At 40.0% G+C, this 55608-nt stretch carries 63 protein-coding genes and 1 pseudogene (1 of these 64 only partly in view); 38 read left to right on the top strand and 26 right to left on the bottom strand.

Annotated elements, in window-relative coordinates:
* Both AHMF7616_RS26050 and AHMF7616_RS26045 read left to right on the top strand, forming a co-directional pair.
* Positions 1–369 carry the 3' portion of a hypothetical protein gene (locus AHMF7616_RS26050; RefSeq protein WP_115375919.1) on the top strand. 27 nt of this gene lie to the left of the window's left edge, so 369 of the gene's 396 nt are visible here — the last part of the coding sequence; its start codon lies off the left edge, out of view; it ends in the stop codon at positions 367–369.
* Positions 370–554: 185 nt separating this feature from the next.
* On the top strand, positions 555–1112 hold the full coding sequence (locus tag AHMF7616_RS26045) for a hypothetical protein (protein ID WP_115375918.1): 558 nt from the start codon (positions 555–557) through the stop codon (positions 1110–1112).
* 82 nt (positions 1113–1194) lie between these two features.
* Here AHMF7616_RS26045 and AHMF7616_RS26040 read toward each other — a convergent pair whose 3' ends face one another.
* Positions 1195–1884: a hypothetical protein gene (locus AHMF7616_RS26040; protein ID WP_115375888.1), complete on the bottom strand. Its 690-nt coding sequence runs from the start codon at positions 1882–1884 to the stop codon at positions 1195–1197.
* A gap of 322 nt (positions 1885–2206) precedes the next feature.
* Here AHMF7616_RS26040 and AHMF7616_RS26035 point away from each other — a divergent pair, with 322 nt between their 5' ends.
* Positions 2207–2449 (top strand): hypothetical protein, encoded by a 243-nt coding sequence (locus AHMF7616_RS26035; protein ID WP_115375887.1) that lies wholly within the window; start codon positions 2207–2209, stop codon positions 2447–2449.
* A gap of 197 nt (positions 2450–2646) precedes the next feature.
* On the opposite strand, the gene AHMF7616_RS26030 is transcribed toward AHMF7616_RS26035, so the two are convergent.
* Complete coding sequence (locus AHMF7616_RS26030) at positions 2647–3984, bottom strand: PhoPQ-activated protein PqaA family protein (RefSeq protein WP_158546268.1); 1338 nt, start codon at positions 3982–3984, stop codon at positions 2647–2649.
* Between the two features lie 615 nt (positions 3985–4599).
* Here AHMF7616_RS26030 and AHMF7616_RS26025 point away from each other — a divergent pair.
* From AHMF7616_RS26025 to AHMF7616_RS26015, 3 genes are all read left to right on the top strand, one after another.
* Positions 4600–4821, top strand: coding sequence for a hypothetical protein (locus AHMF7616_RS26025; protein ID WP_115375917.1), 222 nt, complete (start codon positions 4600–4602; stop codon positions 4819–4821).
* 44 nt (positions 4822–4865) lie between these two features.
* Complete coding sequence (locus AHMF7616_RS26020; protein WP_115375916.1) at positions 4866–5354, top strand: hypothetical protein; 489 nt, start codon at positions 4866–4868, stop codon at positions 5352–5354.
* 275 nt (positions 5355–5629) lie between these two features.
* Complete coding sequence (locus AHMF7616_RS26015; protein WP_115375884.1) at positions 5630–6517, top strand: nucleotidyl transferase AbiEii/AbiGii toxin family protein; 888 nt, start codon at positions 5630–5632, stop codon at positions 6515–6517.
* Here the strand turns inward: AHMF7616_RS26015 and AHMF7616_RS26010 are convergent.
* Complete coding sequence (locus AHMF7616_RS26010; RefSeq protein ID WP_115375915.1) at positions 6504–7370, bottom strand: type IV toxin-antitoxin system AbiEi family antitoxin domain-containing protein; 867 nt, start codon at positions 7368–7370, stop codon at positions 6504–6506. The genes AHMF7616_RS26015 and AHMF7616_RS26010 overlap by 14 nt on opposite strands.
* 340 nt (positions 7371–7710) lie before the next feature.
* On the opposite strand from AHMF7616_RS26010, the gene AHMF7616_RS26005 reads away from it, so the two are divergent.
* From AHMF7616_RS26005 to AHMF7616_RS25950, 10 genes are all read left to right on the top strand, one after another.
* Positions 7711–8148, top strand: a complete 438-nt coding sequence (locus tag AHMF7616_RS26005) for a hypothetical protein (RefSeq protein WP_115375881.1) — start codon at positions 7711–7713, stop codon at positions 8146–8148.
* Positions 8149–8466: 318 nt separating this feature from the next.
* Entirely contained in the window at positions 8467–9138 is a 672-nt protein-coding gene (locus tag AHMF7616_RS26000) for a recombinase family protein (RefSeq protein WP_115375914.1), read from the top strand.
* Between the two features lie 58 nt (positions 9139–9196).
* Positions 9197–9835 (top strand): M48 family metalloprotease, encoded by a 639-nt coding sequence (locus AHMF7616_RS25995; RefSeq protein WP_115375913.1) that lies wholly within the window; start codon positions 9197–9199, stop codon positions 9833–9835.
* Between the two features lie 96 nt (positions 9836–9931).
* On the top strand, positions 9932–10507 hold the full coding sequence (locus AHMF7616_RS25990; RefSeq protein ID WP_199474472.1) for a hypothetical protein: 576 nt from the start codon (positions 9932–9934) through the stop codon (positions 10505–10507).
* Between the two features lie 44 nt (positions 10508–10551).
* Positions 10552–10917 carry a GIY-YIG nuclease family protein gene (locus AHMF7616_RS28010; protein WP_115375878.1) on the top strand — a complete coding sequence of 122 codons (366 nt, stop codon included), beginning with the start codon at positions 10552–10554 and terminating at the stop codon, positions 10915–10917.
* 687 nt (positions 10918–11604) lie between these two features.
* Positions 11605–12111 carry a helix-turn-helix domain-containing protein gene (locus AHMF7616_RS27400; protein ID WP_233507814.1) on the top strand — a complete coding sequence of 169 codons (507 nt, stop codon included), beginning with the start codon at positions 11605–11607 and terminating at the stop codon, positions 12109–12111.
* 581 nt (positions 12112–12692) lie between these two features.
* Positions 12693–13559, top strand: coding sequence for a hypothetical protein (locus AHMF7616_RS25965; protein ID WP_115375911.1), 867 nt, complete (start codon positions 12693–12695; stop codon positions 13557–13559).
* 148 nt (positions 13560–13707) lie between these two features.
* A complete protein-coding gene (locus AHMF7616_RS25960; protein ID WP_115375875.1) occupies positions 13708–14079 on the top strand; it encodes a hypothetical protein in 372 nt (123 codons plus the stop codon).
* Positions 14080–14487: 408 nt separating this feature from the next.
* Positions 14488–16893, top strand: a complete 2406-nt coding sequence (locus AHMF7616_RS25955) for a PAS domain-containing protein (RefSeq protein WP_115375910.1) — start codon at positions 14488–14490, stop codon at positions 16891–16893.
* Positions 16894–16924: 31 nt separating this feature from the next.
* Positions 16925–17326 carry a response regulator gene (locus AHMF7616_RS25950; RefSeq protein ID WP_115375909.1) on the top strand — a complete coding sequence of 134 codons (402 nt, stop codon included), beginning with the start codon at positions 16925–16927 and terminating at the stop codon, positions 17324–17326.
* A 621-nt stretch (positions 17327–17947) separates the two neighbouring features.
* Here the strand turns inward: AHMF7616_RS25950 and AHMF7616_RS25940 are convergent.
* The 6 genes from AHMF7616_RS25940 to AHMF7616_RS25915 all read right to left on the bottom strand — a co-directional run bounded on the left by AHMF7616_RS25940 (position 17948) and on the right by AHMF7616_RS25915 (position 23145).
* Entirely contained in the window at positions 17948–19030 is a 1083-nt protein-coding gene (locus AHMF7616_RS25940) for a PAS domain-containing sensor histidine kinase (RefSeq protein WP_115375908.1), read from the bottom strand.
* Between the two features lie 318 nt (positions 19031–19348).
* A complete protein-coding gene (locus AHMF7616_RS25935; RefSeq protein WP_115375907.1) occupies positions 19349–20416 on the bottom strand; it encodes an SDR family oxidoreductase in 1068 nt (355 codons plus the stop codon).
* A 379-nt stretch (positions 20417–20795) separates the two neighbouring features.
* Entirely contained in the window at positions 20796–21059 is a 264-nt protein-coding gene (locus AHMF7616_RS25930; RefSeq protein WP_115375906.1) for a hypothetical protein, read from the bottom strand.
* A 60-nt stretch (positions 21060–21119) separates the two neighbouring features.
* Complete coding sequence (locus AHMF7616_RS25925; RefSeq protein ID WP_115375905.1) at positions 21120–21878, bottom strand: ParA family protein; 759 nt, start codon at positions 21876–21878, stop codon at positions 21120–21122.
* A 179-nt stretch (positions 21879–22057) separates the two neighbouring features.
* Positions 22058–22327 carry a hypothetical protein gene (locus tag AHMF7616_RS25920; RefSeq protein WP_115375904.1) on the bottom strand — a complete coding sequence of 90 codons (270 nt, stop codon included), beginning with the start codon at positions 22325–22327 and terminating at the stop codon, positions 22058–22060.
* 56 nt (positions 22328–22383) lie between these two features.
* Positions 22384–23145, bottom strand: a complete 762-nt coding sequence (locus AHMF7616_RS25915) for a replication initiation protein (RefSeq protein ID WP_115375903.1) — start codon at positions 23143–23145, stop codon at positions 22384–22386.
* A 686-nt stretch (positions 23146–23831) separates the two neighbouring features.
* On the opposite strand from AHMF7616_RS25915, the gene AHMF7616_RS25910 reads away from it, so the two are divergent.
* Positions 23832–24143, top strand: coding sequence for a GIY-YIG nuclease family protein (locus AHMF7616_RS25910; RefSeq protein ID WP_147275806.1), 312 nt, complete (start codon positions 23832–23834; stop codon positions 24141–24143).
* Positions 24144–25278: 1135 nt separating this feature from the next.
* On the opposite strand, the gene AHMF7616_RS25900 is transcribed toward AHMF7616_RS25910, so the two are convergent.
* On the bottom strand, positions 25279–25905 hold the full coding sequence (locus AHMF7616_RS25900; protein ID WP_115375900.1) for a hypothetical protein: 627 nt from the start codon (positions 25903–25905) through the stop codon (positions 25279–25281).
* Between the two features lie 159 nt (positions 25906–26064).
* Here AHMF7616_RS25900 and AHMF7616_RS25895 point away from each other — a divergent pair, with 159 nt between their 5' ends.
* On the top strand, positions 26065–26292 hold the full coding sequence (locus AHMF7616_RS25895) for a helix-turn-helix domain-containing protein (RefSeq protein ID WP_115375899.1): 228 nt from the start codon (positions 26065–26067) through the stop codon (positions 26290–26292).
* Positions 26293–26347: 55 nt separating this feature from the next.
* On the opposite strand, the gene AHMF7616_RS25890 is transcribed toward AHMF7616_RS25895, so the two are convergent.
* A complete protein-coding gene (locus AHMF7616_RS25890) occupies positions 26348–26590 on the bottom strand; it encodes a helix-turn-helix domain-containing protein (RefSeq protein WP_115375898.1) in 243 nt (80 codons plus the stop codon).
* 111 nt (positions 26591–26701) lie between these two features.
* Between AHMF7616_RS25890 and AHMF7616_RS25885 the strand changes: the two genes are divergently transcribed.
* Positions 26702–27001: a hypothetical protein gene (locus AHMF7616_RS25885; protein ID WP_147275805.1), complete on the top strand. Its 300-nt coding sequence runs from the start codon at positions 26702–26704 to the stop codon at positions 26999–27001.
* Between the two features lie 90 nt (positions 27002–27091).
* Here AHMF7616_RS25885 and AHMF7616_RS25880 read toward each other — a convergent pair whose 3' ends face one another.
* Both AHMF7616_RS25880 and AHMF7616_RS25875 read right to left on the bottom strand, forming a co-directional pair.
* Positions 27092–28516, bottom strand: a complete 1425-nt coding sequence (locus AHMF7616_RS25880) for a serine hydrolase domain-containing protein (protein ID WP_115375896.1) — start codon at positions 28514–28516, stop codon at positions 27092–27094.
* Positions 28517–28560: 44 nt separating this feature from the next.
* Entirely contained in the window at positions 28561–29364 is an 804-nt protein-coding gene (locus AHMF7616_RS25875) for a helix-turn-helix transcriptional regulator (RefSeq protein ID WP_115375895.1), read from the bottom strand.
* 525 nt (positions 29365–29889) lie between these two features.
* On the opposite strand from AHMF7616_RS25875, the gene AHMF7616_RS25870 reads away from it, so the two are divergent.
* The 4 genes from AHMF7616_RS25870 (at position 29890) to AHMF7616_RS25855 (ending at position 32247) form a co-directional block, all read left to right on the top strand.
* A complete protein-coding gene (locus AHMF7616_RS25870) occupies positions 29890–30174 on the top strand; it encodes a hypothetical protein (protein WP_115375894.1) in 285 nt (94 codons plus the stop codon).
* Positions 30175–30408: 234 nt separating this feature from the next.
* Positions 30409–30657 carry a hypothetical protein gene (locus AHMF7616_RS25865; protein ID WP_115375893.1) on the top strand — a complete coding sequence of 83 codons (249 nt, stop codon included), beginning with the start codon at positions 30409–30411 and terminating at the stop codon, positions 30655–30657.
* 43 nt (positions 30658–30700) lie between these two features.
* The gene (locus AHMF7616_RS25860) at positions 30701–31057 is read left to right on the top strand and encodes a hypothetical protein (protein WP_115375892.1); all 357 of its coding nucleotides are present in this window, start codon (positions 30701–30703) and stop codon (positions 31055–31057) included.
* Between the two features lie 461 nt (positions 31058–31518).
* Entirely contained in the window at positions 31519–32247 is a 729-nt protein-coding gene (locus AHMF7616_RS25855; protein ID WP_147275804.1) for a hypothetical protein, read from the top strand.
* A gap of 260 nt (positions 32248–32507) precedes the next feature.
* Here the strand turns inward: AHMF7616_RS25855 and AHMF7616_RS25850 are convergent, their stop codons facing one another.
* The 3 genes from AHMF7616_RS25850 to AHMF7616_RS25840 all read right to left on the bottom strand — a co-directional run bounded on the left by AHMF7616_RS25850 (position 32508) and on the right by AHMF7616_RS25840 (position 35056).
* Positions 32508–32879 carry a nuclear transport factor 2 family protein gene (locus tag AHMF7616_RS25850; RefSeq protein WP_115375866.1) on the bottom strand — a complete coding sequence of 124 codons (372 nt, stop codon included), beginning with the start codon at positions 32877–32879 and terminating at the stop codon, positions 32508–32510.
* A 634-nt stretch (positions 32880–33513) separates the two neighbouring features.
* Positions 33514–34431 carry an alpha/beta fold hydrolase gene (locus AHMF7616_RS25845; protein WP_115375806.1) on the bottom strand — a complete coding sequence of 306 codons (918 nt, stop codon included), beginning with the start codon at positions 34429–34431 and terminating at the stop codon, positions 33514–33516.
* A gap of 424 nt (positions 34432–34855) precedes the next feature.
* Entirely contained in the window at positions 34856–35056 is a 201-nt protein-coding gene (locus tag AHMF7616_RS25840) for a hypothetical protein (protein WP_115375890.1), read from the bottom strand.
* 218 nt (positions 35057–35274) lie between these two features.
* On the opposite strand from AHMF7616_RS25840, the gene AHMF7616_RS25835 reads away from it, so the two are divergent.
* Entirely contained in the window at positions 35275–36414 is a 1140-nt protein-coding gene (locus tag AHMF7616_RS25835) for a hypothetical protein (protein WP_115375889.1), read from the top strand.
* 82 nt (positions 36415–36496) lie between these two features.
* Here the strand turns inward: AHMF7616_RS25835 and AHMF7616_RS25830 are convergent, their stop codons facing one another.
* Positions 36497–37186 (bottom strand): hypothetical protein, encoded by a 690-nt coding sequence (locus AHMF7616_RS25830; protein WP_115375888.1) that lies wholly within the window; start codon positions 37184–37186, stop codon positions 36497–36499.
* A gap of 323 nt (positions 37187–37509) precedes the next feature.
* Between AHMF7616_RS25830 and AHMF7616_RS25825 the strand changes: the two genes are divergently transcribed.
* Positions 37510–37752, top strand: a complete 243-nt coding sequence (locus AHMF7616_RS25825) for a hypothetical protein (protein WP_115375887.1) — start codon at positions 37510–37512, stop codon at positions 37750–37752.
* Positions 37753–37949: 197 nt separating this feature from the next.
* On the opposite strand, the gene AHMF7616_RS25820 is transcribed toward AHMF7616_RS25825, so the two are convergent.
* Entirely contained in the window at positions 37950–39287 is a 1338-nt protein-coding gene (locus AHMF7616_RS25820) for a PhoPQ-activated protein PqaA family protein (protein ID WP_158546268.1), read from the bottom strand.
* A gap of 615 nt (positions 39288–39902) precedes the next feature.
* Here AHMF7616_RS25820 and AHMF7616_RS25815 point away from each other — a divergent pair.
* Positions 39903–40799, top strand: a complete 897-nt coding sequence (locus AHMF7616_RS25815) for a hypothetical protein (RefSeq protein ID WP_115375885.1) — start codon at positions 39903–39905, stop codon at positions 40797–40799.
* A gap of 135 nt (positions 40800–40934) precedes the next feature.
* A complete protein-coding gene (locus tag AHMF7616_RS25810) occupies positions 40935–41822 on the top strand; it encodes a nucleotidyl transferase AbiEii/AbiGii toxin family protein (protein WP_115375884.1) in 888 nt (295 codons plus the stop codon).
* Here AHMF7616_RS25810 and AHMF7616_RS25805 read toward each other — a convergent pair.
* Both AHMF7616_RS25805 and AHMF7616_RS25800 read right to left on the bottom strand, forming a co-directional pair.
* Positions 41809–42396, bottom strand: coding sequence for a type IV toxin-antitoxin system AbiEi family antitoxin domain-containing protein (locus tag AHMF7616_RS25805; RefSeq protein ID WP_115375883.1), 588 nt, complete (start codon positions 42394–42396; stop codon positions 41809–41811). The genes AHMF7616_RS25810 and AHMF7616_RS25805 overlap by 14 nt on opposite strands.
* A gap of 89 nt (positions 42397–42485) precedes the next feature.
* On the bottom strand, positions 42486–42674 hold the full coding sequence (locus tag AHMF7616_RS25800) for a hypothetical protein (protein ID WP_115375882.1): 189 nt from the start codon (positions 42672–42674) through the stop codon (positions 42486–42488).
* Positions 42675–43014: 340 nt separating this feature from the next.
* On the opposite strand from AHMF7616_RS25800, the gene AHMF7616_RS25795 reads away from it, so the two are divergent.
* The 11 genes from AHMF7616_RS25795 (at position 43015) to AHMF7616_RS27385 (ending at position 52603) form a co-directional block, all read left to right on the top strand.
* On the top strand, positions 43015–43452 hold the full coding sequence (locus tag AHMF7616_RS25795) for a hypothetical protein (RefSeq protein WP_115375881.1): 438 nt from the start codon (positions 43015–43017) through the stop codon (positions 43450–43452).
* Positions 43453–43770: 318 nt separating this feature from the next.
* Positions 43771–44433 carry a recombinase family protein gene (locus AHMF7616_RS25790; protein WP_115375880.1) on the top strand — a complete coding sequence of 221 codons (663 nt, stop codon included), beginning with the start codon at positions 43771–43773 and terminating at the stop codon, positions 44431–44433.
* Between the two features lie 320 nt (positions 44434–44753).
* Positions 44754–45137, top strand: coding sequence for a M48 family metalloprotease (locus tag AHMF7616_RS25785; protein ID WP_147275801.1), 384 nt, complete (start codon positions 44754–44756; stop codon positions 45135–45137).
* Positions 45138–45233: 96 nt separating this feature from the next.
* Positions 45234–45809 (top strand): hypothetical protein, encoded by a 576-nt coding sequence (locus tag AHMF7616_RS25780; RefSeq protein ID WP_199474472.1) that lies wholly within the window; start codon positions 45234–45236, stop codon positions 45807–45809.
* 44 nt (positions 45810–45853) lie between these two features.
* On the top strand, positions 45854–46219 hold the full coding sequence (locus AHMF7616_RS28005) for a GIY-YIG nuclease family protein (RefSeq protein ID WP_115375878.1): 366 nt from the start codon (positions 45854–45856) through the stop codon (positions 46217–46219).
* Between the two features lie 685 nt (positions 46220–46904).
* On the top strand, positions 46905–47411 hold the full coding sequence (locus AHMF7616_RS27395; protein ID WP_233507814.1) for a helix-turn-helix domain-containing protein: 507 nt from the start codon (positions 46905–46907) through the stop codon (positions 47409–47411).
* Between the two features lie 581 nt (positions 47412–47992).
* A complete protein-coding gene (locus AHMF7616_RS25760) occupies positions 47993–48955 on the top strand; it encodes a hypothetical protein (protein ID WP_115375876.1) in 963 nt (320 codons plus the stop codon).
* Between the two features lie 52 nt (positions 48956–49007).
* Entirely contained in the window at positions 49008–49379 is a 372-nt protein-coding gene (locus tag AHMF7616_RS25755; protein WP_115375875.1) for a hypothetical protein, read from the top strand.
* A gap of 1239 nt (positions 49380–50618) precedes the next feature.
* On the top strand, positions 50619–52169 hold the full coding sequence (locus tag AHMF7616_RS25750; protein WP_115375874.1) for an ATP-binding protein: 1551 nt from the start codon (positions 50619–50621) through the stop codon (positions 52167–52169).
* A gap of 31 nt (positions 52170–52200) precedes the next feature.
* Positions 52201–52416 carry a response regulator gene (locus AHMF7616_RS27390; RefSeq protein WP_233507813.1) on the top strand — a complete coding sequence of 72 codons (216 nt, stop codon included), beginning with the start codon at positions 52201–52203 and terminating at the stop codon, positions 52414–52416.
* Positions 52403–52603 carry a response regulator gene (locus AHMF7616_RS27385; RefSeq protein WP_233507811.1) on the top strand — a complete coding sequence of 67 codons (201 nt, stop codon included), beginning with the start codon at positions 52403–52405 and terminating at the stop codon, positions 52601–52603. Before AHMF7616_RS27390 ends, AHMF7616_RS27385 begins: the two co-directional genes overlap by 14 nt.
* A 617-nt stretch (positions 52604–53220) precedes the next feature.
* Here the strand turns inward: AHMF7616_RS27385 and AHMF7616_RS25735 are convergent.
* From AHMF7616_RS25735 to AHMF7616_RS27375, 6 genes and pseudogenes are all read right to left on the bottom strand, one after another.
* Positions 53221–53442, bottom strand: a complete 222-nt coding sequence (locus AHMF7616_RS25735; protein ID WP_233507815.1) for a sensor histidine kinase — start codon at positions 53440–53442, stop codon at positions 53221–53223.
* 35 nt (positions 53443–53477) lie between these two features.
* Positions 53478–53777 (bottom strand): histidine kinase, encoded by a 300-nt coding sequence (locus AHMF7616_RS25730; protein ID WP_115375871.1) that lies wholly within the window; start codon positions 53775–53777, stop codon positions 53478–53480.
* A gap of 29 nt (positions 53778–53806) precedes the next feature.
* Positions 53807–54301 (bottom strand): PAS domain-containing protein, encoded by a 495-nt coding sequence (locus AHMF7616_RS25725; RefSeq protein ID WP_115375870.1) that lies wholly within the window; start codon positions 54299–54301, stop codon positions 53807–53809.
* A gap of 316 nt (positions 54302–54617) precedes the next feature.
* Positions 54618–55058, bottom strand: coding sequence for a Rossmann-fold NAD(P)-binding domain-containing protein (locus AHMF7616_RS25720; protein WP_233507810.1), 441 nt, complete (start codon positions 55056–55058; stop codon positions 54618–54620).
* The gene (locus AHMF7616_RS27380; protein WP_233507809.1) at positions 55019–55378 is read right to left on the bottom strand and encodes a Rossmann-fold NAD(P)-binding domain-containing protein; all 360 of its coding nucleotides are present in this window, start codon (positions 55376–55378) and stop codon (positions 55019–55021) included. The genes AHMF7616_RS25720 and AHMF7616_RS27380 overlap by 40 nt, the downstream gene beginning before the upstream one ends.
* A gap of 49 nt (positions 55379–55427) precedes the next feature.
* A pseudogene (locus AHMF7616_RS27375) lies at positions 55428–55608 on the bottom strand (hypothetical protein); the annotation flags it as partial.

Raw genomic sequence — 55608 nt, 5'->3', positions numbered from 1 at the left:
CTGGTATTCTTTTTTGAAAACACCACATTAGCCCAAAGTGCCCTCGTAGAAGTAGCGGATTTATCTGTTAAAGTCCCAGGAATGGGTTCTAAAGAATACTACTATGGTTTTGAAGCCGGAGATGAATTAGTTTTTGATTTTGTTGACTTAAGCAAGAAAGGACTTAAGCAAGTAGAGATTATAGAATATCCCAATCAAACAAATATGCGGGCTTACAGGTATCTACCTTTACTAAAAGCCTCAAAATCAATAAACGAGGAATTTATCTATTCCGGTTTACCAATAACGCTCTTGCGCAAAGAGCTTGTACTGTTAAAATTAATCGTAAACCCGCCAGCTCCAGCACAATTAACTTTAATACCCAAGTAACTTGGAAAGAAGTAACTGATACTACTTTTACTACCGTTACCAAGCAAGAACTTACGCGCTATGATACTACTTTTACTTATTACACGAAAAAAGAACTAGTCAAAGTAGATACCCTCGCGCAAGAGTTATTTAGTAGAGTCGAACAAGTTGCCGCCGAAACTACCATCGGAAAGCCGAGCGAATCGGTGATTCAAATTAATTTACCGCAAAATAAGACCGCTCCTTTAGAATCTACCGAGCTTATCTCCTGGGCCTATTGGCTAGGGGTAGGACAAGAGGGTCACTTAGCCTTCGAAGCAAACAAAAAGGCTTATGTACAAGCATTAGGTAGTTTAGCCAATGTCACGGGCCATCCTTTGATTGGATTGGCCTTGAACCAAGTAGCCTTTCTGCCCACCGGAAACGCGGGTAGCAACGTGGAATATTACTTTATGGCAGATCGGGCTAATGCTACCATATTTATGAATAGTTTTGATAAAGGTGGTTTTCGCTATTATGATCACGGTAATGGTATCTCGGGCTATGGCCGGAAAGAAGCGCCCACACAGGGGACCTTTTACCTGGGGTTGCATAATGATAACTTCCACAATGATATTAATGTTACGGTTAAAGTGGTAACTGTTGTTCTACGGAGAAAATACGAGCTAAAACAGTATAAACAGCCAACAGTTACACCCCGCTACGAAAGTAAAATAGTTAAGCAGCCTTTAGTAACGATTAAGAAAGTACCCGTTATTACCTAAAAAACAAATAAGTCAAGTTATACTTTCTAGGTAGCTACAAGATGTCACTGGTTAGTATCTAGGTGTGGTTAGCTGTCATTGCTTATAAGTCTTTAATTTCATTTAAGGTTGAATCGACCAAAAAAGGGATTCTACCTTCTGCAAGATCCGTGTAGCATATGGTTTGCGCATTAAAAGTATCTATGGCAATACAATTATCTTGAGAAATTTGGTAACTATCCGCGTAATCTCTCTTTAGTAATCTGTAAAGTATTTCGCAAAACATGCCTAATTCTTGTTTACTAAAACCATAAAGTCTGGGGATCAACCATAAGGCGCCTAATTCCTGTTTATCATCCTTCTCATAAGTAAACAAAAGACTTGGATTAACGAACAAAGGGAAATTCTCGATAGTTACTATTTGATGATCTTTGGGTACTTTCCTGTATTTTGGGGCACTGGAAGGTTTGAATTCTTGAAAATCAAATTCTTTAAAACTAAGAAGGATATCTATGTTCCGTTGATACATGGCCTTAATCCGTATATCTTTGGATCCTTCTAGTTTTGCTCTTAATTCGTTTATTTTAGCATCGTACAGTTCCGCATTATCAGATTTAAAAACATTATAAATACAACTGGTACTGGTAACCCAATAATCACCGCCACCTTCTTCGCCATTGGTTTCACTTTTAACTTTGGCTTCTCTGTTTTTCAATTTAAAAGCAAAGTTTTTTTTGCTCCTTTCTGATCTTCTTCTGAAATCTATTAATTCCTTAATTGTAATTTTTTGCATTCGTTCAGTTCTGAAATATGATTGAAAAATTGGTATAACTGTAAAAGAAATAGTGATGCTGTTACAAATAGCCTTTTATAGCTGTTTATAGTATTATTGATTTACCTTAAAAGGGGAAATTAAAGTTTGTTCCATTCAGAAAACGGTCGTTTTCTGCCTAATGAATTCATCCTGATTTATGTAAATACCAGCGTCCTCTCTATATTCTATTACCGATACGAATGTTACCTGGTACACTAGAATTGCTGTCTTGTTTTAAGAAGAATGTTGCTGTTTTCTAGACTCCTCTAGATATATTTGATGCAGAATAAAATTCAAATCAATGGCCAAAGAAGCAAACATCAGTGAAATAGTACAAACCTTGCAGGAAGCGCAACAAAACAAAGAACTCTTAGAAGCCTTAACCACTAGTCTGGAGCGTTACGTAGCTGGTCAGAAGGAAGGCTTAGGCGAGTTAGAGAGTCTGGTCAATCAAGCTCGCTCAGGTCAGCTGAAGATAAAGAAAAGAGGGGGCTATCGTGGCCGTAGGAAAAAGGAAGCTGAAGGGGAGCAGGAAAATGCCTAAGCCTTAGGCTAATCATAAGACCGAGTACAGCAAAAAGTGGTATTCGGTCTTATAACGAATTCTTAGTACTTCTTATCCGGATAATCTTCCGAATCAATACTAAAGGTAAAAGCTAACTACAATATTTGTCTCAATAACTACTATTATGTTCAACAGAATAAGTAAGTTTCAACTTTTTACTATTATAATGTAATCATTTATCTACCAGATGAACTGATGTGAGTTTGGGTAGAAAGTAAAAACGAATGTCCATCCTCTATAAATTCCACTTCCCCGAAAATGGCCGTATATCCACTATCTGGTCGGGGTACTTCGACGGTGTAAATAGATCCTTGATCTCCCTTCGCTCTACTTATTTGCGTGATAGGTTGAGAGCTCCACACCGCTTGCCGAAAATCCTTTGTTTTGGCCCTACTAATCCATAATTGGGCTTTCGTGGCTCGCTTATCGGTTCGGATCTCTAACCGAATACGATCATTGTCTGGCCGGTACTGCCAAATCAAGGGCGGTAAACTTCTATGTGCGGCCACAGCGCGGATAAAGGCAAAAGCGGTGGCGTTGATTCGCGAATCTGCATCGGCCTGGACATGGTTCGCATTCGAGAGATAAAGCACTGCTTTAGGTCCTTTTAAACCGGGCCAATATAAGTTTAAAGCATCCGTGGTGAAGAAGTTATCGTTGGTGGCTGAAACTATTAACTTAGGTATTAAGAGCTGCTCCCGGTAAGAATACGCGTCCACCATTTGAATCAAACGTTGTCCGCGGGGCTGTTGGAGTTCTTTAAGCAAATCCGTTGTGGTTTGCGAAGGTGTGCTGTAGGCACCAAAGGCTTCTAAATGGTGGGGTAATTGCGCCTTTGAGTTTAAGATATCAATGGCGATGGGAATAATTCCTTTTACGCGTTTATCAGCTGCCGCCGTTAACCAAGTAGTATGTCCCCGCTTCGAGTGACCGGCGATGATAAAATCAGTTACGGCCAGTTGTTTTTGCTGCTTGGCTAATAGTTGTACCACATCCATGGCGCGCACCACACTTTTCACCATAGGAAATAGTAAAGGCCAGCTTTCATCACCCGTTTTTAAGTACTGCGAAAAGGTATAAGCCTGCAGATCATCTTCTTCCTTGCCTTCGAATAAAGGTTGATTGGGAATATCGTAGAGCATCGCGGCCGGCGTACCGGTGGAGTCACTGATCACTTTCAAACTAGCCAGACCAGCTTCTTGGTCATATAGATGCTGCAACACCAGGAGCATAGTAGCCGGGTGTTTGGCTTGGGTAGGAAAGTAAACGATAAGTTTATGGTTCCAGGGAATGCTTTGCCAGGTTTGCGACTGGAAGTTTACTTCATAAAACACCCCGTTACTAGCTAGGCTTGGTTGATTGTTTTGCCAGTGAAAAGAAGTATCTGGTTTGTGAACATATTGGAGTAAGGCATTACTAGGCGGAATGCGTAAAGGCTGCTTTTGACCATAACCATAAAAGGTGCCTAGAACTAGTAATAGGAGGAGTAAACCTTTTAACCTATTGGCTTTCATAATGGTAACTGTGCAGGAGCTTAGCATAGACACATCAATATTGAGTCTACTTTTAATATAACAATAGCTTTTAAATCCAATCACTTTTTGGTAAAATATTTCGTTAATTACCTGAAATATAATGACTTGTAATTTGTTTATTAAACGAAATTTTTGTATTTTTAATAGTAAACAAAATATTATTACTATGTCTAGAAAATTAACTGCTGGTACTCCAGCGCCCAAAAGTGGGCAGTATCAAATCATTGGTCCCCGTGGAGGAAAAGGGCCTGAGAGAACCTCGACAAAAGGAAATCCATTGCCTCCTACCCCTAAAGCTGGGTCTTTCTATAAATTGGTTGACCCGACTAAAACTAAGTAACTTTATAAGTAGATGGATATAAAAATAGTATCCATCTACTTTAACTATTGATGACTCTTTCTCGCCGTTTTGTAAGCTAAGGCTACTACAGTATCTTTCAACCTCAATAATCTTTATTACATTAAGCTAAACGGTTTTAAAAGTAAATGCAATTTTATGGAAACGTCTGCTAATCAAAAATTTAATTGTTATATTTACAGTATAGTTGATTTGCTATTAATTGAAATATAAAGGACTAATTATTATTGTAAGGCTTGAAACAAATTGTTACATATAGAAAGAAAGACTTAACTCCTATTCAAGGTATTAAAGTTTATGAAGGTGCATTAGCAATTGCTAATAAAAGAAAATTCAAAACTACTTTCCTTTTCTTTCTTCTTGTTAAACAAATAAGTAAATCTGGAACCATCCACAATTATATAAAAGTAATAGAGCGACATACCGGACTAAAAAAAGCAAAATATATAATGAGGTAAAAACTTTACACAAATTAAAATTATTAAGTGTTGGTATTAACCGTTTGGGAGAGGCATTTATAATTTTAGCTAATATAAGCCAAGTATATCGCTATTTAGGATTTGAAATATCAAACAATTATGATGAGAATGAGCGTAAAGAGAATATTCATATTCCCATCTTCCGCTTACCCATTTGTAAAAACACAAAAGATTTAGAAACAGCTATCCAGTTTTTGGAGATGCGTCGAAATTGCAATAGGCAAGATATTACCATTAAAAACAAATTTGTGCATAGCCAGTTGAGCAAGAAACTGGGAACCGATTATAAAAACAAAGTAGCATCTAGTAAAATTCGTCGCGCAAAAAAAAGTGCCATTCGAAAGTTAGAAGCTATTAAACAAGCTCAACTTCATCAGCCAAACTCAACGGCTTTGCCCAATAATTTGAACTTAGATGTAACTATATCAACTGAAAAAACGGCCAAGCTATTTGGGTATAAATCCGCGCGCACTGGAACTAATATTCAGCGTCGTTTAAAAAACGAGGATTGATAGATATTAAGTTTCGAGATGAAATTGTTTATGAGAACATCGAGTATTCATTTTTCGCTAATTTAAACTTTCCCAGTAATTACTATTTTGTTGGTGGCGTAATTCGACGAAGGCTTCCTAATAAAATCATTGTTCTTTAGTTTACTTTATTTATTATGATCTAAATAAGCTAATTACTTCTTGCAGCGTTAAGTATACTTATATTCCTATTTGCCAACTGCAACTTGGAGGGTTACTAGGGTTTGTAGCCTAATAGTTTGAAATTAAGCTTTTTAATGAATTTAGATTTAGTTAATAAAATCAAGCGATTAGCAATTATTGCTTTAGCTTCGGATGATCAACTAATAGAAAGTATTGTTTTAAAAGGTGGCAATGCTATTGATCTTGCCTATCACGATAGCAGTTCCATTTCCAGAACTTCCTATGACTTAGACTTCTCGATAGAAGATGGCGATTTTGAAGAGGATGTGGCTGTTATTAGCGAGAGAATTCATAAAACTTTGGTACAGACTTTTGGAGAGCACGGGTTTGCTCTTATAGATTATAAATTTAATAATAGGCCTAAAACACCAACTATTGAGTTTTGGAGTGGCTACCAAGTTACTTTTAAAGTATTAGATCAAAAAATATTCAATGACAATAAAGATAATATAAGTAATCAAAGAAGACTGGCAATCCCGCTTAAGCCTGGACGTTCTTCAACTGGTCCCTCTCCTACTTTTGAATTAGAATTTAGTAAATTTGAGTACGTAGGGAGCAAGGCTGCAATAGATGTTGACGGGTTTACTGTATATGTGTATACCCCGGAAATGATTGTTTTTGAAAAATTAAGAGCTATCTGCCAACAGTTACCACAATATAAGGGTGTTATTAAATCTTTTTCTGCTCGTCCTCGAGCCCGAGATTTTTATGACATACACCTCATTATGGAAATGCATCAGCTTGATGCTAACTCAAATAAAAATAAAGAACTTATAGCGAAAATATTTGGTGCTAAGCAGGTTCCTTTAGGCTTTATTAAAGAAATCAGTACGAATAAAGAGTTTCATAAAGACAATTGGGATAGTGTAAAAGACACCGTTTCTAAATTTGAGAAATCCGAAAGTTTTGATTTTTACTTTGATTATGTAGTTAACACCTTCCAACCACTTACATTCCCTTAGGAAAATATAGCTGCCAATCTTCTGAGAAATCTTTTTCCTGTATTTCGTAGGTCAGATAAAATTTAAATTCTTTCTTTCGGCTTCGTAGGTTCTCTAATTTTTTACCGGAGTATCCCGCTCTCTCTAAATAAAATCCAACGGCTTGATGATAAGGATAAATAAAATTTAAGTTGTCTAAAGTAGCAACCAACTTATTTAGTGAGATTCGGGGCAAGGCATTTTGGTAGGCTTCCAACACTGAGTAAACTCCTCCAGCGTAGCTTGGCCGAACAGTTATATCAATTAAGGTACGTTCCAGATTCGTTACTGGAACATTCTCAATGGTATGAATACCAGTTCTTCCGGTATTCATACCATTGAGAATGAGAAAAGAGAAATCTCCATATTTCGCTTCAGTTAAGGCTCTTCGTTGCGGCTTCGAGAAAGCTGCATCTATTGCTTCTTGCTTTAGTTGCGAGTTACCAGCTGCTTTCTTGCTTTGCTCGAAAGTGACATAAATAGTTTTTGGTACCTGATTAGTTAAATCATTCAGAAATACAGCTGTATAATGGGATAAATAAGATTTGTTGACCAAAGATACAGCTACCTCGAATACATTAGCAGAATCAGTAATATAACGTTCCTTATTATTTAAGTAGCCGTCAAATAAAATTTCGGTTTTAGTTAAAATTCCTCTTTTTTGCAGCTGATCAATAAATCGAACGCTATTAGTAGCAATTGGCAAATTCCAAGCTGCTCTTCTTTCTTCAAATATTCCATTTAGTTGCTCACGCGAGAAAACATTCTGAAGGCTCTGCTTGAAAAAGGACTTAATACTACTTTCAGCAATAATAAATCGGGACTTTCCAGCCATAATTGTATTTATGGTGTTTACATGTAGAAAGTATATATACTTTCTACAAAGTTAGTAGGTTTATAGGATAAAAGCAATAAGTAATTAATAAATCGTTTACTATTACAATAGAAACAAAAAAGTATTAGAATACAGAAAGTATATATACTTTCTGTATAGCAAAGTTAATCGTTTAAAATGATAAGTGCAAGTAGAATTATCTATAATATTAAAGGGGAAGATGAATTAAGAATTACGTAACAATTAATTCCTATGAGCGTAAAGTATATATACTTTACGTTATAGACAAAGATCCAATTTAAAGAGTTAAGTAAATAAACTGCTATCTTTACTTACGCCAATGATTTACTATTACATGCCTGAACAAATTACGCCTTATATCGAGCAGTTTTATGATGATGCCGAGATCTGGCCTATTATCAATGAGGCTAGTTATCTCCAGCAGCAGTTCCAAGAACCCGATATTCTCCATAACACTGTTTGTGTTATCTTGCCCATTGTTCGCCGGCAGCCGGGGTACGTACTCTATCAATTCGATTTAGAGCTCTTTATTAAGCATCCAGAAAGCACGGACTTAGGCCAGCTCGAACTCTACCGTGTGCGGGACTTCATTCGTCAGAAAGTAGACTTAGGGCCACTCATGCAAGGAGTGCAGCAGATTACGGGAGTAGACATCCACCAGGTATTAGAAAAGATAAAACAGCAAATTAAATTTTTGCAGCAGATAGAAAACCAAGACTTACCTATTGCTCCAGCCCAAATGATTGCAGCTTCTTGAGTGTTCCTCTTTTTAAATAAAATAGGCTTTACCTCTTTTAAAGTTTAACTCTGCCTCTCCTAGTTTATCAAAAAGCTAGAAGGAACCATCCAAGCATTATGAGAAATAGGTGGACAAAAAACCCTTCTATTTTTCTCGTTAAAAAAGGCGGTTTATTAGGTATTAAGAGGATTATAAAAACTGGGCAAAAAAGAGTAGTTTTTTTCCTTAAAGAAGAGCACAGCAGAGAAGCAACTTTGTTTTACAAACCACAAACGACCGTTTAAGATTTGTAAAACTGGTAATCTTCCCTTATTTTTATTACAAGATAGGTCAAAGATGATACAAGTGGAGAAAAAGTATGTCGCTTATTACCGGGTATCAACAGCCAAGCAGGGAACCAGCGGTTTGGGATTAGAAGCACAGCAATACGCCGTGGCCAGTTTTCTGAATGGTCAGAAGATTACCAGTGAATACGTCGAAGTAGAAAGTGGAAAGAAAAACAACCGGCCGCAGCTGATTGCAGCCATCGAGCAGGCTCGTAAAATTAAAGGCACATTAGTTATTGCCAAGCTGGACCGGCTCAGCCGGAACGCTTCTTTTATTTTTACTCTGAAAGAAAGCGGAGTTGATTTTGTGTGTGCTGATATGCCCGATGCCAATACTTTAACCATCGGAATCTTTGCGGTGCTGGCCCAACACGAACGGGAGCTGATCAGCAGCCGGACTAAAGCCGCTCTGCAGGCGAAGATTGCTCAGGGTGCCAAATTAGGCAAACCAGAAAACCTGACTTATCAGGACCGGGTGGCCGGTGCCCAGGCATTAAAACAGAAAGCAGCCACTAATCAGAACAACAAGCGAGCCGCGGCTATGATTAAGCTTTACCGTTCGCAGGAATTAAGTTGGTTAGCCATTGCCAGTAAATTAAACGAAGCTGGCTTTCGGGCCAGCCGGGGCGGAGAATTTCAAGCTGTGCAGGTGCAGCGGATTTATCAAAGAATAAAATTATAGATTACTCTCATTTTAGGCCATACGATTTGGCGCTAAATTTACATCAACCCATTTATAAATGAATCTTGTAAACAAAAACTGGCAGTCTTCAAAATACTTGCATAATGCAATTGAAAGCATAAATACCTTACTTGAAAAAGACCCTGATTTATACTCATCATTACGAAATTTATTTTTTGTAATTACAAGTGCTGATATCCCTTCTTTAACAAATCAAACAATTTATAACAGTTCCTCAAACGGGTTTGCTGTTACAGAAAGTAATTATTACATGCCAGAGGTTAGTAAAAATTATTTTGTTCACCTAATAATTGTGAACCAACAAATTTGTGAACAAGCGAATTTGGACGATGAAGAGTTAACAGCTGTATTACTTCATGAACTTGGACATGTATTTAACATGTACAAACAAGAACCTATTCCAACCTTAATTTATTGCCTTAAAACTAATACAACATATAATGCTGACTTAGAAGCCAAAACAAAAGAAGAAAACAGCATTTATAATGAATATTATGCTGACTATTTTGTAGTTAAGAATGGATATAGCCAACAATTGATAAAAAGCCTTAAAAAGTATACAAACCTAGATTTTGCTATAAATCATGATCAAATTGCAAAACGAATTCAAATGATACAAAATGGGGATTGTGAATTTACAGGAATTCTGAAAGAATTAAAACCTATGGTAAAGTAGAAAAGAAGCTACTAACAACACCTAAAAAGTGTTTTAATGCTTTTTAGCCAAGACCGTTAGGGGCAATTGTAAAAAATACTTTAATTGTAGTTATGTATGAGTGATAGTTTCCAATATAGATTGTCGAAAAATCAAAAAGAAGAAATAGCTGAAAATCTAATTGCCATTTTGCAAAAAGACGCAAAAATTACGCAAGCAACTACAGATTTCATTTCCGATTGGATTTCTACTGGTCCCAGCGAAAAAAGGAAAGCTTTTTATGATGTATGGGAGATCGTTCTGAAGAACTATCTGCCAACAGAAAGGCCAATTTTATTTCGGTCTAGCAAAAGAATCATTAAAAAGAATAGAATAGCAAGTTTTACTGGACAGTTAGGATGCGCAAAAAATTTCGGTAAAGATTATTTAATAATCTATGATACATATGAGGTACTCAAATTTGAAGAAGAACTTTATAAACCTGGTGATTATAAAAACACATTCTATCCGCTGATCAATGTTCTAGAAAAAGCTCGAGACTCTGGCGGATGGGGATTCCCTGAAAGAATATGGAATTTTATCGGTGAGAACGAATATATTGTAAGAATTGAGGTTGAGTACCTTAACATATTGAAGTGGGTTAAAAATGATACTGATAAATATCTTGCCTTAAAATACCCTAATTCAAAATAACTACTCATAAAAGCGGATGAGCCGCGAAACGTTATGTAATAACTATGGCTACATTAGCTCAACTCCGCCTGCAGGATTGGTACTCCTTCCAAATGGAAATGAACCGTTACACCCGTAAGCACTTACTAAAGAGATGGCGGGGTGTTAAGCAGAAGCACTACGTTTATTTCATCTTTCATCAAGTGCCAAGTACCCCACTGGTCCGGCCGGTCTACATTGGTTGCACCAGCTCCTTGTACTGGCGACTGGTTAAACACTCCAGTAAGATCACAGAAAACGCTCAGGTCTACTTCAAGGAATATACAACCAGAGAAGAAGCGCTCCAGCACGAAAAACGCTGCATTAAACTTTGGAAGCCACGGATGAATATAAAGTATTCGAACTGGTGGCAAATGGAGCTATTAGATTAAGAACGGTAAGACAATCAACAAGCCATCCTCTATATTTCCTCACAACAATCTTAAAACTAATCTTTATTTCTGGCTTTTTTATAGTGTAAGAAAACTCAATTTTTGAGTGTTCTAAAATTATAGGTAATTCTAAGTTTAACTGCTTGCCTTGCAGTTGCATCTTTAATTAAGAGTCTGGTTCAATCTATAAATATTATTTAAGAAATAAATTAAAAAAATGTTCCATATAAGGAAACATTAAGCTTTATACCACGTTATTAATAAAGTTCCTTTTATGGAACACAAGCCCGTTTTGCTTGGATATGTGTCACGAAATTTATGATATATGGGTAAAAGTATTCCAATTGAAGTAACAGATAAGGTTCATGCATTTTTGCTGAACTTACCCCCCACTAATCGAAAGAAAGTTTTGATTATTTTAGACTTAATACAAGAAGGGTATACGGCAGATTGGATTACTTCGTTGGGCGATGGCCTTTTTCAATACACGATCGAAGCAGAAGGTATAACCTACTCGATGAATGTTTTTTGGGATGATTTTAAACGCTGCCTAATAATAAATTCAATCTACCGAACTAAATGAAAGATGCTAAAAACATCTTGCACACGAACTAAAAAATGAGGAAGGAATTAAACCTCCTTCCTCATTTAACAAACTTAAATTAGTAGAAACTTAAACTTAAAATAATGAAGGAAATGGATAAGAAAAGCTGGATCGCAACTCAATCCAACCCTAATAACAAGGGCAAAGATAGTCCGCTAACAGCGATTGTACCACCTCACATATCGGATGAACCATATACTGATCAAGATCCGGCATATGGCAATAAAAAGAAGACTCTACTGGAAGCTTTTACAACAACTGAAAAACAACTAATGCCTGATAAACCAAAAGAAAAAACCACTCCTTTAAATGCAATAATAGATAATCGATTTAAGAAGGGCACACCGGAACGAGAAGACTTTGAATATGAGAAGTCTCTGGTAGTCCTGGGCGCGAAAATTAAGGAATTAAGAAAAGAGAAGAATTTATCACAAGCAGAATTGGGCGAAAAGGTTCAAGTAACTAGATCTCAAATCGCCAAAATAGAAAATGCATACCACAATTTCACCTTTGCCACTATAACTAAGGTTTTTAATGCTTTAGATGCAAATATTACTTTCCAAATACAACCAAGAGAACCGGAAGAATAAAGTGCTCTCGTAAGAATTATTTGGATTTTAATTTAAAGGGCCTCTTCAAAATGAGGCCTTTTTACTCATCCATTTCAGTAAAAGCGCTTCTAGTTTATAGCAGATCTCTCCAGCATACCTGGCATAATCAGGATGTTCAAGAATTCCTAAATAAATTTTTAACGTTTTAACTTTTCAAAGAAATGGAACTGAACTTCATTACTGAGTTAATTACTCAACTGTCAACCAAAATAATAGACAACCTACCTCAATTATTATCGGTTTTACTCAATGGTTACCTTGCCTTCAGACCAAAGAAAGACAAACCCGGAGAGACCTCCAATCCTCCCGCTAACCCACCTGCTCCTAAACCACAGAATAGTAATAACAAAAACTATCCTCGTAAAAAGCGGAAACGTAGAAAAAGATAATATGTAAAATACCCTTTCTATAAAAGTCAGGTGTAAGCTTCCCCAAAATTAGAACTGTTCAGGAAGAGAAAAAACTTAACTTAGAACAGTACTTATGAAAAGAAAAACCTTCAGTCCCCAACAAGTTGCTAAAATTATCAAGGAATTTGAGGATGTTAAGTAAGAGAAAGTATGGATAAATATCAAGAGATTGATCCAAGATGGCCCCTTGTCGGCATCCAAGACCGGGAACATTATTTGCAGCGCTACCTGGTAGAAGGCCGCTTTCACGCAAACGTGCCAGCGGATATTGTTCATTCCTATCACACCGTTGAACATCTGATCGCCTCTGCTTACTATTATTGGCCACAGTATGATGTAGCCTTGCAAAAGTTACTCGGGATCTGGGAGATGGCGGTAAAGTTCAAATGCCAACAGTTAGGAATCGCCCTGGCTATAGCCGGTAAAAGCAATAAAAAACCAGTTTCGCTCGTATTGAACAAACTCCTGGAAAAAGTATGTGCGCTGGAAAAAGACAAAGAACTCCAAGAGCTGTTGCAGCAAGCGAGAGCACTCAGAAACTACTATGCCCATCCGGATCGACATAGCTTTATGGGAGGTATTGCCCGGCAGCATATCATCAGCTTGGTCAATACCATTAATTTGTTATTCTTAGATACCCAGGTAGTAGTAGCGGCGAAAAAGTATTTGGCGAAATTACAGCAAGAGTTCGGCCTTTTCCAACAAGGCCTGTTTATATTGGTGTGGGCAGATCAGCGCCTGCTGGTGACTAAGGCCCTACCGGTAGCTGTTTATCCAGTGAAAGAAGCTTGGCTCTCTTGTTGGTTTTTCTTACCCGTTTTAACGAATAGCTATGAATCGTTGTCTAATCACCGTTACTCCCCTCCTATTCTCCTAACTTTTTCCAGCTGGCAGCTCCAGGATGATGTTCTAATTGGCATTGACCAATCAACGCAAAAGGAAGTAAAAGTAGCTCTTACTACAAGCCCGCTGCACCAGGAAAAGTGGCTGCACCAGGAAAAGAACGGCAGCAGGTAACGGCCACCGACCGGGAAATTTATGACACATATTTAAAGAGCGAGATAGTTAAAGAGATAAAGCATTTTTTTTATTCTTGTGGTGGGCAAGCTTAATGCTTTGAAGCTCTTTTACTTTTTAATCTAATTCCTAATAGCTATTTTCCTTCATGATTAAAGTAAAGCATCCGGACGAAGATTGCAATCAGAGGCAAGAAGCGTTTCTAACTCAGTGCCCGGCCGATCAGCGGCGTTTTCACGAGTTGTTATTTACGAACGGCAATATTGCGTACCGCTATCACCAAAAAGCCAGAACCTTTTCGCCCACGGTTCAAGATTTTGAAGAATGGCTGGAGGGATTACCCCCTAATATGCAGCAGGACATGCAACAAAAAGGATTTGAAGCTTGTCAAGGCATTTTATCTTTTACCCGGTATGTGAATGAGAAAAATGACATTGGCCTGGAGGAGTATATTCGGCTGCACATGGATCCGGAAGATTTCACCGAATATCAAAGCTTTTTAGCTCAAGCCAAAGAATAATGACTGGATAGCCATTGCCGCAACAAACCCAGAAACAATGATCGTTTCTGTTCGCTCCTAGAACTCATCTCAACAATCAAAAATACTCTTTGATTTTTAAGATGCCCTTATGAGAAAAATAAAAAGCTAAAAATACCTGGAGCTACCAGGTATTTTCTTATATCAGTATTCCGTCGTTTTACGAGACGCTTGGTCAACTGACTCGTCCTGAAAAAAGTTGACCGTTGGTCTTGTCCCTGCTGGTTTAAAAGTGGTCCATTGGCAGCTTGACAGGTATATCTGGGAAGAATTAAAAACCTATTCCAGTTATTTCGGAAATATGCCCCTTAAATGATAGGTTCCTATTAAAAGTTGTTTTTTAGCTGTAGCTTACATTTTCCTAAAAAATCATGGTATAGATTAAGTAGAATGTCATTAAAATTAGACAAATCGAAACTACAGGTTTTCGAGACCGTTCCCGATCTATACTTAATTCTTTCCCCAGATCTGATAATCCTGAATGCCAGCAACGCTTATTTAGAAGCCACTTTTACTTTGCGGGAACAGCTTACCGGCAAACATATTTTTGAGGCCTTTCCGGATAATCCGGAGCATGTGGATGCGGATGGGGTTTCCAAAGTCAGATCATCCTTAGAGTACGTATTAAAACATAAAACACCCCACCAGATGGAGGTGCAGCGGTATGATGTTCCGCGGCCGGCCCATTTGGGGACCGGCTTTGAAGAGAAATTCTGGTATCCCATTCATACCCCTGTCTTAAATGCCACTCAGGAAGTGGAGTATATTATCCAGAAGGTAGTAGATATCACCAAAGAGGTTCAAAGAGAGGCAGAATATAAAAGTTTCGTTAAAAAATCTGCTCAGCAAATAGAACAAGCGGTTTCTTCTAAAAATCAGATACAAGTTGAAAGAGAAAAGCTTTATTCCTTGTTTATGCAGGCGCCGGCTATTATTGCCGTTTTGACCGGACCCGATCATGTTTTTGAACTTGCCAATCCTCGATTTAGGGAGTTGGTGGGGATTGATCGACCGCTAATCGGTAAACGCGTGCGGGAGGCCTTACCGGAAATAGAAGGGCAAGGATTTTTCGAACTTTTGGACCAAGTGTATGGTACCGGCATTCCTTTTCGAGGCACGGAAACACCCGTGCGGCTTGATGCCCTAAACACGGGGCAACTGGAACAACGGTACTTTGATTTTATCTACCAGCCCTTGCGGAATGACTCCGGCGAAATGCAAGGTATTCTGGCCTTTCTTGTGGACGTTACCGAGAAGGTAGCCGCCCGGCAGCGAGCCGCCGCCTTACAGGCCGAATTACTGGCCAATGCTCAAAAGTTAATTCAGGAACGTGAAACCTACTACCAGGTTTTTGAGCAAACGCCGGCCGCCATCTGCATCCAACGGGGACCAGAACACCGGTTTGAATACTTTAACGCCGCTTATCAGCTACTTTTCCCGGACCGGGAGCTGCAAGGTCAGCCCGTAGCGGAAGCTTTGCCCGAAACCGTGATCGGGGGGTTTGTCGCTTTGCTGGATCAGGTGTACCAAACCGGGGAAACGTACTTTGGTTACGAAAGGCCTTTGACCATTATCCAACCGGATGGTAGCAGAGGGGAAGAGATTTATTTTACTTTTACTTACCAGGCTTACCGGGAAAACGGGCAGATTGTGGGCATTTCTACTTTCGCCTACAACGTGACCCAGCAAGTACACGAACGGCAGCAAGCCGCCCAAATGGCCGCCGATCTCAAGCTGGTGGCTGCGAACGCACCCGTATTTATTTTCCGGACCGATGCCACGGGGCACATTACTTACGTCAATGATTCTTTGTTAGAGTGGAGCGGCTTGCGGATTAACCCGAACCAATTAGACCAAGTTTGGGATATGGTGCACCCCGATGATTTACCAGAGTTAAATCAATCTTTTACGCAGGCTCTCCGGGCGGGTCAACCTTGGGAAAGCCCCGTATACCGGATTCGGCGCCGGGATGGGGAATACCGGTGGTCCATCACCCGGACACAACCCTATTTCACCCCCGACCAAAAGCTAGTCGGTTATAGCGGCGTTAACGTGGAGATTCACGCGCAAATAGAACTGCAACAGCAGCTTACGCGCACCAACGTGGATTTAGATAATTTTATTTACACGGCCTCGCACGATTTAAAAGCGCCCATTCTCAACATCGAAGGCTTACTGGAGGCTTTACAATATCAATTACCAGCCGAGAGTCTACTGGCCGAAGATGTTCAGGTTACGCTGGATCTGATGCAGAATTCCGTACAGCGCTTTAAACGCACCATCGGCCATTTAACCGAGGTCACGAAGCTGCAAAAGGAAAATAACGCGGCAGCTATCCCCATTCATTTGCCCGCCCTCCTAACCGAAGTGCAGCTCGATTTAGCCCACCTGATTCAAGCTTCTCAGGCGCAGATTGAAGTAGCGGTAGACGACTGCCCTACGATTCAATTCTCGGCCAAGAATTTACGCAGTATTGTTTATAATTTACTTTCCAACGCCCTGAAGTACCGCTCACCGTTACGAGTGCCCTTCATCCGGGTACATTGCCGGGAGACGGCGGAATATCAGGTACTTTCCGTCACGGATAATGGTCTAGGGATGGATTTAACCGGCAATAACAAACTATTTTCCATGTTCCAGCGGTTACATACCCACGTGGAAGGATCCGGGATTGGCTTATACATGGTCAAGAAAATAATTGAAAATGCCGGCGGTAAAATCCAAGTGCAGAGTGCCGTCGACCAGGGCTCTACCTTCCAGGTCTATTTTCGGCGGAATAAGGAACAAGTTCAATAGAGCCTTCCGGTAAAGAATAAACAAGAATACCATGACTAGAATTGCTAGTGCCTTGCTGGTGGATGATGATGATACGGCTAATTATCTGCATAAACGGCTTTTTCAAAAATTAGAAGTGGCCGAAAAGCTGCTGGTAGCCCATAACGGGTTAGAGGCGCTACAACTCCTGCAGGCAAACTGTCCCGGTTTGGACTGCCCCCAATTAATTTTATTGGATATAAATATGCCGATTATGGATGGCTTTGAGTTCTTGAAAGCTTATGAGCAATTAGAGCTGGCGCAGCGGCAATCAGTCATCATCATTATGTTGACTACTTCTTTAAATCCGCAAGACATTGAAAAAGTAGAACAAGCTAATATTACGGGACTGTTGAATAAGCCTTTAACCGAGGCGGCTTTAAAAAGCATTCTAGCCGAGCACTTTGAGGCCTAGGAACCTTCCCATGAAATTATTGGGGGTCAACTAAGCTATTATATAAAAACGCTTTAATAAGGCCGAGATAGGCTTATTAGTAGGAATTAGCCACCAAAAGAATGGTGTTGTTGGCTAGGTTTCGGAGAAATGCGCCGCTTCCCTCCTACTCCGCTAGTAAGGAAAAGAAAACACCACGCTCTGATCATCAATCTGGCTAATAAAGCGACCTAAAGGCATCAGCCGCAAAGGTATTTTCAACCATAACTCTTCGGCTATATCCATTCTTTTCTCCGTCTTGCCCTAACCCAGGCGGAGGAGCTATTTCCTTATTTCACGCACCTTTTTTCCGTAATTAATCCGGGTACGCTGGCTATTCTTTCGCGTATACCACTTTTATTACTTTACTAAGGTTATGGCGGGACTATTAGATTACATCTTCTCCCATCTAGAGGATAATAATTTAAATCGTAGCCAGGTAGAAGCCTATCTTCGGTACTTAGATGAAATCATGCTCCAGGGTTTACCCCCGGATAAAGAAATCGCTTTTCAAAAAATTAGACTCCAACTGCTGCGAAGAATGCATCAGCTAAATTAGGAGCAAATCCAGTTTAACCGCATTAGCAAGAATGCGAAGAAAGATTAACTTTTCGGTATTTCCATGTAAAAAGTAGTGCCTTGATTTTCCTGGCTTTCGAACCAGATCTGGCCCCGATGCCATTCCACAATGGTCTTGATAATGGACATACCTAATCCCACCGAAGGTTCCCCTTTCATACCGGGACGGCGGGCCCGGGTGAACTTCTCGAACAAGGTACTATGGTATTGTGCCGGAATACCAATGCCCGTGTCCGTTACCTGGATGAGTACCGTCGCTTCTTTTTCCTCCAGGGTGATACTTATCTCGCCCCCATCGGGCGTAAACTTCAGGGCATTGGAAATCAAATTATTGAGCACCTGGATAAACTTATTATCATCCAGCTCCATATAAATCGTTTCCTTACCGGGTAAGTAATGAAAGGTCTTGCCGGTAATCTGCTGGGTTTGCTGGTATTCCTCCAGGAAGGTTCCTATTGTGGCGACCAGGTCTACCCGGCGCTTCATAACTTCGGTTCCCATGGCTTCCAAGAACTCCTGGCGGAGGAACTCCTGAATCAAAAGCGTTCCTTGTTGGCTGCTGCGCCGGATAATATCCAGCAAGTACTGGGCTTCCTGAACTTTCCCTTCTTCTAAATCATGGGCCAACAAGTAAGATAAACTCTCAATATTGGCCAAAGGACCCGCTAAATCATGCGAGAGAATGTTGAGCACGGCATTCTTCTTATCCGAGAACTTATTAAGGTAATCGGTATACTCTTTTTGCCCGGTAATATCCTGGCAGTAGCCCATAATGGCTTCGGGTTCTTCTTGGAGCAGGGCTTTGAGGCTTATCCAGCGGACGGGATGATGGCGTACCTGAATTCGGAATTCGATGGGTTCTACCAGCACTCCGTTGCGTAAATCCAGGTAAGCCCCTTGCACATGGAGTTTATCTTCCGAATGCACCGTTTTGAAGAGCTGAAGCGGGTTTTGCCGAATGCTTTGGCGAGACGTATGCCAGACCTTCTCGAAAGCGGGATTCAGATAGGTAAAATGCTTCGTAGCCAGATCATAAGAAAAAAACACGAGATCCGCCTTTTCCGCTAACGCTAAGGGAAAAGTGAAAGCAGTAGAATTCAAGGTCATTATACAGCGGAAACGCTGTTACCCCGTAGGTCGCCTCTTACTGGTAGAAAGCTTATTGATAATCAGAAGGTTCCTTGAAGAGAACTTATATTATGCTTCGTCCGTTTAAATAGTATAAAACCAAGAAAATAGCCTTTATTTAACATAATACCAGTTATCAGAGAAATGCCCTTCCCGGCTTCCTAGAAGGGCTTCTTTATATAAGCATTTTTGGTATTTTAAGAGGAATACCTAAATACACCCTTGATTATCCTTTTGGTTGGATGGAAGGACAAGTACCTGCCTTATCCTTTCATCCAGCTCTGATAAAATGGGCTATTAAGGAATTAGTTGCTCTTGCCGGAGTTGCGCAAATAAATCAAAAAAGGACGCGCGGGTATCCTGGTAAACCAGAAAGCCTAGTTGGCGGCTTTTTGACATATCCGTCATTACCTCTATCGGTCGACCTAGGTCTAAATCGGTGTGCCAGGCCGAAGCTAATCGGTTCAGGTCCGGTTCCTTCAGGTGATATTTGGCAGCCATCTCTTTCCAAAGCGGACCATCGTTAGCAAGTTCAACCTCCAGCGGGTGGATGGTCCCATCAAAGCCGGCCGCTTCTACCCCAAACCAAGCGGCTAGTTGGTACCATAGCCAGTTCCAACGAAATACCTCCCCATTGGTGATATTGAAGGCTTGGTTATGGGCAGCTTCCGTAGTAGCGGCCCAGATTAACTGTTCCGCTAGAATGCGGGCATCGGTTACATCCGACAGTCCATTCCATTGAGCGCCAGATCCAGGAAAACGGAACGGCCTGCTGGTTTCTTGACAAATACTGGCATAAACGGCCAGGGTAGTGCCCATATTCATCATATTACCAATTGCTTTGCCAATCACGGTATGCGGGCGATGAATGCTCCAGGTAAAACCATCGCGCTCGGCGGCGGCATACACTTCATCTTCCTGGGCGTAGTAAAAGTTTTCAATGTCCAACCGCGGATGTTCCTCCCGAACCGGCGTTACGGGTAAGGTTCCGGCTTTCGCGTAAGCTTCGAATGGTCCTAAATAATGTTTAAGCCCCGTTACCAAAGCTACGTGCTGCACCGATTTTTGGGGGGAGAGTACCTCCAGCAGGTTACGTACCATCAAACTATTCACCCGGATGTTTTCGGCTTCGGTCTCTTGGCGCATCCAGGTGGTAATAAAAACGTGCGTAGGCGAAATGTCTGTCATGGCGGACTCCAGACTATCTTGGCTTAACAAATCGGCCGCTACGGGTATTAAGTTGTTTATTTCGGTATTCGGGTTTCGGGCCAGGCCATAAGTGGTCCATCCTTGGGCTATCAGCTTCTCGGCTAGGTTACTGCCGGTAATGCCACTGGCACCCACTACTAATGCTATCTTTTCCATAAAGTAGTTGAGCGTTTTTCCGGTGATTTTGTTCTAATAAATTCCTAAAAGATGAAAAATTAACCGGTTTGAAGATAACAAAGCCTAATACGGGCGAATAAAGCAAGAACCCAATGCATCTATACTTCTACTCGGTTAAATAGTCTTATAAGTATATATTATGTTAAATAAAAATGGCTAATTTTCCAGTAAATGCTCGTTTCAAGAAATGTATTTTCATTATTTCTGAAATAAATATAAATAATGAAAATTACTTTTAGAAGTAATATCAATGGTATAAATATGGGTAAATAACTAAACATTAGTAGCTAATATGTCATTTAGAAGATTCATTTATAATTTATTAACTTTTAATAAATTATAAATTGTTAATAAATTATTAACTTTTAATATAGTCCTTATCTTTAAAATAATTCATTAATATTCGTTCTACAAAATCTGATTTGCTTCTGTACTTTTCTTCTAAGGTTCCAATATCAATCATATGTTCCAATCTTTCATCAACAAAAAAGGTAATTCGCTTTCTAACTTTTTCTGATTTCTTAATTATTACTGAATCTTCTTGTTTTGGTACTTGCATATCAAGTTTGTTACCATGCAGTTTGCCTAGTACATTGCCAAAGTCTTTTTTATCTTTTGCCATACTTAAAAATTTGTTAATAATTTATTTAATATTAATAAATTATTAACAATTAAAACTATATTAATTATTAATAATCTCTTTAGTAAGTCTCATATAATCTTTAGCTCCATTAGATTCAGGTGCGTAATCATATATATTTTTCTTGACTGCAATAGATTCATTTAAAGACACATTGGTGCGTATAGTTGTTTTTAAAACTTTATCACCCAGTTGTTTCTTAGCCTCCATAATAATTGTTTTACCTAATATAGTTTGAGCATTTTTTGAATTATTTGTGAAAAACAAGCCCCCTAATTCAATGCTTGGATTTATTTCTTCATCTTTTATTATAGATATTGTCTCTAATAATCTTGAAAGTCCATCCCAAGCATAGGGCTCTGCAACCATAGGAATATAAACAGAATTACACGCGACTAAAGCCGATACTGTATAAATTCCTAATGATGGGGGACAATCTATCAATACATAATCATATCCATCTTTAATCTTTTTCAATAAAGATTTTAGCTTTACAGCTCCTGTTACAGAATTTGATATTGTATGCTCTCTCTCTATTAGAGTACGACCAGAATTGACTAGGTCAACCCCACTAACATTATGTACTATATCTGTAATTTTACATCCATCTATTAAAGCATCAGAAATGTTCAACAGTTCATTTGTTTTAACACCTACTGTTGAAGTCAAATTTGCCTGAGCATCTAAATCAATGAGCAAAACTTTTTTTCCCAATTTATAAAGAGCATAACCAATATTTATGGTAGATGTAGTTTTAGCTACTCCTCCTTTCGCATTAACAATTGCATAAACTTTAGCCATATTTAATAACTAATAACCTAACATTAATACACAATATTATTAATGTTATTAAATATAAACAAACTACTAACTTTATTAATGTACAATAATTTATTTATATTATTAAACATTAATAAATTATTAACTTTATTAATACGCAAATTTGTATTTAAGTAGGTGACTAGAAGAAAGATAATTGTTTAGTTTATTTCATCAGATTGTTCCTTTTGCCATATGTTGAATTTTAATCCTAAAGCTTCTTTAATTAAGATTACAGAATGTTGTCCTTTATTTCTCTTCATTTTAATATGATCACCTGAGCTTATTTCAGAATTAATGCGATAGAGAACAGGATTCAAATATTCTTTAATATACTCAGGAGGAATTCTGTCCATAATATGCGCTATTTGCTTATTTGTTAAACCATATTCAAGCATTCTTTCCATTGGACGTTTCCATATTTCAGGCAAGGGAAGTTTTTCTTGCTCTTTATCTTCTTTACTCGGATTAATAGCTACTTTCTTTATTAACTCAAATGTAATTGTATCAACATTCCGTCCTTTTTTTTTATCTTATAATCAAAAGCCATCTCTGTATTATCCAATTCGGCTTTTGCAGTATCTAAAATTCTTCTTTTAAATTCAGCAAATAATGGGTATTTAAGGGTTTTTACTGTTATAATACTTTCTTGTTTAAAAAACAGGCCAGGTTGACCTTCTTCTATCTCAATATCTAATCCTAACATCAATCGTAGATGCTTATACTTAATTGGCTCTGGCTTCCTTTTATATAATTGCTGTTTTATAAACATATATATTCTATATGCTTGAATTGTTTTGAGGTTTAATAATCTTTCTAATTCGGCTTGAGTATAGTTTCCTTTTAAATCTAAAAGGTATGGAGCTAAATCGCCATTTATCTTTGTTATTAAACACCTATTATCTTCCGTATAATCAACTGTTGGAAATATAACCATGCTTCTATAAACTCTCTTCTCAATACCGTCCTTATTAATGAAAGTATTTTCAATCTTAAACTTTATATCTTGTAATTCAGTCACAAGTTTTTTGACTTGCCTGTAATTTCTTCCTCCTTTAGAAGCATGTAACACATCAACCGGAATTCTAACATGTGTTAATTCTTTATCATCCTTACTAATGTGGCTTAAAGCGTACAAGAAGGCCCTTAGTTGAACAGTTGGAATGTCAAAGCAACTGTTTATCAAACTATTACTTTGAGTTATAATTTTGTTGGGATGCTTTAGCGGAACTGTTATAATATTACTCATGTGTTAAATAATCTTAGCAGATATATGTACTAACAATAAATATAGTACATATATCTGAAGATATAAATAAAACTTATGATATCAGACTAAATGTGGGATTCTGTACATGGGTTGGGATTTTGTACATATTTTAGTGGGATTTTGTACATATCAGTAGGCATAAACTTGGGATTTTGTACATATGTAAGAGGGATTTTGTACATATATTGAGGGATTTTGTACATATATTTGCGATTTATATGCTGATTTATAATTAGTTATCTTGCATTAATAAAAATAATATTTATAAATATAATGATTGAATTAGAAGATTATCATTCATTATATTTATAAATATTAGATTATGTCTTTAAAAAGTTAAATACTTACAATAATTAGCAGCAGAACAGGAAAATACAAAGTTGATGAAGTGGGATTTTGTACATATATCTTTAAAATTTATATATACACACGAGTTCAGATCTATAAAGTAGTGTTTTGATAATGTGTAACTTACCAACAATTATGTAATGTATGTGTGATGGGATTTTGTACATATATCTATGATATAAAATTAATGAACTTTAGATATATAACTAAAAAGTAACTCTTTAATAGAATAATAGTATCCAAATATATAGTCTATATGTATTATGATCACGTTATCTAAATTGCGGCTAGAAGATTGGTACGCTTTCCATCTGGAAATGAGAAGATACACCCGGCAGAATTTACTTAAAAGGGGGAGACTGCTGGCCCATACTTACATCGTTTACTTTATCTTTGAAGGCGATCCGCAATCCCCTAACTTCAAGCCCCTTTATATTGGGTGTACCGGATCCTTTTACTGGCGCATGGTGAAGCACCGGCGCAAGATCACGCCTAAAGCCAAAATCTATATTAAAGAGTTTACCATTAAAGCCGAAGCGCTGCAATACGAGAAGCGTTGTATCAAAGCTTGGCAACCGGCCCTTAATATCAAGTATAACACCTGGTGGCAGTACGACTTAATTGGCTAAGTTGCTTCGGGAAGGAGTTGTTTCAATTTGTTAAAATTTACGGATTTGCCAGTTACTCTTAAGTACCTGCTGACAAGTAGCCTTGTTACCACCCGTCTCCCTAATCGAAGGAGAGAGCCTTAGGAGAGAGCCTTCTGTTTAGCGTTATCCCAAAGATCCAAAAAGCCTTGTGCGCGGAACCACGCGATCATTGCCGTTTTGTAAAAAAGAGGAAAGCATTCTTTTCGGACAAAACCGTACAGATAGGTATGCTTTGGAGTGGGTTGTTTCCAGAGGTAAACGTGTAAATACCTCGTTTCGCGCTAGTGAGCGGGCACAATTGCAGCCACCAAAAAGCGGATAACTGAGCCGTCATAGCCTTTCGCAGTAGGCCATAATAGGTAGTTAATGCTGGTTGAGGATATTGTTACAATTACTAAGATTTACGGATGCAAGTCCGCGGGCTAATGGCGGCAAAAGGAGGTAGTAAGAAGAGTCCTACTTCCCAGAAAAATAACCACTATAAATCCGAAAAAAGAGGCTATTTAGCGGAAAATAGACCCAATTGCAGGGTAAATAGAATGCAATTACCGCAAATATCAACATTTATGTTGACATTCGGAGGGTAGTATTTCCGGGGGTAAACAGATAACTGATTGACAGTCACATAAATAAATATGAAACATCAAAAATGGCGGGTTTTCTCCCGCTAAACACCACGTCCCGCGCTACAGTGAGGGCGCAATTGCATTCGGTAAAAAAGGGATATCTGAGAGGCCTAGCTGGAGAGAAAGCGGTAAAAACGGTTTAAATCTATCGCTCCTTAACTGGAATAGATTAGATTTTTATAGCGGCCATTGTTAAAAGCGCTCCTTTTTAAGCGAAAATAGCGGCTCCTAGCGCCAGCACCATCCGATAGGCGTCGTTGCCGCCGTCCTATTTCCGGGAGTAAACAGATAAGTCACTGATGTTGCCATCGTTGCAGATAGCAGGCTGCTAAAATCCGCCGCAATCCCCTGCTTTACCACGACTCGTGCGGCGTAGCGGGCACAAGGGCACGCTTAAAAAAAACGGCTATCTGAAAGAGAAGGAGTTCGCCTAAACAAACCGGATCCGACGAACTCCTCTCCCTGGTTATCCCGTGCTGAGAGGTAAACTAGCTGTCGCTTCGCGGGACGCCCGGGGGCCAGTTGTGGTCGGCCATAAATTCGTAAAAGCGTTCTTCGTCCACTAAATCCGTTAAGGAAAAAGTATCTTTGGTTTCAATGGTCAGATCATAATAGACCCGGTTCCAGGGCCCCACCTGGCTAGCTTCCAAAACCCGGGAGACATACTCGGTCCAGGATCCCTGCTCCAGGCCTAATTCCTGGACCGCCTGGTACTCGCGCCGGTCGAGGACAAAGATTTGTTCAAACTCCTGGAGCATGCTCACCGCATCTTCGGGCAGTAGTAAGCTCGGGGCGGTAGCAAAGCGGCGGCTTTGTTGATTGCCCGCTTGATCCAGCACCACGGGCACAAAGCCGTGCTGTTGACTCTCCCAGTAGAAGCCTACGGTTAAAGCGTAAGGTTTGCCCTCGTGGCGAAACTTGACCCCCATCAGATGCTGCAACGCTTTAAAGCGGTATTGGCCAAAGGGCGGGGACTCGGCGCCATCCGGGGCTTCATCCGTAGCGTGGACCGTGGCGAGTACCAGTAACAAGTGGGTGGCGGGCGTGGTGTATTCGACCGTGACTTCCAGGGCGATCTCCTGGCCTTTGTGGGTATCTAATAAGGTAAGGAACATAAGGGTTGTGTTAAAATGCGACAATAGTTTAGAGCTCCTCTAGCGGCGGCGCTCCTGGAGGATCGAGGAAGCCGCTGGGGCAGCAGCAAAGCTAACAAAATCCGGCTTGTAAACATATGTGTATACAGATAATTTTCCGGGAAGCCAGACCTTTAAGGAGTGAAGAATCCAGCAGAGATCAGCAGCTTTGGCCGACATCTAAGAAAGTTACGGCAAGAGCGGGGCTACAGTCAACAAGCTTTAGCGGACGAGGCGAATCTAGCCAAACAAACTATTTACCGGATTGAGAAGGCGCAGTTTACCGTTACCCTGGATGTGCTGGTGAGCTTAAGTGAGGCCTTGCAAATGCCTTTGAAAGAATTAGTAGACTTTCCCCGGGAAAGTTAATCACCCCACCACCAGTTATATATTCTTAATTGAAAACTTACCGGAGGATCATTGCTTAGGCGGTGGGATGCTCCGCTAAGCGTTGCTGGACTTCAGCAATTAAAGCCATGGGAGTCATCTCGAAGGCGGCCGCAAGTGCAAAAAGAGACCCTAAAGAAGGTTGATTCCTGCCTTTCTCTAACAAGTAAATGTATTTGCGGTCTAGGTTACAGCGTTCGGCTACCTGCTCCTGGGTTAAGCCTTGTTGCCGTCTTTTGTCGTACAGTACCCGGCCAAAGACGTGGGCGAGTTTCTCCATGGTGGAAAAGTAAAGCAAGTAGGAGAGATAAAACAGGAAGTATACTTCCCATTCAGCAGAAAATGGTTTATCTTGGGGACTATTCTATAAAGTAACGCGTGTATGTTCCCTATGACTTCCCTGATTCCAGCTCCCTTGATTGTCCTGCTCTTAAAAGAAGAGCTCAAAAGTCAAAAGCTCATGTCTGGTTTGAACCAACTAGGGATTGTGGCCGAACCCTATCAAAGTGATCTGGGCCGGGTGATTCTGATGTTGATGGGTTTTGCCAACAGTGAGCAGGACGAGGCGTTATATACTTTTTATAATGAACAGTTAGGGTTGTTTACCGCATTAGAGATCGGCGTATTCCAGCAGCAGCTAGATCATTTAGCTTTACGCCTGTATCAAGAGCTAGAAGCTATCCGAAGGTAATTCTATTTATCATAACACTGGTTATGAGACTTCATTCCAGGGCATTGAGTCTAACAAATGGTTGAGCTAAAGAAAGGGTAACAGTTCTATTTACTTGACTTTTTTTAATTTAATATAGGCTGAAATAGGATCCCAATGAATCTCTTTTACCTGCCCGTTTTCTATTTTAAAAGAATACCGATCATTCCCTAAAGCCCATTGCTGCTGGCCAACATAGGTTAGAGTGTCGCCATTAGTCTGCCAGCTTCTTTTTATAACTAACTTCGAATCAACCACCTGGACGTTCAAATCGAAAAGGCCCTTATAGGTTCCTTGATATAGGGAGAGATCACCCTGAAACTGGTCGGTTACCTTTTTTTTAGCCGGAAGCAACCGGTCAGCAATCGGTAAGGATATATCGGATTCACTGGCCCGGCGGTAGGTATTTTGTAGGACAATAATAGTTAGCTTTTGTTCCGGAAAATAGCGGGAATCACACAAGATGCCACTGCCTGAGCCGCCGTGGCCAATTACCGAGTAACCCTTGTACCGGAATACTTGTAATCCTTTGGCATAGCGCAATACGGTGCCATCCGTTAAGCGGCCCACCCGAATCAGTTCCTGATAAGTCTCCGGTTTTAAAATCTTAGCACTGCTGTGTAGGGCTTGATTCCATTGGAGCAGATCTTCCACCGTGGAAGATAAAGCGCCGGCTGAAAAAGTCCACCGAAAGTAAGGCTGCTCGGCCCGGGTTAGTTTCCCATCTTTACTCACATTGTTATACCCGTGCGTCCGTAATTTAATAACCTTTTCTTGATCCGATAAGTAGCTATTTTGCATGCCAGCTTTTAGAAAAAGGTTTTTAGTAAGATATTCTTCGTAGGTTTGTCCGGTCAGTTTTTCAATTATTAAGCCGAGTAAGAAATAGCCCTTATTATTGTACATCATCTCGGTACCGGGTTTAAAATCGAAGCGAGCTTTTTCAATTAAGCTCAGGACGGTGTCACGCGAGTAATGGCTATAAAGGATATCGCCTAAGCGCACCTCTTTTATACCGGAAGTATGATGCAGTAACTGCCGAACCGTAATTGCTTCTTTGGGAAAGCTAATCTGCAAGTATTTGCTAATATCATCATCCAGGCTCAAGAGACCTTTTTCTACCAGTTGCATAATGGCCACGGCGGTAAACTGCTTGGTTATGGACCCAATTTCGAAAGAAGCATTCACCGGCATAGGTACCGCAAATTCCAGGTCCGCGTAGCCGTACGATTTTAGCAGCAGAACCGAATCGTGGCGCATCACGCCAATGGCTATGCCGGCTATTTGGGAGTTGTCTACCAGGGCCTGCGCCAGGGAATCGACGTATCTTTCCAGTGGCTTATTCTTATCTACGGGTCTTTCTCTAGTAGTTAAATTAGCGGGACCTTGACACGAAAAGGTAAAAAGAAAAAGCGCCAAAAGGCAGGAGACTACCGGAAGGAGTAACGATTTCATGGGTTCATTAATGGCTGTTGGAAATGGGGGAAAGATGGCCATGAATAAGCACTAAAAATAGAATGAGATTAGCCTCGTGCTTAAAACTATAATTTTTTGAAATGCTTCGGCAGCCAACCCGTCATTTCTTTAAAAATGCGGATAAAATGACTTTGGTCGGCAAAGCCACATTCTAAAGCCACGTCCGTTAACGAAAGATGCGGATTTCGCAATAAAGCAAGGCTTTTGTTTACTTTTAATTTCCGCCTGTACTCTCCCAAGGTACAGGCAAAATACCTGGTAAAATGTTTCGAGATGGTAACGGGATGCACCTGGGTGAGGGAAGCAAGTTCCGGCAAGGTCACTGGTTCGTTCCATTTATCCTGTAGTATTTCCATAAGCAAGACGGTCCATTTAGGTGGAATACCCGTTGTTATCTTAACGGATTCTTGCATTAAACTAAGCAGCAGCATTTGGATGGAAGTTTCCGTATCGGAGTCTTTGGTCCGCACTTCCCGATATGCTTTTAAGATTAAGAACTTCGCGTTTACGTTTTTGGAAACGGCTTGATCAATGCTACTTTCGGAGATGTCGTAGTGCCGTAAAAAGGAATAATCTATTTCGAGATTGATGTTTTTAGAAGGAAATTCTTGGGTGATAAATTGATGCGGTTCTCCGCCGTGGCAAAACAGGATATCTCCTGGTAGTCGGGCAAATTCGGTTTTGGTTCTTTTTTCCAAATGTCCTCCTCCCAGCAGCAAACTCAGGTGAGGGTTTTGGTGGTAATGCAGGGAGCTGGTGCCGGTTTCGGGCGAGTAGATCGTCGTTCCTACCGTCAAGCCTTCTAGGTAATGAATATCATTTATTTTTCCGGAGTATTGTCCTTTCAGGAAAGGTACTAGCCTGCTCATACCTTTTCTGAATGGTTTTAGGAGGGTAGAAGGATGAATCTGTTTCTGGCTAGTAAAATAACTAATTTAGCGCAAACTTGCGGGTGTCTGGCCACATTTAGTTTGTTATCCAATTTAATATATAGGTACTTATAAGTCTTGGCTAGGTGGGAGAGGAGCACCGCTCTTCCCGAGGAACAAAGGAATCCGCATTTCTTTTGTTGCAACACCCGCTATATTTTGTTGCTGAATCCATGTTTTTTGTTGCTAATGCCATTGTTTTCTCCTCAGAATGATTGCTTAATACTCTTTCTTTTAAATTGCTAGCACTCCTTTCTTATTAATTCTTGGAAAACAAGCCCTACTTTACATAATGTGTACTTATCAGACATGCCTTAACTAAGCTGAAAATAGAGTGGGAGAGGAGTGGTAAGTGCTGCGGGTAGCAGCAGCCTGCAACGTAGCAAGAGTTATTTAGCTAGCTGTTAAATAATTCTTATTCTCCCCCTAGGCAATTTTCAGGTTTTTGCCGTATAAGGAGCAAGAATGGATATCGCAGAAGAATTATGGCTGAAAATACCCTTGCGGCTCATGCCCTTAGGCCGCTTTATTCGGCAGATTGATCAGCAGAGCGTGCTGTTTTCTTTTCCTTATCTGAAAAAGAAACAAGTAGAGCAGCTCAAGGATAATGTTTTCCCGGACGATTTGATCCGGCAGGAATTTACGACAATTAAAATCACTTTGCCGAATGTGGCGGAAGGTTCCGAGTTTATGACCCGTCTTAATTCGCGTATCCTGGTGGAATGTTATTTTATCCCGGATTCCGACTAGCTACCAAGTTGATGAGTGATTCGATAACTGGGTGGGAATGGTCGTTGCTGGTGGGTGGTATACTAGCTGTGGGGTATATTCTGAGAATCTGGATTCAGCAGCGGTGGCCTTCTTCTTATCAAAAGCATAAACGAAATAGACGTAAATGGTAAGATAGCAGTCGTTAGCAGTAGCAGGGGCCATCTTTTCTAATGGACAATCGTATTCTTTATTTCCGGGTTAACTGATTTTAGAATGACCTTGTATGACTTTAATCGCGGCTCTCAAGAAGAACGACTGGCTTGGACCTGGCAGCATGGCGCCTACTTATCGTATCGATTTCATTTAGGCCATCGAATAGCCCTGTATCACCTAAGCGAATTCTTTATTGAGGTATACTACCAGGTACAGGGCAATGAGGTGGATTACGTACGCGGCTTTCAGAGCCTGGAACTGCTGGCACCTTACCTGGCTAAAATAAAATTACCGGATGTAATTAGATAATAGTTTACATTAGTAGATTGATTCTGGGCTAACTACCTTAAACATGAAACCATATACCATACTCGCATTGCTTCTAATCTTAAACCTAGTAGGGGCAAAGGCTCAGGTTGTTGCCCCGAAAATAGAGCGGTTCCCATCCATCCAGCTGAAAACACCAGAACTCCACGATAACTACCTGGCCCAAGATCCGGCGGCGTTCTTAAAAGGTCTTCAACAGAAGGGGGTGACCAGCCAGCACCTATCAGGGGATCAGAAAGCAAAGGGAGAGGTACCGTTGCAAAAGAGTATAGCCACGAAAATGCCCATTATGCAACCGGACTCTACCATTAAATTTCAAATTCTGGCTGTTATACCGGATTCCACTACGCTTTATCACATGCCCGTCAAGAAGCTCGATTAATCAAAAGATAAAAAATTTTATATTGAACCGGCTATACTTTTAAGAGTAATTTAAATCTTTCTTTAAAAGTGCCAGAAAATGCGCCAATAATAAACCCACTCCGACGGCTGGAAAAGCATTTTTTCTGATAACGACTGTTATGTTAAATAGGGTTGGTTTTCTGGGTTTTGTTACATTAGTTATTTTTCAATTAAGCGATTAACCATAAAGCCTAATTTACAAGAGAGGAGAAAAGTTAATCACTGCTAGCCAGAGTAACAAACTGGCGCTAGGCAGCCTAAGTAGCACGCAAGCAGACAGTACAGGATGCTATCACAGCGTGTTGGCTGATTGAAGATACCGGTTCATCATTAATAGGTTTTTTATTTCTTCAATTCACAACATTGTACGCCTTCTTTAACAAACTATCGTTATTTTGGACTGATATAATTTCTACATCCAACAATACAAAACAAACTTTCATGAAAAAAAAGCTTTCATTAGTAGCCCTTTTATTTTTCTCATTTTATTTTTCTCAAGCCCAAACAGAGCAAAACCAGGATGACACGCTGAAACCTCTCAAAGGAGATATTACCACTGAACTTACTTTAAATTTGTTGAAAGAAGGTTTTACCTTCAATAACCCCGGAGTTAGTTTAGGACCTTATATAGGCTTAGTAAAAGCAAGATATTTTAAATCAGATAATACTGCTTTAAGATTTGGATTTAACCTTGTTCATGATTCAGAAAATAACGAACCATTATTAACTGACCTTACAAGTAGCCAAACAAGTATTTGGCTATTGAGTGCAACTACCGGAATCGAAAAACATTTTAGTGGAACAAAAAAGTTATCGCCCTATATAGGTGCAGAAATTGGCTTCACCTCCACATTTGTAAAATCTGAATATACAGGGCCTGATAGAGAAATTTCTGTTAAAAATGGCTATATAGATGATAATCAAAATCCTAATGGAAGACCTGGGTATTCGCAAATTGGCTTAAATGCAATTGTGGGCGCAGATTATTATTTTGTTAAAAGATTTTATGTAGGCATGGAATTAGGCTATGGAATTCAATATAAAATTTCTAAAAAAATTGAAATTAAGGAAAATGGCATTACTACTTATGCAGATAAAGTAAATGGTTTCCGACAATTTGCTTTAGGCGCCTATGCTAATCCTGGACTGAGAGTAGGTTTTGTATTTTAGGTATGATTAACCTGGCCAGTGCTTAGCAGATTGACCAGCAAGCGAGTAGTCGGAATAGCTTTTTCTGTGAGCAAGCACGACCCCTACGGATGTAAACTAACGGAACAATCTTTTTCTTAGGGTGCGGAGTAAGGGTCAACGTTTCTTAGGACAAGTCTCATAGCAAATCGTCTCGTAAAACGACCGTTTTCTTGAGATTGGATAAAGCCATTTTACATATTCTTACGTATAGGCCTACCTAGATATCATGTGCCGGCTTTTTATTCTTCAAAATTATCGTAATAGGTAAAGTCTTTAACGATTTTTCCATTTTCAATTGTAAAAATTGTGCATATTGGAAGTTCCAATTTAGAATCATCTGGCGCGGTTCCGCTCGATACAAATTCCACAATAATATGGTTTTCGCCTGATGGGTATACCTGGATAACATCATCTTTCAAATCAGGAAAAGCTTCATTTAATTCACTATACTTTTGAGCAATCTGTTCACGCGTCTGTTTTACAATTCCTTGTCCAAGGGAAGGGTCTTTAAACGCAGTTGTTTCTGAATACATTTCCGCCATCTTCTCCCAATCGTGGTTGTTAAAATGTTCAAAGTACTGCTTTACTACATCCATGTTTTTAGTGTCCATTGTTAGTTGGATTTGGTTGTTACAAGAATTCAACACTACTAAGATGACTAAGATTATCAGGCTTTTTTTCACTGGTCGGTCAGCTTAAACTATTTATTGAAAAGGCAGTTTCCGCATTTTGTTTTATTAGAATACCAATATGAATACTAGCAGATAGCTAAAGTAATTCCGGTTACTTGCATTATGGATGGAGAGTTGCCGAAGGCCTATTCTGCGAACCAATTTTTTACTGGAGTAGTGGCGGCTCTCTTGCTCCTTCTTTGGCCAATTTAGTGAATGCTTTTCTAATTCCAGCGGCCAGCGGGAGCTCCGGGCTATTCCGGGTGTTTTAACTACTGCTAGTGCCAGACCTTTACTTTGTTTTCCTTTCCCTTACATATAACGAAAGACAGAAAACGACCTTTATTGAATATAATAGTGGGTATACCTTTTTGTAAAGCAGTCCGCGAAACTTGATTATGTAAAATTAAGAAGTATAGTAATCTCCTTCTATTTTCAGCAGTTATAATCGGTATAAAATAAAAGTAGATAATCGGCGTCCTTACCTCGTATTCGGCTAAGTATATTCTTAAAGGAAGATATTTAAAGCCGGAAAAGCTACGGACTGCTCGTTTGTTCTTGTACAAAAAAATCCTTATGTTTTTCGCCGGAAAAGCCCGATAACGCTGGCGATTAACACCAGGCCAATTGCCAGCTTAAAGAATACTTTACGGGGAGAAGTTCGTTGAGTGCTTTGGGCCGGTAAACCACCCAATAGCAATTCACCATTAATTACTGCTAGCACTAGGCGCACTGTTTGGGTAGGGGCATCCCACTGGGGAAAGTGGCCGCAATCATTAAACCAATGCAGGTGAGCGTCGGGAAAAGCAGCTAAAGCCCGCGTTGCTTGCCGGGGAAGACAAACCCGGTCCTGCCGGCCCCAGCCAATGACCAATGGTTGCTTAATGGTTCCCGGAGGAACCCCTTGTTGCCGCTCTCCGTGAGCTAATTGGTCTAAGAGTTCATCAAAAGAAGGGGAGCTGGCAAAAGTGCGCATTTCGTCGCCTACTAAGGTAGCCGGTAATTGCCAGGGACGAGCAGAAAACTGAGCTAATAGGGCCGTACGGCCAATGGGGTTTCCCAAGAGGGTTGGCATTATCGGTTGCAATAACCGCACTAGGCGCACGGAAGTAGCCACTGAATAATAAAAAAAAGGTACTTCCCAGCCCCGCCAAAATCCGCCGGGGTCCAATGAAACAACGGCGCCTACTATTCCCCCGCGTCGAGCTAGCTCTAGTACCAAGCGGGCACCCATGGAACTACCTACCGCATCAATACCCATTAAATCCTGTTTTTGCAGAAAATCTGTAACGGCATCCGCCAGCGTACGGATAGATACTTCCCCTCGCAAGGCCGGGGTAGCCCCGTGGCCCGGTAAGTCAACGGCAATAACTTGCCGACCCGCTTCAACTAGGGCATCCAGGATCAGATGCCAAGAACGCGAGCTACCGCCAATTCCGTGAATAAGTAATAGCGGCTTACCGGTGCCGCGGCGAATGCAGTGCATATCCATAAGATATTGGAATCAGGAGCTATGGCGTAATAGCTTAGGACTATTTACGGAGTTAGGGACAGTCAAGTTGGTGTAGCCGTTGATTAGCGCAGGGAAGGACCATTACTAGGAAGGGTCTTTTTATTGCAGTCGATAAACGATGGTCCTATTAAGTCATTATTCTCCTTTAAAATTACAATGTTAGTTTATTAACTAGCTTGATGGTAAGTAGCCATGCTTTGTCTGTCTTGTCCAGATATAGGTTGACCAAAATCGTCTCGTGAAACGACGATATAATGAGAATGCAAAAGACCTGGTTATACCAGGTCTTTTTAGCTTTATAACTTTCTCATTAAACCATCTTAGAAATCAACAAGTGTTCTTGATTTTTGAGATGAGTTCTGATAGACGAAAAAGTAATAACATGATTTATGAAAGAATTTAGTTAAAAGAATAAAGCATTTAACTCGTTCATGGATATAACATCCTCTTTTTTGTTACCCTTAACAAGGATAATTATTTCTTCATCGAATTCTCCTTCCCGCAAGATCCCCACGGCAACCTCTCCTTTCTGATACAACCACAAGGATCCATTGTGCGTGTTTTTAAATCCAGCTCGCATTAAATTTACGTGTTCTATTTTCATACTATTTATTGTTTAACTATCAGCACCGTTACTGACAAAATAGTATAGGAAAAAGCTCTCGTAGCGATTAGCCATTAATTCGCGGAAGCACGAATCAGAATAGAACTTAAAGTCTATGAGCGAGTCCGGTAAGGAAAAATATTTAAAGGTGGAACTTAATTTAAAATATAGTGTTTTTTATATGTTTAAAATTAAGTTCTTCTTCAATTTCTTCCTTCATGAAACACCTGGTTACTCTTTTATTACTGGTATTCTTTTTTGAAAACACCACATTAGCCCAAAGTGCCCTCGTAGAAGTAGCGGATTTATCTGTTAAAGTCCCAGGAATGGGTTCTAAAGAATACTACTATGGTTTTGAAGCCGGAGATGAATTAGTTTTTGATTTTGTTGACTTAAGCAAGAAAGGACTTAAGCAAGTAGAGATTATAGAATATCCCAATCAAACAAAATATGCGGGCTTACAGGTATCTACCTTTACTAAAAGCCTCAAAATCAATAAACGAGGAATTTATCTATTCCGGTTTACCAATAACGCTCTTGCGCAAAGAGCTTGTACTGTTAAAATTAATCGTAAACCCGCCAGCTCCAGCACAATTAACTTTAATACCCAAGTAACTTGGAAAGAAGTAACTGATACTACTTTTACTACCGTTACCAAGCAAGAACTTACGCGCTATGATACTACTTTTACTTATTACACGAAAAAAGAACTAGTCAAAGTAGATACCCTCGCGCAAGAGTTATTTAGTAGAGTCGAACAAGTTGCCGCCGAAACTACCATCGGAAAGCCGAGCGAATCGGTGATTCAAATTAATTTACCGCAAAATAAGACCGCTCCTTTAGAATCTACCGAGCTTATCTCCTGGGCCTATTGGCTAGGGGTAGGACAAGAGGGTCACTTAGCCTTCGAAGCAAACAAAAAGGCTTATGTACAAGCATTAGGTAGTTTAGCCAATGTCACGGGCCATCCTTTGATTGGATTGGCCTTGAACCAAGTAGCCTTTCTGCCCACCGGAAACGCGGGTAGCAACGTGGAATATTACTTTATGGCAGATCGGGCTAATGCTACCATATTTATGAATAGTTTTGATAAAGGTGGTTTTCGCTATTATGATCACGGTAATGGTATCTCGGGCTATGGCCGGAAAGAAGCGCCCACACAGGGGACCTTTTACCTGGGGTTGCATAATGATAACTTCCACAATGATATTAATGTTACGGTTAAAGTGGTAACTGTTGTTCTACGGAGAAAATACGAGCTAAAACAGTATAAACAGCCAACAGTTACACCCCGCTACGAAAGTAAAATAGTTAAGCAGCCTTTAGTAACGATTAAGAAAGTACCCGTTATTACCTAAAAAACAAATAAGTCAAGTTATACTTTCTAGGTAGCTACAAGATGTCACTGGTTAGTATCTAGGTGTGGTTAGCTGTCATTGCTTATAAGTCTTTAATTTCATTTAAGGTTGAATCGACCAAAAAAGGGATTCTACCTTCTGCAAGATCCGTGTAGCATATGGTTTGCGCATTAAAAGTATCTATGGCAATACAATTATCTTGAGAAATTTGGTAACTATCCGCGTAATCTCTCTTTAGTAATCTGTAAAGTATTTCGCAAAACATGCCTAATTCTTGTTTACTAAAACCATAAAGTCTGGGGATCAACCATAAGGCGCCTAATTCCTGTTTATCATCCTTCTCATAAGTAAACAAAAGACTTGGATTAACGAACAAAGGGAAATTCTCGATAGTTACTATTTGATGATCTTTGGGTACTTTCCTGTATTTTGGGGCACTGGAAGGTTTGAATTCTTGAAAATCAAATTCTTTAAAACTAAGAAGGATATCTATGTTCCGTTGATACATGGCCTTAATCCGTATATCTTTGGATCCTTCTAGTTTTGCTCTTAATTCGTTTATTTTAGCATCGTACAGTTCCGCATTATCAGATTTAAAAACATTATAAATACAACTGGTACTGGTAACCCAATAATCACCGCCACCTTCTTCGCCATTGGTTTCACTTTTAACTTTGGCTTCTCTGTTTTTCAATTTAAAAGCAAAGTTTTTTTTGCTCCTTTCTGATCTTCTTCTGAAATCTATTAATTCCTTAATTGTAATTTTTTGCATTCGTTCAGTTCTGAAATATGATTGAAAAATTGGTATAACTGTAAAAGAAATAGTGATGCTGTTACAAATAGCCTTTTATAGCTGTTTATAGTATTATTGATTTACCTTAAAAGGGGAAATTAAAGTTTGTTCCATTCAGAAAACGGTCGTTTTCTGCCTAATGAATTCATCCTGATTTATGTAAAATACCAGCGTCCTCTCTATATTCTATTACCGATACGAATGTTACCTGGTACACTAGAATTGCTGTCTTGTTTTAAGAAGAATGTTGCTGTTTTCTAGACTCCTCTAGATATATTTGATGCAGAATAAAATTCAAATCAATGGCCAAAGAAGCAAACATCAGTGAAATAGTACAAACCTTGCAGGAAGCGCAACAAAACAAAGAACTCTTAGAAGCCTTAACCACTAGTCTGGAGCGTTACGTAGCTGGTCAGAAGGAAGGCTTAGGCGAGTTAGAGAGTCTGGTCAATCAAGCTCGCTCAGGTCAGCTGAAGATAAAGAAAAGAGGGGGCTATCGTGGCCGTAGGAAAAAGGAAGCTGAAGGGGAGCAGGAAAATGCCTAAGCCTTAGGCTAATCATAAGACCGAGTACAGCAAAAAGTGGTATTCGGTCTTATAACGAATTCTTAGTACTTCTTATCCGGATAATCTTCCGAATCAATACTAAAGGTAAAAGCTAACTACAATATTTGTCTCAATAACTACTATTATGTTCAACAGAATAAGTAAGTTTCAACTTTTTACTATTATAATGTAATCATTTATCTACCAGATGAACTGATGTGAGTTTGGGTAGAAAGTAAAAACGAATGTCCATCCTCTATAAATTCCACTTCCCCGAAAATGGCCGTATATCCACTATCTGGTCGGGGTACTTCGACGGTGTAAATAGATCCTTGATCTCCCTTCGCTCTACTTATTTGCGTGATAGGTTGAGAGCTCCACACCGCTTGCCGAAAATCCTTTGTTTTGGCCCTACTAATCCATAATTGGGCTTTCGTGGCTCGCTTATCGGTTCGGATCTCTAACCGAATACGATCATTGTCTGGCCGGTACTGCCAAATCAAGGGCGGTAAACTTCTATGTGCGGCCACAGCGCGGATAAAGGCAAAAGCGGTGGCGTTGATTCGCGAATCTGCATCGGCCTGGACATGGTTCGCATTCGAGAGATAAAGCACTGCTTTAGGTCCTTTTAAACCGGGCCAATATAAGTTTAAAGCATCCGTGGTGAAGAAGTTATCGTTGGTGGCTGAAACTATTAACTTAGGTATTAAGAGCTGCTCCCGGTAAGAATACGCGTCCACCATTTGAATCAAACGTTGTCCGCGGGGCTGTTGGAGTTCTTTAAGCAAATCCGTTGTGGTTTGCGAAGGTGTGCTGTAGGCACCAAAGGCTTCTAAATGGTGGGGTAATTGCGCCTTTGAGTTTAAGATATCAATGGCGATGGGAATAATTCCTTTTACGCGTTTATCAGCTGCCGCCGTTAACCAAGTAGTATGTCCCCGCTTCGAGTGACCGGCGATGATAAAATCAGTTACGGCCAGTTGTTTTTGCTGCTTGGCTAATAGTTGTACCACATCCATGGCGCGCACCACACTTTTCACCATAGGAAATAGTAAAGGCCAGCTTTCATCACCCGTTTTTAAGTACTGCGAAAAGGTATAAGCCTGCAGATCATCTTCTTCCTTGCCTTCGAATAAAGGTTGATTGGGAATATCGTAGAGCATCGCGGCCGGCGTACCGGTGGAGTCACTGATCACTTTCAAACTAGCCAGACCAGCTTCTTGGTCATATAGATGCTGCAACACCAGGAGCATAGTAGCCGGGTGTTTGGCTTGGGTAGGAAAGTAAACGATAAGTTTATGGTTCCAGGGAATGCTTTGCCAGGTTTGCGACTGGAAGTTTACTTCATAAAACACCCCGTTACTAGCTAGGCTTGGTTGATTGTTTTGCCAGTGAAAAGAAGTATCTGGTTTGTGAACATATTGGAGTAAGGCATTACTAGGCGGAATGCGTAAAGGCTGCTTTTGACCATAACCATAAAAGGTGCCTAGAACTAGTAATAGGAGGAGTAAACCTTTTAACCTATTGGCTTTCATAATGGTAACTGTGCAGGAGCTTAGCATAGACACATCAATATTGAGTCTACTTTTAATATAACAATAGCTTTTAAATCCAATCACTTTTTGGTAAAATATTTCGTTAATTACCTGAAATATAATGACTTGTAATTTGTTTATTAAACGAAATTTTTGTATTTTTAATAGTAAACAAAATATTATTACTATGTCTAGAAAATTAACTGCTGGTACTCCAGCGCCCAAAAGTGGGCAGTATCAAATCATTGGTCCCCGTGGAGGAAAAGGGCCTGAGAGAACCTCGACAAAAGGAAATCCATTGCCTCCTACCCCTAAAGCTGGGTCTTTCTATAAATTGGTTGACCCGACTAAAACTAAGTAACTTTATAAGTAGATGGATATAAAAATAGTATCCATCTACTTTAACTATTGATGACTCTTTCTCGCCGTTTTGTAAGCTAAGGCTACTACAGTATCTTTCAACCTCAATAATCTTTATTACATTAAGCTAAACGGTTTTAAAAGTAAATGCAATTTTATGGAAACGTCTGCTAATCAAAAATTTAATTGTTATATTTACAGTATAGTTGATTTGCTATTAATTGAAATATAAAGGACTAATTATTATTGTAAGGCTTGAAACAAATTGTTACATATAGAAAGAAAGACTTAACTCCTATTCAAGGTATTAAAGTTTATGAAGGTGCATTAGCAATTGCTAATAAAAGAAAATTCAAAACTACTTTCCTTTTCTTTCTTCTTGTTAAACAAATAAGTAAATCTGGAACCATCCACAATTATATAAAAGTAATAGAGCGACATACCGGACTAAAAAAAAGCAAAATATATAATGAGGTAAAAACTTTACACAAATTAAAATTATTAAGTGTTGGTATTAACCGTTTGGGAGAGGCATTTATAATTTTAGCTAATATAAGCCAAGTATATCGCTATTTAGGATTTGAAATATCAAACAATTATGATGAGAATGAGCGTAAAGAGAATATTCATATTCCCATCTTCCGCTTACCCATTTGTAAAAACACAAAAGATTTAGAAACAGCTATCCAGTTTTTGGAGATGCGTCGAAATTGCAATAGGCAAGATATTACCATTAAAAACAAATTTGTGCATAGCCAGTTGAGCAAGAAACTGGGAACCGATTATAAAAACAAAGTAGCATCTAGTAAAATTCGTCGCGCAAAAAAAAGTGCCATTCGAAAGTTAGAAGCTATTAAACAAGCTCAACTTCATCAGCCAAACTCAACGGCTTTGCCCAATAATTTGAACTTAGATGTAACTATATCAACTGAAAAAACGGCCAAGCTATTTGGGTATAAATCCGCGCGCACTGGAACTAATATTCAGCGTCGTTTAAAAAAACGAGGATTGATAGATATTAAGTTTCGAGATGAAATTGTTTATGAGAACATCGAGTATTCATTTTTCGCTAATTTAAACTTTCCCAGTAATTACTATTTTGTTGGTGGCGTAATTCGACGAAGGCTTCCTAATAAAATCATTGTTCTTTAGTTTACTTTATTTATTATGATCTAAATAAGCTAATTACTTCTTGCAGCGTTAAGTATACTTATATTCCTATTTGCCAACTGCAACTTGGAGGGTTACTAGGGTTTGTAGCCTAATAGTTTGAAATTAAGCTTTTTAATGAATTTAGATTTAGTTAATAAAATCAAGCGATTAGCAATTATTGCTTTAGCTTCGGATGATCAACTAATAGAAAGTATTGTTTTAAAAGGTGGCAATGCTATTGATCTTGCCTATCACGATAGCAGTTCCATTTCCAGAACTTCCTATGACTTAGACTTCTCGATAGAAGATGGCGATTTTGAAGAGGATGTGGCTGTTATTAGCGAGAGAATTCATAAAACTTTGGTACAGACTTTTGGAGAGCACGGGTTTGCTCTTATAGATTATAAATTTAATAATAGGCCTAAAACACCAACTATTGAGTTTTGGAGTGGCTACCAAGTTACTTTTAAAGTATTAGATCAAAAAATATTCAATGACAATAAAGATAATATAAGTAATCAAAGAAGACTGGCAATCCCGCTTAAGCCTGGACGTTCTTCAACTGGTCCCTCTCCTACTTTTGAATTAGAATTTAGTAAATTTGAGTACGTAGGGAGCAAGGCTGCAATAGATGTTGACGGGTTTACTGTATATGTGTATACCCCGGAAATGATTGTTTTTGAAAAATTAAGAGCTATCTGCCAACAGTTACCACAATATAAGGGTGTTATTAAATCTTTTTCTGCTCGTCCTCGAGCCCGAGATTTTTATGACATACACCTCATTATGGAAATGCATCAGCTTGATGCTAACTCAAATAAAAATAAAGAACTTATAGCGAAAATATTTGGTGCTAAGCAGGTTCCTTTAGGCTTTATTAAAGAAATCAGTACGAATAAAGAGTTTCATAAAGACAATTGGGATAGTGTAAAAGACACCGTTTCTAAATTTGAGAAATCCGAAAGTTTTGATTTTTACTTTGATTATGTAGTTAACACCTTCCAACCACTTACATTCCCTTAGGAAAATATAGCTGCCAATCTTCTGAGAAATCTTTTTCCTGTATTTCGTAGGTCAGATAAAATTTAAATTCTTTCTTTCGGCTTCGTAGGTTCTCTAATTTTTTACCGGAGTATCCCGCTCTCTCTAAATAAAATCCAACGGCTTGATGATAAGGATAAATAAAATTTAAGTTGTCTAAAGTAGCAACCAACTTATTTAGTGAGATTCGGGGCAAGGCATTTTGGTAGGCTTCCAACACTGAGTAAACTCCTCCAGCGTAGCTTGGCCGAACAGTTATATCAATTAAGGTACGTTCCAGATTCGTTACTGGAACATTCTCAATGGTATGAATACCAGTTCTTCCGGTATTCATACCATTGAGAATGAGAAAAGAGAAATCTCCATATTTCGCTTCAGTTAAGGCTCTTCGTTGCGGCTTCGAGAAAGCTGCATCTATTGCTTCTTGCTTTAGTTGCGAGTTACCAGCTGCTTTCTTGCTTTGCTCGAAAGTGACATAAATAGTTTTTGGTACCTGATTAGTTAAATCATTCAGAAATACAGCTGTATAATGGGATAAATAAGATTTGTTGACCAAAGATACAGCTACCTCGAATACATTAGCAGAATCAGTAATATAACGTTCCTTATTATTTAAGTAGCCGTCAAATAAAATTTCGGTTTTAGTTAAAATTCCTCTTTTTGCAGCTGATCAATAAATCGAACGCTATTAGTAGCAATTGGCAAATTCCAAGCTGCTCTTCTTTCTTCAAATATTCCATTTAGTTGCTCACGCGAGAAAACATTCTGAAGGCTCTGCTTGAAAAAGGACTTAATACTACTTTCAGCAATAATAAATCGGGACTTTCCAGCCATAATTGTATTTATGGTGTTTACATGTAGAAAGTATATATACTTTCTACAAAGTTAGTAGGTTTATAGGATAAAAGCAATAAGTAATTAATAAATCGTTTACTATTACAATAGAAACAAAAAAGTATTAGAATACAGAAAGTATATATACTTTCTGTATAGCAAAGTTAATCGTTTAAAATGATAAGTGCAAGTAGAATTATCTATAATATTAAAGGGGAAGATGAATTAAGAATTACGTAACAATTAATTCCTATGAGCGTAAAGTATATATACTTTACGTTATAGACAAAGATCCAATTTAAAGAGTTAAGTAAATAAACTGCTATCTTTACTTACGCCAATGATTTACTATTACATGCCTGAACAAATTACGCCTTATATCGAGCAGTTTTATGATGATGCCGAGATCTGGCCTATTATCAATGAGGCTAGTTATCTCCAGCAGCAGTTCCAAGAACCCGATATTCTCCATAACACTGTTTGTGTTATCTTGCCCATTGTTCGCCGGCAGCCGGGGTACGTACTCTATCAATTCGATTTAGAGCTCTTTATTAAGCATCCAGAAAGCACGGACTTAGGCCAGCTCGAACTCTACCGTGTGCGGGACTTCATTCGTCAGAAAGTAGACTTAGGGCCACTCATGCAAGGAGTGCAGCAGATTACGGGAGTAGACATCCACCAGGTATTAGAAAAGATAAAACAGCAAATTAAATTTTTGCAGCAGATAGAAAACCAAGACTTACCTATTGCTCCAGCCCAAATGATTGCAGCTTCTTGAGTGTTCCTCTTTTTAAATAAAATAGGCTTTACCTCTTTTAAAGTTTAACTCTGCCTCTCCTAGTTTATCAAAAAGCTAGAAGGAACCATCCAAGCATTATGAGAAATAGGTGGACAAAAAACCCTTCTATTTTTCTCGTTAAAAAAGGCGGTTTATTAGGTATTAAGAGGATTATAAAAACTGGGCAAAAAAGAGTAGTTTTTTTCCTTAAAGAAGAGCACAGCAGAGAAGCAACTTTGTTTTACAAACCACAAACGACCGTTTAAGATTTGTAAAACTGGTAATCTTCCCTTATTTTTATTACAAGATAGGTCAAAGATGATACAAGTGGAGAAAAAGTATGTCGCTTATTACCGGGTATCAACAGCCAAGCAGGGAACCAGCGGTTTGGGATTAGAAGCACAGCAATACGCCGTGGCCAGTTTTCTGAATGGTCAGAAGATTACCAGTGAATACGTCGAAGTAGAAAGTGGAAAGAAAAACAACCGGCCGCAGCTGATTGCAGCCATCGAGCAGGCTCGTAAAATTAAAGGCACATTAGTTATTGCCAAGCTGGACCGGCTCAGCCGGAACGCTTCTTTTATTTTTACTCTGAAAGAAAGCGGAGTTGATTTTGTGTGTGCTGATATGCCCGATGCCAATACTTTAACCATCGGAATCTTTGCGGTGCTGGCCCAACACGAACGGGAGCTGATCAGCAGCCGGACTAAAGCCGCTCTGCAGGCGAAGATTGCTCAGGGTGCCAAATTAGGCAAACCAGAAAACCTGACTTATCAGGACCGGGTGGCCGGTGCCCAGGCATTAAAACAGAAAGCAGCCACTAATCAGAACAACAAGCGAGCCGCGGCTATGATTAAGCTTTACCGTTCGCAGGAATTAAGTTGGTTAGCCATTGCCAGTAAATTAAACGAAGCTGGCTTTCGGGCCAGCCGGGCGGAGAATTTCAAGCTGTGCAGGTGCAGCGGATTTATCAAAGAATAAAATTATAGATTACTCTCATTTTAGGCCATACGATTTGGCGCTAAATTTACATCAACCCATTTATAAATGAATCTTGTAAACAAAAACTGGCAGTCTTCAAAATACTTGCATAATGCAATTGAAAGCATAAATACCTTACTTGAAAAAGACCCTGATTTATACTCATCATTACGAAATTTATTTTTGTAATTACAAGTGCTGATATCCCTTCTTTAACAAATCAAACAATTTATAACAGTTCCTCAAACGGGTTTGCTGTTACAGAAAGTAATTATTACATGCCAGAGGTTAGTAAAAATTATTTTGTTCACCTAATAATTGTGAACCAACAAATTTGTGAACAAGCGAATTTGGACGATGAAGAGTTAACAGCTGTATTACTTCATGAACTTGGACATGTATTTAACATGTACAAACAAGAACCTATTCCAACCTTAATTTATTGCCTTAAAACTAATACAACATATAATGCTGACTTAGAAGCCAAAACAAAAGAAGAAAACAGCATTTATAATGAATATTATGCTGACTATTTTGTAGTTAAGAATGGATATAGCCAACAATTGATAAAAAGCCTTAAAAAGTATACAAACCTAGATTTTGCTATAAATCATGATCAAATTGCAAAACGAATTCAAATGATACAAAATGGGGATTGTGAATTTACAGGAATTCTGAAAGAATTAAAACCTATGGTAAAGTAGAAAAGAAGCTACTAACAACACCTAAAAAGTGTTTTAATGCTTTTTAGCCAAGACCGTTAGGGGCAATTGTAAAAAATACTTTAATTGTAGTTATGTATGAGTGATAGTTTCCAATATAGATTGTCGAAAAATCAAAAAGAAGAAATAGCTGAAAATCTAATTGCCATTTTGCAAAAAGACGCAAAAATTACGCAAGCAACTACAGATTTCATTTCCGATTGGATTTCTACTGGTCCCAGCGAAAAAAGGAAAGCTTTTTATGATGTATGGGAGATCGTTCTGAAGAACTATCTGCCAACAGAAAGGCCAATTTTATTTCGGTCTAGCAAAAGAATCATTAAAAAGAATAGAATAGCAAGTTTTACTGGACAGTTAGGATGCGCAAAAAATTTCGGTAAAGATTATTTAATAATCTATGATACATATGAGGTACTCAAATTTGAAGAAGAACTTTATAAACCTGGTGATTATAAAAACACATTCTATCCGCTGATCAATGTTCTAGAAAAAGCTCGAGACTCTGGCGGATGGGGATTCCCTGAAAGAATATGGAATTTTATCGGTGAGAACGAATATATTGTAAGAATTGAGGTTGAGTACCTTAACATATTGAAGTGGGTTAAAAATGATACTGATAAATATCTTGCCTTAAAATACCCTAATTCAAAATAACTACTCATAAAAGCGGATGAGCCGCGAAACGTTATGTAATAACTATGGCTACATTAGCTCAACTCCGCCTGCAGGATTGGTACTCCTTCCAAATGGAAATGAACCGTTACACCCGTAAGCACTTACTAAAGAGATGGCGGGGTGTTAAGCAGAAGCACTACGTTTATTTCATCTTTCATCAAGTGCCAAGTACCCCACTGGTCCGGCCGGTCTACATTGGTTGCACCAGCTCCTTGTACTGGCGACTGGTTAAACACTCCAGTAAGATCACAGAAAACGCTCAGGTCTACTTCAAGGAATATACAACCAGAGAAGAAGCGCTCCAGCACGAAAAACGCTGCATTAAACTTTGGAAGCCACGGATGAATATAAAGTATTCGAACTGGTGGCAAATGGAGCTATTAGATTAAGAACGGTAAGACAATCAACAAGCCATCCTCTATATTTCCTCACAACAATCTTAAAACTAATCTTTATTTCTGGCTTTTTTATAGTGTAAGAAAACTCAATTTTTGAGTGTTCTAAAATTATAGGTAATTCTAAGTTTAACTGCTTGCCTTGCAGTTGCATCTTTAATTAAGAGTCTGGTTCAATCTATAAATATTATTTAAGAAATAAATTAAAAAAATGTTCCATATAAGGAAACATTAAGCTTTATACCACGTTATTAATAAAGTTCCTTTTATGGAACACAAGCCCGTTTTGCTTGGATATGTGTCACGAAATTTATGATATATGGGTAAAAGTATTCCAATTGAAGTAACAGATAAGGTTCATGCATTTTTGCTGAACTTACCCCCACTAATCGAAAGAAAGTTTTGATTATTTTAGACTTAATACAAGAAGGGTATACGGCAGATTGGATTACTTCGTTGGGCGATGGCCTTTTTCAATACACGATCGAAGCAGAAGGTATAACCTACTCGATGAATGTTTTTTGGGATGATTTTAAACGCTGCCTAATAATAAATTCAATCTACCGAACTAAATGAAAGATGCTAAAACATCTTGCACACGAACTAAAAAATGAGGAAGGAATTAAACCTCCTTCCTCATTTAACAAACTTAAATTAGTAGAAACTTAAACTTAAAATAATGAAGGAAATGGATAAGAAAAGCTGGATCGCAACTCAATCCAACCCTAATAACAAGGGCAAAGATAGTCCGCTAACAGCGATTGTACCACCTCACATATCGGATGAACCATATACTGATCAAGATCCGGCATATGGCAATAAAAAGAAGACTCTACTGGAAGCTTTTACAACAACTGAAAAACAACTAATGCCTGATAAACCAAAAGAAAAAACCACTCCTTTAAATGCAATAATAGATAATCGATTTAAGAAGGGCACACCGGAACGAGAAGACTTTGAATATGAGAAGTCTCTGGTAGTCCTGGGCGCGAAAATTAAGGAATTAAGAAAAGAGAAGAATTTATCACAAGCAGAATTGGGCGAAAAGGTTCAAGTAACTAGATCTCAAATCGCCAAAATAGAAAATGCATACCACAATTTCACCTTTGCCACTATAACTAAGGTTTTTAATGCTTTAGATGCAAATATTACTTTCCAAATACAACCAAGAGAACCGGAAGAATAAAGTGCTCTCGTAAGAATTATTTGGATTTTAATTTAAAGGGCCTCTTCAAAATGAGGCCTTTTTACTCATCCATTTCAGTAAAAGCGCTTCTAGTTTATAGCAGATCTCTCCAGCATACCTGGCATAATCAGGATGTTCAAGAATTCCTAAATAAATTTTTAACGTTTTAACTTTTCAAAGAAATGGAACTGAACTTCATTACTGAGTTAATTACTCAACTGTCAACCAAAATAATAGACAACCTACCTCAATTATTATCGGTTTTACTCAATGGTTACCTTGCCTTCAGACCAAAGAAAGACAAACCCGGAGAGACCTCCAATCCTCCCGCTAACCCACCTGCTCCTAAACCACAGAATAGTAATAACAAAAACTATCCTCGTAAAAAGCGGAAACGTAGAAAAAGATAATATGTAAAATACCCTTTCTATAAAAGTCAGGTGTAAGCTTCCCCAAAATTAGAACTGTTCAGGAAGAGAAAAAACTTAACTTAGAACAGTACTTATGAAAAGAAAAACCTTCAGTCCCCAACAAGTTGCTAAAATTATCAAGGAATTTGAGGATGTTAAGTAAGAGAAAGTATGGATAAATATCAAGAGATTGATCCAAGATGGCCCCTTGTCGGCATCCAAGACCGGGAACATTATTTGCAGCGCTACCTGGTAGAAGGCCGCTTTCACGCAAACGTGCCAGCGGATATTGTTCATTCCTATCACACCGTTGAACATCTGATCGCCTCTGCTTACTATTATTGGCCACAGTATGATGTAGCCTTGCAAAAGTTACTCGGGATCTGGGAGATGGCGGTAAAGTTCAAATGCCAACAGTTAGGAATCGCCCTGGCTATAGCCGGTAAAAGCAATAAAAAACCAGTTTCGCTCGTATTGAACAAACTCCTGGAAAAAGTATGTGCGCTGGAAAAAGACAAAGAACTCCAAGAGCTGTTGCAGCAAGCGAGAGCACTCAGAAACTACTATGCCCATCCGGATCGACATAGCTTTATGGGAGGTATTGCCCGGCAGCATATCATCAGCTTGGTCAATACCATTAATTTGTTATTCTTAGATACCCAGGTAGTAGTAGCGGCGAAAAAGTATTTGGCGAAATTACAGCAAGAGTTCGGCCTTTTCCAACAAGGCCTGTTTATATTGGTGTGGGCAGATCAGCGCCTGCTGGTGACTAAGGCCCTACCGGTAGCTGTTTATCCAGTGAAAGAAGCTTGGCTCTCTTGTTGGTTTTTCTTACCCGTTTTAACGAATAGCTATGAATCGTTGTCTAATCACCGTTACTCCCCTCCTATTCTCCTAACTTTTTCCAGCTGGCAGCTCCAGGATGATGTTCTAATTGGCATTGACCAATCAACGCAAAAGGAAGTAAAAGTAGCTCTTACTACAAGCCCGCTGCACCAGGAAAAGTGGCTGCACCAGGAAAAAGAACGGCAGCAGGTAACGGCCACCGACCGGGAAATTTATGACACATATTTAAAGAGCGAGATAGTTAAAGAGATAAAGCATTTTTTTTATTCTTGTGGTGGGCAAGCTTAATGCTTTGAAGCTCTTTACTTTTTAATCTAATTCCTAATAGCTATTTTCCTTCATGATTAAAGTAAAGCATCCGGACGAAGATTGCAATCAGAGGCAAGAAGCGTTTCTAACTCAGTGCCCGGCCGATCAGCGGCGTTTTCACGAGTTGTTATTTACGAACGGCAATATTGCGTACCGCTATCACCAAAAAGCCAGAACCTTTTCGCCCACGGTTCAAGATTTTGAAGAATGGCTGGAGGGATTACCCCCTAATATGCAGCAGGACATGCAACAAAAAGGATTTGAAGCTTGTCAAGGCATTTTATCTTTTACCCGGTATGTGAATGAGAAAAATGACATTGGCCTGGAGGAGTATATTCGGCTGCACATGGATCCGGAAGATTTCACCGAATATCAAAGCTTTTTAGCTCAAGCCAAAGAATAATGACTGGATAGCCATTGCCGCAACAAACCCAGAAACAATGATCGTTTCTGTTCGCTCCTAGAACTCATCTCAACAATCAAAAATACTCTTGATTTTTAAGATGCCCTTATGAGAAAAATAAAAAGCTAAAAATACCTGGAGCTACCAGGTATTTTCTTATATCAGTATTCCGTCGTTTTACGAGACGCTTGGTCAACTGACTCGTCCTGAAAAAAGTTGACCGTTGGTCTTGTCCCTGCTGGTTTAAAAGTGGTCCATTGGCAGCTTGACAGGTATATCTGGGAAGAATTAAAACCTATTCCAGTTATTTCGGAAATATGCCCCTTAAATGATAGGTTCCTATTAAAAGTTGTTTTTAGCTGTAGCTTACATTTTCCTAAAAAATCATGGTATAGATTAAGTAGAATGTCATTAAAATTAGACAAATCGAAACTACAGGTTTTCGAGACCGTTCCCGATCTATACTTAATTCTTTCCCCAGATCTGATAATCCTGAATGCCAGCAACGCTTATTTAGAAGCCACTTTTACTTTGCGGAACAGCTTACCGGCAAACATATTTTTGAGGCCTTTCCGGATAATCCGGAGCATGGGATGCGGATGGGGTTTCCAAAGTCAGATCATCCTTAGAGTACGTATTAAAACATAAACACCCACCCAGATGGAGTGCAGCGGTATGATGTTCCGCGCCGGCCCATTTGGGGACCGGCTTGAAGAGAAATTCTGGTATCCCATTCATACCCTGTCTTAAATGCCACTCAGGAAGTGGAGTATATTATCCAGAAGGTAGTAGATATCACCAAAGAGGTTCAAAGAGAGGCAGAATATAAAAGTTCGTTAAAAATCTGCTCAGCAAATAGAACAAGCGGTTTCTTCTAAAAATCAGATACAAGTTGAAAGAGAAAAGCTTTATTCCTTGTTATGCAGGCGCCGGCTATTATTGCCGTTTTGACCGGACCCGATCATGTTTTTGAACTTGCCAATCCTCGATTTAGGGAGTTGGTGGGGATGATCGACCGCTAATCGGTAAACGCGTGCGGGAGGCCTTACCGGAAATAGAAGGGCAAGGATTTTTCGAACTTTTGGACCAAGTGTATGGTACCGGCATTCCTTTCGAGGCACGGAAACACCCGTGCGGCTTGATGCCCTAAACACGGGCAACTGGAACAACGGTACTTTGATTTATCTACCAGCCCTTGCGGAATGACTCCGGCGAAATGCAAGGTATTCTGGCCTTCTTGTGGACGTTACCGAGAAGGTAGCCGCCCGGCAGCGAGCCGCCGCCTTACAGGCCGAATTACTGGCCAATGCTCAAAAGTTAATTCAGGAACGTGAAACCTACTACCAGGTTTTTGAGCAAACGCCGGCCGCCATCTGCATCCAACGGGGACCAGAACACCGGTTTGAATACTTTAACGCCGCTTATCAGCTACTTTTCCCGGACCGGGAGCTGCAAGGTCAGCCCGTAGCGGAAGCTTTGCCCGAAACCGTGATCGGGGGGTTTGTCGCTTTGCTGGATCAGGTGTACCAAACCGGGGAAACGTACTTTGGTTACGAAAGGCCTTTGACCATTATCCAACCGGATGGTAGCAGAGGGGAAGAGATTTATTTTACTTTTACTTACCAGGCTTACCGGGAAAACGGGCAGATTGTGGGCATTTCTACTTTCGCCTACAACGTGACCCAGCAAGTACACGAACGGCAGCAAGCCGCCCAAATGGCCGCCGATCTCAAGCTGGTGGCTGCGAACGCACCCGTATTTATTTTCCGGACCGATGCCACGGGGCACATTACTTACGTCAATGATTCTTTGTTAGAGTGGAGCGGCTTGCGGATTAACCCGAACCAATTAGACCAAGTTTGGGATATGGTGCACCCCGATGATTTACCAGAGTTAAATCAATCTTTTACGCAGGCTCTCCGGGCGGGTCAACCTTGGGAAAGCCCCGTATACCGGATTCGGCGCCGGATGGGGAATACCGGTGGTCCATCACCCGGACACAAACCCTATTTCACCCCCGACCAAAAGCTAGTCGGTTATAGCGGCGTTAACGTGGAGATTCACGCGCAAATAGAACTGCAACAGCAGCTTACGCGCACCAACGTGGATTTAGATAATTTTATTTACACGGCCTCGCACGATTTAAAAGCGCCCATTCTCAACATCGAAGGCTTACTGGAGGCTTTACAATATCAATTACCAGCCGAGAGTCTACTGGCCGAAGATGTTCAGGTTACGCTGGATCTGATGCAGAATTCCGTACAGCGCTTTAAACGCACCATCGGCCATTTAACCGAGGTCACGAAGCTGCAAAAGGAAAATAACGCGGCAGCTATCCCCATTCATTTGCCCGCCCTCCTAACCGAAGTGCAGCTCGATTTAGCCCATGAAGCTTCTCAGGCGCAGATTGAAGTAGCGGTAGACGACTGCCCTACGATTCAATTCTCGGCCAAGAATTTACGCAGTATTGTTTATAATTTACTTTCCAACGCCCTGAAGTACCGCTCACCGTTACGAGTGCCCTTCATCCGGGTACATTGCCGGGAGACGGCGGAATATCAGGTACTTTCCGTCACGGATAATGGTCTAGGGATGGATTTAACCGGCAATAACAAACTATTTTCCATGTTCCAGCGGTTACATACCCACGTGGAAGGATCCGGGATTGGCTTATACATGGTCAAGAAAATAATTGAAAATGCCGGCGGTAAAATCCAAGTGCAGAGTGCCGTCGACCAGGGCTCTACCTTCCAGGTCTATTTTCGGCGGAATAAGGAACAAGTTCAATAGAGCCTTCCGGTAAAGAATAAACAAGAATACCATGACTAGAATTGCTAGTGCCTTGCTGGTGGATGATGATGATACGGCTAATTATCTGCATAAACGGCTTTTTCAAAAATTAGAAGTGGCCGAAAAGCTGCTGGTAGCCCATAACGGGTTAGAGGCGCTACAACTCCTGCAGGCAAACTGTCCCGGTTTGGACTGCCCCCAATTAATTTTATTGGATATAAAATATGCCGATTATGGATGGCTTTGAGTTCTTGAAAGCTTATGAGCAATTAGAGCTGGCGCAGCGGCAATCAGTCATCATCATTATGTTGACTACTTCTTTAAATCCGCAAGACATTGAAAAAGTAGAACAAGCTAATATTACGGGACTGTTGAATAAGCCTTTAACCGAGGCGGCTTTAAAAAGCATTCTAGCCGAGCACTTTGAGGCCTAGGAACCTTCCCATGAAATTATTGGGGGTCAACTAAGCTATTATATAAAAACGCTTTAATAAGGCCGAGATAGGCTTATTAGTAGGAATTAGCCACCAAAAGAATGGTGTTGTTGGCTAGGTTTCGGAGAAATGCGCCGCTTCCCTCCTACTCCGCTAGTAAGGAAAAGAAAACACCACGCTCTGATCATCAATCTGGCTAATAAAGCGACCTAAAGGCATCAGCCGCAATTTTTCAACCATAACTCTTCGGCTATATCCATTCTTTTCTCCGTCTTGCCCTAACCCAGGCGGAGGAGCTATTTCCTTATTTCACGCACCTTTTTTCCGTAATTAATCCGGGTACGCTGGCTATTCTTTCGCGTATACCACTTTTATTACTTTACTAAGGTTATGGCGGGACTATTAGATTACATCTTCTCCCATCTAGAGGATAATAATTTAAATCGTAGCCAGGTAGAAGCCTATCTTCGGTACTTAGATGAAATCATGCTCCAGGGTTTACCCCCGGATAAAGAAATCGCTTTTCAAAAAATTAGACTCCAACTGCTGCGAAGAATGCATCAGCTAAATTAGGAGCAAATCCAGTTTAACCGCATTAGCAAGAATGCGAAGAAAGATTAACTTTTCGGTATTTCCATGTAAAAAGTAGTGCCTTGATTTTCCTGGCTTTCGAACCAGATCTGGCCCCGATGCCATTCCACAATGGTCTTGATAATGGACATACCTAATCCCACCGAAGGTTCCCCTTTCATACCGGGACGGCGGGCCCGGGTGAACTTCTCGAACAAGGTACTATGGTATTGTGCCGGAATACCAATGCCCGTGTCCGTTACCTGGATGAGTACCGTCGCTTCTTTTTCCTCCAGGGTGATACTTATCTCGCCCCATCGGGCGTAAACTTCAGGGCATTGGAAATCAAATTATTGAGCACCTGGATAAACTTATTATCATCCAGCTCCATATAAATCGTTTCCTTACCGGGTAAGTAATGAAAGGTCTTGCCGGTAATCTGCTGGGTTTGCTGGTATTCCTCCAGGAAGGTTCCTATTGTGGCGACCAGGTCTACCCGGCGCTTCATAACTTCGGTTCCCATGGCTTCCAAGAACTCCTGGCGGAGGAACTCCTGAATCAAAAGCGTTCCTTGTTGGCTGCTGCGCCGGATAATATCCAGCAAGTACTGGGCTTCCTGAACTTTCCCTTCTTCTAAATCATGGCCAACAAGTAAGATAAACTCTCAATATTGGCCAAAGGACCCGCTAAATCATGCGAGAGAATGTTGAGCACGGCATTCTTCTTATCCGAGAACTTATTAAGGTAATCGGTATACTCTTTTTGCCCGGTAATATCCTGGCAGTAGCCCATAATGGCTTCGGGTTCTTCTTGGAGCAGGGCTTTGAGGCTTATCCAGCGGACGGGATGATGGCGTACCTGAATTCGGAATTCGATGGGTTCTACCAGCACTCCGTTGCGTAAATCCAGGTAAGCCCCTTGCACATGGAGTTTATCTTCCGAATGCACCGTTTTGAAGAGCTGAAGCGGGTTTTGCCGAATGCTTTGGCGAGACGTATGCCAGACCTTCTCGAAAGCGGGATTCAGATAGGTAAAATGCTTCGTAGCCAGATCATAAGAAAAAAACACGAGATCCGCCTTTTCCGCTAACGCTAAGGGAAAAGTGAAAGCAGTAGAATTCAAGGTCATTATACAGCGGAAACGCTGTTACCCCGTAGGTCGCCTCTTACTGGTAGAAAGCTTATTGATAATCAGAAGGTTCCTTGAAGAGACTTATATTATGCTTCGTCCGTTTAAATAGTATAAAACCAAGAAAATAGCCTTTATTTAACATAATACCAGTTATCAGAGAAATGCCCTTCCCGGCTTCCTAGAAGGGCTTCTTTATATAAGCATTTTTGGTATTTAAGAGGAATACCTAAATACACCCTTGATTATCCTTTTGGTTGGATGGAAGGACAAGTACCTGCCTTATCCTTTCATCCAGCTCTGATAAAATGGGCTATTAAGGAATTAGTTGCTCTTGCCGGAGTTGCGCAAATAAATCAAAAAAGGACGCGCGGGTATCCTGGTAAACCAGAAAGCCTAGTTGGCGGCTTTTTGACATATCCGTCATTACCTCTATCGGTCGACCTAGGTCTAAATCGGTGTGCCAGGCCGAAGCTAATCGGTTCAGGTCCGGTTCCTTCAGGTGATATTTGGCAGCCATCTCTTTCCAAAGCGGACCATCGTTAGCAAGTTCAACCTCCAGCGGGTGGATGGTCCCATCAAAGCCGGCCGCTTCTACCCCAAACCAAGCGGCTAGTTGGTACCATAGCCAGTTCCAACGAAATACCTCCCCATTGGTGATATTGAAGGCTTGGTTATGGGCAGCTTCCGTAGTAGCGGCCCAGATTAACTGTTCCGCTAGAATGCGGCATCGGTTACATCCGACAGTCCATTCCATTGAGCGCCAGATCCAGGAAAACGGAACGGCCTGCTGGTTTCTTGACAAATACTGGCATAAACGGCCAGGGTAGTGCCCATATTCATCATATTACCAATTGCTTTGCCAATCACGGTATGCGGGCGATGAATGCTCCAGGTAAAACCATCGCGCTCGGCGGCGGCATACACTTCATCTTCCTGGGCGTAGTAAAAGTTTTCAATGTCCAACCGCGGATGTTCCTCCCGAACCGGCGTTACGGGTAAGGTTCCGGCTTTCGCGTAAGCTTCGAATGGTCCTAAATAATGTTTAAGCCCCGTTACCAAAGCTACGTGCTGCACCGATTTTTGGGGGAGAGTACCTCCAGCAGGTTACGTACCATCAAACTATTCACCCGGATGTTTTCGGCTTCGGTCTCTTGGCGCATCCAGGTGTAATAAAAACGTGCGTAGGCGAAATGTCTGTCATGGCGGACTCCAGACTATCTTGGCTTAACAAATCGGCCGCTACGGGTATTAAGTTGTTTATTTCGGTATTCGGGTTTCGGGCCAGGCCATAAGTGGTCCATCCT

The organism is Adhaeribacter pallidiroseus (assembly GCF_003340495.1).
Taxonomy (GTDB): domain Bacteria; phylum Bacteroidota; class Bacteroidia; order Cytophagales; family Hymenobacteraceae; genus Adhaeribacter; species Adhaeribacter pallidiroseus.
Note: the sequence above shows the minus strand (reverse complement) of the source record. Positions and strands in the feature narration are given on the sequence as shown.

Excerpts from the sequence above, each read along its gene's own strand:
- AHMF7616_RS26040 (WP_115375888.1), bottom strand. The coding sequence starts at position 1,884 with ATGCAAAAAATTACAATTAAGGAATTAATAGATTTCAGAAGAAGATCA.
- AHMF7616_RS26035 (WP_115375887.1), top strand. The coding sequence starts at position 2,207 with ATGGCCAAAGAAGCAAACATCAGTGAAATAGTACAAACCTTGCAGGAA.
- AHMF7616_RS26030 (WP_158546268.1), bottom strand. The coding sequence starts at position 3,984 with ATGAAAGCCAATAGGTTAAAAGGTTTACTCCTCCTATTACTAGTTCTA.
- AHMF7616_RS26015 (WP_115375884.1), top strand. The coding sequence starts at position 5,630 with ATGAATTTAGATTTAGTTAATAAAATCAAGCGATTAGCAATTATTGCT.
- AHMF7616_RS26010 (WP_115375915.1), bottom strand. The coding sequence starts at position 7,370 with ATGGCTGGAAAGTCCCGATTTATTATTGCTGAAAGTAGTATTAAGTCC.
- AHMF7616_RS26005 (WP_115375881.1), top strand. The coding sequence starts at position 7,711 with ATGATTTACTATTACATGCCTGAACAAATTACGCCTTATATCGAGCAG.
- AHMF7616_RS26000 (WP_115375914.1), top strand. The coding sequence starts at position 8,467 with ATGATACAAGTGGAGAAAAAGTATGTCGCTTATTACCGGGTATCAACA.
- AHMF7616_RS25995 (WP_115375913.1), top strand. The coding sequence starts at position 9,197 with ATGAATCTTGTAAACAAAAACTGGCAGTCTTCAAAATACTTGCATAAT.
- AHMF7616_RS25990 (WP_199474472.1), top strand. The coding sequence starts at position 9,932 with ATGAGTGATAGTTTCCAATATAGATTGTCGAAAAATCAAAAAGAAGAA.
- AHMF7616_RS28010 (WP_115375878.1), top strand. The coding sequence starts at position 10,552 with ATGGCTACATTAGCTCAACTCCGCCTGCAGGATTGGTACTCCTTCCAA.
- AHMF7616_RS27400 (WP_233507814.1), top strand. The coding sequence starts at position 11,605 with ATGAAGGAAATGGATAAGAAAAGCTGGATCGCAACTCAATCCAACCCT.
- AHMF7616_RS25965 (WP_115375911.1), top strand. The coding sequence starts at position 12,693 with ATGGATAAATATCAAGAGATTGATCCAAGATGGCCCCTTGTCGGCATC.
- AHMF7616_RS25960 (WP_115375875.1), top strand. The coding sequence starts at position 13,708 with ATGATTAAAGTAAAGCATCCGGACGAAGATTGCAATCAGAGGCAAGAA.
- AHMF7616_RS25955 (WP_115375910.1), top strand. The coding sequence starts at position 14,488 with ATGTCATTAAAATTAGACAAATCGAAACTACAGGTTTTCGAGACCGTT.
- AHMF7616_RS25950 (WP_115375909.1), top strand. The coding sequence starts at position 16,925 with ATGACTAGAATTGCTAGTGCCTTGCTGGTGGATGATGATGATACGGCT.
- AHMF7616_RS25940 (WP_115375908.1), bottom strand. The coding sequence starts at position 19,030 with ATGACCTTGAATTCTACTGCTTTCACTTTTCCCTTAGCGTTAGCGGAA.
- AHMF7616_RS25935 (WP_115375907.1), bottom strand. The coding sequence starts at position 20,416 with ATGGAAAAGATAGCATTAGTAGTGGGTGCCAGTGGCATTACCGGCAGT.
- AHMF7616_RS25930 (WP_115375906.1), bottom strand. The coding sequence starts at position 21,059 with ATGGCAAAAGATAAAAAAGACTTTGGCAATGTACTAGGCAAACTGCAT.
- AHMF7616_RS25925 (WP_115375905.1), bottom strand. The coding sequence starts at position 21,878 with ATGGCTAAAGTTTATGCAATTGTTAATGCGAAAGGAGGAGTAGCTAAA.
- AHMF7616_RS25915 (WP_115375903.1), bottom strand. The coding sequence starts at position 23,145 with ATGAGTAATATTATAACAGTTCCGCTAAAGCATCCCAACAAAATTATA.
- AHMF7616_RS25910 (WP_147275806.1), top strand. The coding sequence starts at position 23,832 with ATGAGAAGATACACCCGGCAGAATTTACTTAAAAGGGGGAGACTGCTG.
- AHMF7616_RS25900 (WP_115375900.1), bottom strand. The coding sequence starts at position 25,905 with ATGTTCCTTACCTTATTAGATACCCACAAAGGCCAGGAGATCGCCCTG.
- AHMF7616_RS25890 (WP_115375898.1), bottom strand. The coding sequence starts at position 26,590 with ATGGAGAAACTCGCCCACGTCTTTGGCCGGGTACTGTACGACAAAAGA.
- AHMF7616_RS25885 (WP_147275805.1), top strand. The coding sequence starts at position 26,702 with ATGACTTCCCTGATTCCAGCTCCCTTGATTGTCCTGCTCTTAAAAGAA.
- AHMF7616_RS25880 (WP_115375896.1), bottom strand. The coding sequence starts at position 28,516 with ATGGCCATCTTTCCCCCATTTCCAACAGCCATTAATGAACCCATGAAA.
- AHMF7616_RS25875 (WP_115375895.1), bottom strand. The coding sequence starts at position 29,364 with ATGAGCAGGCTAGTACCTTTCCTGAAAGGACAATACTCCGGAAAAATA.
- AHMF7616_RS25870 (WP_115375894.1), top strand. The coding sequence starts at position 29,890 with ATGGATATCGCAGAAGAATTATGGCTGAAAATACCCTTGCGGCTCATG.
- AHMF7616_RS25865 (WP_115375893.1), top strand. The coding sequence starts at position 30,409 with ATGACCTTGTATGACTTTAATCGCGGCTCTCAAGAAGAACGACTGGCT.
- AHMF7616_RS25860 (WP_115375892.1), top strand. The coding sequence starts at position 30,701 with ATGAAACCATATACCATACTCGCATTGCTTCTAATCTTAAACCTAGTA.
- AHMF7616_RS25855 (WP_147275804.1), top strand. The coding sequence starts at position 31,519 with ATGAAAAAAAAGCTTTCATTAGTAGCCCTTTTATTTTTCTCATTTTAT.
- AHMF7616_RS25850 (WP_115375866.1), bottom strand. The coding sequence starts at position 32,879 with ATGGACACTAAAAACATGGATGTAGTAAAGCAGTACTTTGAACATTTT.
- AHMF7616_RS25845 (WP_115375806.1), bottom strand. The coding sequence starts at position 34,431 with ATGGATATGCACTGCATTCGCCGCGGCACCGGTAAGCCGCTATTACTT.
- AHMF7616_RS25840 (WP_115375890.1), bottom strand. The coding sequence starts at position 35,056 with ATGAAAATAGAACACGTAAATTTAATGCGAGCTGGATTTAAAAACACG.
- AHMF7616_RS25835 (WP_115375889.1), top strand. The coding sequence starts at position 35,275 with ATGAAACACCTGGTTACTCTTTTATTACTGGTATTCTTTTTTGAAAAC.
- AHMF7616_RS25830 (WP_115375888.1), bottom strand. The coding sequence starts at position 37,186 with ATGCAAAAAATTACAATTAAGGAATTAATAGATTTCAGAAGAAGATCA.
- AHMF7616_RS25825 (WP_115375887.1), top strand. The coding sequence starts at position 37,510 with ATGGCCAAAGAAGCAAACATCAGTGAAATAGTACAAACCTTGCAGGAA.
- AHMF7616_RS25820 (WP_158546268.1), bottom strand. The coding sequence starts at position 39,287 with ATGAAAGCCAATAGGTTAAAAGGTTTACTCCTCCTATTACTAGTTCTA.
- AHMF7616_RS25810 (WP_115375884.1), top strand. The coding sequence starts at position 40,935 with ATGAATTTAGATTTAGTTAATAAAATCAAGCGATTAGCAATTATTGCT.
- AHMF7616_RS25800 (WP_115375882.1), bottom strand. The coding sequence starts at position 42,674 with ATGGCTGGAAAGTCCCGATTTATTATTGCTGAAAGTAGTATTAAGTCC.
- AHMF7616_RS25795 (WP_115375881.1), top strand. The coding sequence starts at position 43,015 with ATGATTTACTATTACATGCCTGAACAAATTACGCCTTATATCGAGCAG.
- AHMF7616_RS25790 (WP_115375880.1), top strand. The coding sequence starts at position 43,771 with ATGATACAAGTGGAGAAAAAGTATGTCGCTTATTACCGGGTATCAACA.
- AHMF7616_RS25780 (WP_199474472.1), top strand. The coding sequence starts at position 45,234 with ATGAGTGATAGTTTCCAATATAGATTGTCGAAAAATCAAAAAGAAGAA.
- AHMF7616_RS28005 (WP_115375878.1), top strand. The coding sequence starts at position 45,854 with ATGGCTACATTAGCTCAACTCCGCCTGCAGGATTGGTACTCCTTCCAA.
- AHMF7616_RS27395 (WP_233507814.1), top strand. The coding sequence starts at position 46,905 with ATGAAGGAAATGGATAAGAAAAGCTGGATCGCAACTCAATCCAACCCT.
- AHMF7616_RS25760 (WP_115375876.1), top strand. The coding sequence starts at position 47,993 with ATGGATAAATATCAAGAGATTGATCCAAGATGGCCCCTTGTCGGCATC.
- AHMF7616_RS25755 (WP_115375875.1), top strand. The coding sequence starts at position 49,008 with ATGATTAAAGTAAAGCATCCGGACGAAGATTGCAATCAGAGGCAAGAA.
- AHMF7616_RS27390 (WP_233507813.1), top strand. The coding sequence starts at position 52,201 with ATGACTAGAATTGCTAGTGCCTTGCTGGTGGATGATGATGATACGGCT.
- AHMF7616_RS27385 (WP_233507811.1), top strand. The coding sequence starts at position 52,403 with ATGGATGGCTTTGAGTTCTTGAAAGCTTATGAGCAATTAGAGCTGGCG.
- AHMF7616_RS25725 (WP_115375870.1), bottom strand. The coding sequence starts at position 54,301 with ATGACCTTGAATTCTACTGCTTTCACTTTTCCCTTAGCGTTAGCGGAA.
- AHMF7616_RS25720 (WP_233507810.1), bottom strand. The coding sequence starts at position 55,058 with ATGGAATGGACTGTCGGATGTAACCGATGCCGCATTCTAGCGGAACAG.